Here is a 57,671-nt window from a genome sequence, read left to right as displayed (position 1 = left end):
GATTAGTGCGGGTATGGATACGGTAACTGAAGCGACATTGGCTATTGCCATTGCACGTGAAGGCGGTATCGGTATTATCCATAAAAATATGTCGGTTGAACAACAGGCAGAGGAAGTAGATCGTGTTAAACGCTCGGAGAGTGGCGTAATTACCAACCCGTTCTCACTGACGGCAGATCATCTGGTATCTGATGCGGAAGCAGTAATGGCGAAATATCGGATCTCCGGTGTACCTATTATTGAAGGAGATCAGAAGCTGGTTGGTATTTTGACCAACCGTGATTTGCGTTTTATTCATGATTACGGCATCAAAATTAGCGAAGTCATGACTCGTGAGAATTTGGTTACCGCTCCTGTTGGCACTACACTGCAAGAAGCTGAAGGTATTCTTCAGAAGCATAAGATTGAGAAACTTCCATTAGTTGATGAGACAAACACGTTGAAAGGTCTTATCACTATTAAAGATATTGAGAAAGCCATTCAATTCCCTCATGCAGCCAAAGATGCTCAAGGGCGTTTGTTGGTTGGTGCAGCGATTGGTATTTCCAAAGATACATTTGAACGTGCAGAAGCTTTGGTACAAGCTGGTGTCGATTTGATTACGGTAGACTCGGCTCACGGACACCACATTAATATCATTGAAGCTGTACGTCAGCTTCGTGAACGTTTCCCTAGCCTGACCATCGTTGCAGGTAACGTCGCTACTGGCGCAGCCACTCGTGACCTGATCGAAGCAGGGGCTTCGGTAGTCAAAGTGGGTATTGGTCCAGGTTCGATTTGTACAACACGTGTTATCGCTGGTATTGGTGTACCTCAAGTAACTGCAGTCTACGATTGTGCAACGGTGGCACGCGAATATGGAGTTCCGATTATTGCGGACGGCGGAATCAAATATTCCGGTGAAATTACGAAGGCACTGGCTGCAGGCGCACACGCGGTGATGCTGGGAAGTTTGTTTGCCGGCACAGCGGAAAGCCCGGGGGAAACTGAGATCTTCCAAGGGCGTAGCTACAAAGTATATCGCGGTATGGGTTCAATGGCTGCAATGAAACAAGGGAGTAAAGATCGTTACTTCCAAGATGATGACAAGAAACTGGTTCCGGAAGGTATCGAAGGTCGTGTCGCTTACAAAGGGCCATTGTCTGATACGATTCACCAACTGATTGGTGGTCTGCGTTCCGGTATGGGTTATTGCGGTACAAGCAACCTGGAGCAGCTTCGTAACGATACAGGCTTTATCCGAATTACAGGTGCGGGACTGCGCGAAAGTCATCCCCATGATGTACAGATTACCAAAGAAGCACCTAACTACTCGTTGTAATCTGAAGAGAGCTAATCATTTCCAGGACAGGCTCGGTGATTTTCACCGGGTCTGTCTTTTTTTGCAGATACCCCTGTGATAGAATAGAACAAGCGGTGACGATCCAAGCTTGGATTAAGGCGTTGCGGCGGCTATTTGACGTGAATCTATGAATATGGTTTTGAAAAGCAAATGCAGTGCCAGAACAGGCTGCCAGTTAAACAGAAGCGCGGACGTCCTTTTACATAAGCATTTGCAAAATGCGGACTAAGTGACAATCGATAACGAACTTTAGGAGCAATAATATTGCTCGTTCGATACAGCGCATAGCACACACCTCATACATCAAACACGCAGGTTAGGGAACAAGAAAATCGCAGTATAAGCTGCACCGAAGCATTTAACAATGCTTTGGATCGAAGGGAGTATTCATCAATTGAAAGCCAAACACATGAATAAAAAGAAACGCCAAATGCTCAAAAAGAGCGTAGCCTCGGTAATGCTAATTAACATGCTTTGCATGTCTGCAGTAATGCCTGTCATGGCAGCTGCGGATAACTCCAGTCAGGTTATGACTGCTGCGGCCACAACAACGAAGACGGAGAAAGCCGTACAGGTGCCTGGGGTAGACTCACTTGGCCTTGAGGTTAGATCAGCGGTGCTAATGGAGGCTTCAACAGGGCAGATTCTCCTGTCTGTCGATGCGGATAAAGCGATGCCACCTGCGAGTATGACCAAGATGATGACAGAGTACATTGTCGCTGAACAAGTCAAACAAGGGAAATTCGGTTGGGACGATATTGTAACTGTCAAAAAGAATGCTGCACAAAGTGTCGGATCACGTATCTTCCTGGCGGAAGGTGACGAGCACACAGTTAAGGATCTCTATATTGCAATGGCTGTTGGCTCTGCTAATGATGCTACGGTTGCTTTGGCTGAGTATGTTGCCGGTTCGGAAGAAGCTTTCGTGAAAATGATGAATGATGAAGCGAAGCGTATGGGCATGAAGGATACGTTCTTCATCAACTCTTCCGGTCTCGATCGAGCAGATATGCCTGCCGACTTCCGCCCGGCGGAAGACAAGGAAACAGTGATGTCCGCACTGGATGCAGCGATTCTGTGCAGATATATCATCATGGATCACCCGGACTACAAAGATTTTACAACTATTCAATCCTATAAGTTCCGTCCAAATGATAAAGCTCCAATTATCAATTACAACTGGATGTTGGAAGCGAATAAAAATATAACCAATTTCAAAAGCTATGCTTATGAAGGTCTGGATGGAATGAAAACAGGCCATACCACGAACGCAGGTAATAACTTTACAGGTACAGCAGAACGTAACGGTATGCGTCTAATTAGTGTTGTTATGGGCACAGATTCGGAATCCGCACGTTTCAGAGAAACTAAAAAGGTATTGGACTATGGATTTAACAACTTTGAAGTGAAACAGGCTGTCGCAGGCAAGACCAAAGTGACGGGCTGGGAAGCGGTACCTTTGAAAAAAGGGAAAGAAACAACTGTTCCTGTTGTAACAGATAATGCGGTAAGTTTCGTTGTTCCCAAAGGTACTCAGAACCTTAATGTGACGTTCAAAGCTAACGTAACTGAGGCTGACAAGCTGGTAGCACCAATCAAGGCAGGTACGAAGGTTGGTACGGTAACGTACACGTATAAAGCAGATGGAATTGAGCCTCAGGAAAAAACAGTGAACTTGATCACTGCTGAAGAGGCTGAAAAAGGCGGATGGTTCCGTTTGTTCTTCCGTGCCGTGAAGGATTTCTTCGTAGATCTCTTTGACGGAATCAAAAACCTGTTCTAATCCTTAGTAAACTTCATGAAAAAAGCATACTCATGATTTTAATGCTTACAAGGTCATATCATTGACAAAACACAAGTTATTCCGACCGGATGGATTGTATATTTACAATTTTTCCGGTAAAATATCAAGTTAGAATTCACGTAGGATCTTGGAGCAGCGATGAAAGGCATTGAGATTTCCAAACTTGCACCTTCCGAGCGTATGCAAGATCGTGGCTGGTAAGAGAAGGGGAATGAGCGTATGAAGATCGGCGTTTTAGCACTTCAAGGAGCTGTCACAGAGCATATTCGAAGTATTGAACGTGCTGGAGCAGAAGGTATAGCAATCAAACAGGTTCAGCAATTGGAGGACTTGGATGGTCTTATCCTTCCTGGCGGGGAAAGCACAACGATCGGTAAACTGATGCGCAAGTATGGGTTTATGGATGCCATTCGCGCGTTTGCTGCTGAGGGCAAACCGGTATTTGGTACCTGTGCAGGCTTGATCGTTATGGCTAAACACATTGCAGGGCAAGAAGAAGCTCATTTGGAGCTAATGGATATGACTGTATCCCGAAATGCATTTGGACGGCAGAGAGAAAGTTTTGAGACGGATTTGCCAGTCAAAGGCATTGAGGAAACGGTAAGGGCTGTGTTTATACGCGCGCCCTTGATCGAGAGTGTCGGAGACCAGGTTGAGGTTCTCTCCACATACAAGGATGAGATTGTTACGGCTCGTCAGGGGCATTTGCTGGCTTGTTCCTACCATCCGGAGTTGACGGATGATTATCGTCTGCATACTTATTTTGTAGACATGGCCAGATCCTATAAACACTCATCAGACGCTAACTAATGCATGATGTACAACCTATGATCTCCCGGTCATCGGATCACTTCCCCAGAAGCCTTGTAAGGCCGCTGGATGGCAGTTGCATCTGAACGGATGCCTGATGTTGCCTGTATCTGCTTCAAAGCGGGAATCGCAGCGGAGGGTGACACCGGGGATATAGGTTGTTTTTTGGGTTACAGGTTCCGATAAGTATATAGTAAGGTATATACAGTAGAGTTATGAGAATGGATTTAACATAAGGCTTCACGTTGTGAGGTTATTTAGGAGGGGTATATCGTGCTTGATGTGAAAATATTGCGTAATGAGTATGCGCGTGTAGAAGAAGCATTGACTAAACGTGGCAAATCGCTGGATCTTATCGCTGGATTTACCGAGATGGATGCCAAGCGTCGGGAATTGCTTCAAGAGAGTGAAACGCTGAAGAGTCGTCGGAATACGGTCTCCGCGGAAGTTGCTAGACTGAAGAAAAATCGTGAGAATGCTGATGATCTGATTGTGGAGATGCGCGAAGTCTCTGATCGAATTAAAGCCATGGACGAAGAAGTTCGGGAACTGGAAGTGAAGATCAATGATCTCACAATGGCGATTCCGAACATTCCTAACGAAAGCGTACCTATTGGAATTTCTGAAGACGACAATGTTGAGATTCGTCGTTGGGAAGAACCGAAGTCATTTACTTTTGCACCAAAAGCACACTGGGAAATTGCACAGGATCTCGATATCCTTGATTTTGAAGCGGCTGCCAAAGTAACAGGTTCCCGGTTTACCTTTTATAAAGGTCTGGGTGCGCGTCTGGAACGTGCATTGATTAACTTCATGATGGATCTGCACAGCGATCAACATGGATATGAAGAGATTCTGCCTCCATACATCGTTAATCGGGACAGCTTGTTTGGAACAGGTCAACTGCCTAAGTTTGAAGAAGACCTGTTCAAGTTGAAAGATACCGAATATTATCTAATTCCTACTGCTGAAGTTCCGGTAACGAACTACCATCGCGAAGAGATTCTGAATCTAGATCAATTGCCTAAGCATTTTGTGGCATACAGCTCTTGTTTCCGTTCTGAAGCCGGTTCGGCCGGACGAGATACACGCGGATTGATTCGTCAGCATCAGTTTAACAAAGTAGAGCTACTCAAGCTCTCTACTCCAGAGACTTCATATGAAGAGCTGGAGCAAATGACTCAAAATGCGGAGCGTGTGCTTCAATTATTGGGCTTGCCGTATCGCGTCCTGACATTGTGTACCGCAGATATGGGCTTCACTTCAGCTAAAACATATGATATTGAGGTATGGTTACCTGAGAGCAATACCTATCGTGAGATTTCTTCTTGCTCCAACTGTGAGGACTTCCAGGCACGCCGTGCCAATATCCGTTTCCGCAGAGAGCCAAAAGCCAAACCGGAATTTGTGCATACATTGAACGGATCAGGATTGGCCGTTGGTCGGACGGTAGCCGCTATCCTGGAGAACTATCAACAGGAAGATGGTACGGTTGTCATTCCTGAAGCATTGCGTCCTTATATGGGCGGCACAAGTGTGATTGCACGTCGCTCTTAAGAATAAGTGACTATTCTCATCAAGAGGAATACAAATTCAATCCGTCATTCCTGAATGGCGGATTGGAGTGTTTTGTATAACTGAGGCAGTTGTCTGATACGGATTATAAATTTCGATACAAAAAGGTTGCATTATAATGTCGAGATGTGGTATGATACTTTTCGTGGCAAGTTTATAAAAGTTAATTTCCTGGAGAGGTACCGAAGCGGTCATAACGGGGCGGTCTTGAAAACCGTTAGGGGGCAACTCCACGTGGGTTCGAATCCCACCCTCTCCGCCATAACTTTTAAATTGCACACCGCATAAGGTTTTGCGGTGATTACGATTGAAACGCACTAGACTGTTGAACAGCGGTCTGGTGCGTTTTTTTGTGTTCGTGACCGTTAGAGATAATTCTAACGGGAGGTATTAAATATGAGTTTAAGTAATGGAAAAACACCGCAAAAGCGCGGGCAAAGGAAGAATAATTTAGACATTCCCCAGCGGTTATTAGACCGCCTTACTCCTTCGGTCTTGGAAACGCCCCGGTCCACGCTTCAAGAAGCCGAGAAACCTCGCCCTGAGACGTTGACACTGGACAAGCTATTTAACCGTTACTACGCCGCACGACAAGCGGCAGGGGCGGCAGAACGCACCTTAGAAGACTACAGAAAGCATATGAACTGGTTTCGGCGTTTCTTAGCCAACGAGTACAGCGGTCTTGATAACTTTGTACCTAACCGTGATGTCATCCGTGTATGGATTTCATCTATGTTGACGGTACAGAGGTTGAAGCCTTCAACAATAAATATTAGATTACGTACAGTTAAGGCAATGTTCAATTGGGCTATAAGTGAAAGAATCATAAAAGAATCTCCATTTGAAAATGTTGAGTTATTGAAGGTACCTGAGGAAGATTTCCAAGTGATTTCAAAGGCACAGGAAAGAAAGCTCTTCAATTGCTGTGAATTGACTACTTTCTTGGGACTGCGTGATGCATTATTGATGTCTTTTCTGCTTGATACTGGGGTGCGTATTGGGGAGTGCATGAGAATATTTGTAGAGGAAATTGATTTACAGAATCGCTCTGCTTCCGTACGTGCAGAATCAGCTAAAACTAGAAAAGCACGGACAGTTTACTTTGGAGTAAGAACCCAAGAACTATTGGTTATTTACCTTGCTTGGCATGAGATGAACGGACAAGCTCCAAACTTATTTCTAAATGAATATGGTCAGCCATTAGATAAGAATTGGGCAACAAGATGTATTAGCTACATCGGGAAGAAGGCAAAAATTACGGGGGTTCGTATAAGCCCTCACACATTCCGCCATACATTTGCTACTCGTTATATAAAAGCAACAGGTGACCCTTTTTCATTACGACGATTGCTCGGACATTCATCAATGGAAATGGTCAACCGTTATGTTAATCAGGATGTTGCTGATGTTCGTGAGCAATATGAGAAGTTTATGAACAGAGGGGACTGAGCGGTGCTTATGGACTAAGGTATGGCTGGGAAGATGGTGTAACTACCACCTGAACTTCTGGGCATTTTCAGAAAAGTATCTAAGCGATGTTGTAGATAAGATGATGAGCACTATGTAGGCTAACATTAGCGTAATTTTTGTGATAAAATATGGAAGGGAATACCACTTATAATACTACTTATAATATAACTTCACTACCCCCCTTACGAAATAATAAGGGGGGTGTTTTGGTTTGTTTTCAACCAGTATTCTTAACCATATCGATGCTGATTTAGGGAATGGAATTAAAGAATTTCTAAAAACTTATTGGTTTGTAATTGGAATGCTATTTGGTGCCATCCTGTATCTGATTGAGCAAAAGTTTAAGAAATAACTTTGAGGAGGAATACGATTGAAGCAAGTGAGCAAAATTATTGGAATTGAGGAATACAGAAGGATAAGGACTTTAAGGAAATATTCTAAATCAAAACCTATTAAGAAACTGACGGCAGAACAAATGAAGTCCTCAAATGAGAAGAAAAGACGAGAAGATTGAAGTCAGCGGAACAACGAATATATTAATTATTAGGAGTGGGCGCCATGAGCACAAAAAAGCCGTTAGAGCAAATTATCGAAGATGAAACAGCTTTGATGTTCTTGGAGATGGCTGGTGAGTTTAATCAATATACTGAAAATACTCGCACAAAATTAAACCATTTGATAAAAATGGTTTTTAGGCAATATAGATTTGGGGGAGATGCTAACTACGATTTAGTTCGTAGATTAGATAGGGTCATTCAAGGATGGGAGACAACGGAGGAGCTCATTGAATTTATTAAAAATCGTCAGGACAAGCAGGACTAATATTTATCTTTCCCGCCGCCGCAAAGTCCTCGGATTTCAGTAGGAAAGAAAGACTGTACTTCTCCTTAAAATCTAATATTTGATTGTAGGCGACTTTCTAGACTGAGGTCGTCTTTTTTTGTTTACGCAACTTTGGCAGTATCAGCATTCCAGATGTTTTGTTCCCACCTCCCTCTCCAGCATCCATTATGAGTTTGAATTTCATTCGACTATGTGGGGATTTTTGAAGCTGTCTTCTTAAATATATAGATGTGTCCGAATAAGGCATATTAAGTCAGAATCAAAGCTCTTATAGTAGATTAATCAAAGGAGAAGTGGTAATGGAAAGTTTAGTGAGTTCAAATATAGTGTGTGACAAGTACAGCATTTCTAAACGCACGCTATGCAGATGGAAACATGAGGGATTACCTTCGGTCAAATTATCATACAACATGGTCAGGTATCAGCTTGCTGAAGTGGCTAAATGGATTGAATCTAACAAAGTTATGGCGGCAGGAGCGGGAAAAGAATGAGTATAGCGCGTGAGCTACTCGAAGAAGCAGACAAAAGATTAAAGAGAAGTAGAGTTAATAGAGTAATAGATGGGAATGGGGAAGAACGAACCGATTGCATAGTAATAACCCCTGAAATGCGGGAAGCGGCTAGAAGGAGGGGGAAGCTGGAGACTTACAGGAACAGGACGGGAAATCCATTTACAATGGTGAATATGGAAGGAGCAAAACAATTAGCGACAATGGAGAGGTTGAGTACAAAGGAGTTGGGGTATTTTTTGGTGCTTCAATTATATATAGGTTATGATAACATGCTTAAAATGTCGTTAGATGCAAGAATACCTATGACTGAGAAGGGACTAGCGGAAGTACTAAGGATAAGAGATAAAAGAACATATTCCAACTTGCTCAGAAAGTTCATGGAATTAGGCTTAATACAAAGCCAAAGGGTTTCTTTATTTAAGAAAGAATATGAAGCGCTTTACATCAGTAAAGCCTATTGCCTAAGGGGAACAAGCAAAGAGACTAGACTAGTCAAGGTTTTCATCGAAGCTATGCATGAACTGTACAGTCAGCAGGATATAAAGCCCGCTGATATTGGTTTCTTATATCGTATACTCCCATATATGCACTTTGAAAGTAATCACCTTGTAAGGCATCCTTACGAAAAGGATTTTTCCAGTGCAGAAGCACTATCTCTAAGGGATGTAGTAGAAATCACTGGTATGGACGAAAAGAATGTCAAGGAACATCTTAGGATTAAACTATCTGGCGTGCATGTGTTCGGTTCGTTTAAGGCTGGCAAGAACAGTGTTTACAAAGTCAATCCATCATTATTCTATAGAGGTGTTGCACCAGAACTAGTGAAATCAGACTTTACTTTGACGGAACAGAGCCGTAATTAATGCGCTGTTCCTCTACCATGTACCGGAAAGTGATATACACAAATTTTATAAAAGGCAAATGCAATCTCAATCGAGGGGTGTTTTTGCAGGAATATTGAACAATCGAGGGGTATTTTTGCAAACTATAAAGTGGTCTCAGCCCTAGAGACATAAGGGTTTCAGTGATTTCCCAAAAGTAGTATCTCTCTTATCTTAGAAGATATATATAATTATTATAGTTATAACCTTAGGCAAAGGTGTTAGGTTGTTTGTTACCCAAAACAATCCTTTTACCGCGAAGCGAAGCAAGCAATCGTCAATCTTATTCAAAATGTCCCTGTTGACGATTCAAATTATAGGCATTAGCAAAGAATATATAGCTTAGATAATGATATAACATATATATGATTGAAGTACCCAGCCACCTTAGTTAAATGGTTAGGGTACTTGCCGCCTGACTGGAATGAATTATATGCCGCATGTGTAAAATCAAATTTACATTGGCAGAGGAATAGACAATATGACGTATTAATATCAAAACTATACTCTACTTGCCAATGGATAAGATATATCTTATGCAAGTGGTCGTCTAAATCTAAGCGCTCACGTAATCACTCCTATTGGTGGCGGCACTAAGAATTAGGTGAATAGATGTTATGTGCTTGTCAAAATATTGCCAACCAGAATGTTGCTTAGCAGAATGTTGCCCCCCTGATGGATACATAATCATAGGCAGGTCGTTATCATCAAGCTATAAAACCTTGAAGAAGGGGATATAATCATCTAGCTATGCCCATGCTACGACACTAAGCTAAGATGATTAAATCACTAAGCTGTAGAGCTTGTGATTTATAGAAGCACTATTCAATATAAACAGATTTGCACATAAACAGCATAAATCGGATGCGGGTAGGAAGTTATGACTACGTATCCCAATTCATTTACTTCATATATAGAGAGGAGTATCTCCTCTCCGTTACGTTTTTATTAAATAGAAGGAGAAGATTCATATTATAGAGCTAAAATTAATTAGGGAAGAAGTATTAGATGGCATTAGAGTGTTGTCCGTTAAGAATCCTATGGTAATGAACCATCACAGAGTTAACTATGTAGATTTAGAAAGTATATCTAGGGTGACGGGGCTATCAGTAGCAGACATAATAAAAGTCGCTGATAATGATATGGGAGTAAGAAACTCCATTGACTATATAAGGTCTGCTGATGGGAGAAGGGAAAGAATAGTGAGAATGAGATGTTTGCCAATGCTATTCCAGTTGCTCAGTATTAGTAGGATGGGAGAACAGATGGCTGAAGCTAAGAGGGCTCTTTTGAAGGCATTGGAGGGGGCTGAACCAGAGATTGGCGGTGATTATGTTGGATAGTATCAAACGGGTTACATTTAGCATAACCGCTACTCAAGACAAGTTTATCGAATTGTATGCTTTAGCTACAGGGCTAGGTAAGTCAGAGGTTATAAGGGATTTGCTTGATGATGCGGTTTGTAAAAATAGAGACTTCATAAACAAGCACCTTTTATGAGAGATGAATAACATTAAGGTAAAGTAGGTCAATCACTTATAGTAGAGTGAAGTCCTACTTTTTCTTTATGTTATATCGGCCTCGTCCAGACTTCGCGGGCCGCCGTCAGCCCCGATTTTTTTGTAGCCGCCGATTCGTGAATATTACTAAAAGTATTTTTTCTATGATTTAGACCCCCACCCCTATAGAAATGGAGGGAGGATTCACATTATTTTAGTAAAGTGACCCTTGAAAAACCCAGGTTTAATGGATGAACCTGCCTAAGTCTCATTTCGGTGGTTGGTCGTGGAAGGGTTGAATATCCCCCTTCATTATATATAGACGGGTTCCGATAAGGTATATTATCAGTAATATTCTTTCTCAGTATCGTAATAGCAGAAATCATTTATATTTATACGAAGATGGTTCATTGGCGATTAAAACATTCAAAAGGGAACTCTTGTTCTGGTTTTGCTGTTGTGATATATTTATTATGGAAAAATATTGATGATTTGCTTGTTAGATTATGAGATAATATACCTACATTCCATTAGAAGACGGGAAGAAGGACTTATAACAATGGCAAATCTTGAAGAATCTATGTTGCCTGTAGCAACTGGCACTAAGGATATTAAACAACAAGAAGATGAACAAAGACGTGGTATTCGAACGGAACAACAATTAAAACCCTCTTTAGAAGAAATTACAACATTTAGACATGCTTTAAAACTATTGAATCAGCGTGAGTTAACTTCAATAATAAATAAAAATAAAATCAAATTGCCATCCGATGCACAAAAGGTTAGTGAAATTATATATGCTCTTGAAAGGAGCTTCAGGGAGGGAATCTTGTCCAAAGAAATTTTCCATCAGTTCAGACAAGCGGCATTTAATCCAGATTTGGACACAACAGATGGTTTCTTTATGTCATTTAATTATAAATTTGAGGGTATAAGCGGAGACTTACTAAAAAGTAAAATTTCAGAATGGAAAAAGGATTCTCAGCAGAATAAGAGTTCGGAAAGGGAATCCTTTAATGCCGAGATTCAGCTACTAGATTCAGGCTCTAATTCTAAAGGAAGTCTGTTTAAATTTACAAGAAAAAACGAGAGATTTATTTATAACAATCAGAATATGTTAAGTAAAAATTATTTTGAGGTACAACAGGTTGTAGTGGAGATATACTTTGATAAACAAATCGTATATTTTCAGACATCTAACTCAGTAAAATTCCATTCTATAAAAACTGTTGTACTAAACTTTCTTAGATTTTTAGCTGATGATGAACATATAAAAATTAAGCTATCTGCACCTAAGATGAGTAAACTACTAAGATTTGCAGTGAGTGAAAATGGACGTTCAGCAAAAGTCTATGACAACATTAACCCTAACACAATAAAATTACTGGACTTGTTTTTGGAAATTGAAAATTCAAGAAGTTTCAGTAGTTTCCAATGCGTCGATATTAAATTTGACCACGAAGATTCAATGAATAAGGATTTAAAGGATAGAATTAAAAGTCAGGCTTATGGTTGTGACATTGGCGATTTGTTTAATAAGTCGGAAGTCAAGGTGCATATACTTAGTAACCGAGTTATTCTTCAAATTGAGTTTAAAATTGTTTATACAACTTATGATGCAGAGGGAGTCCCGCTAAAACATACAATTTTGGCAGGGATTGTAAATGATAAGAGTAAGGCAAATGCATTAAGAATTTATATTGAAAATAATGAACATACTATTAAAGATATTATTAAGGATGCCTACAAAGACTTGAAAGACGTTTTTATGGGAAGTTTAATGGACAGCAATTTGAAAAATGAGGAAAAGATTAAAAGAATGCTAGGGATTTAATATCCGATTATTTGAAAAGAGAAGTGGGAATATGAATGAATCGATAGTGTTCCATTTTAAAATGCTCAGAGAAAATAAAAAAAATATCATTCATTTCTTGAATCATCTCAAAAAAAGTTATAACAGCAAAGTTTGTATTAAACAAAATGAATTTGAGAAAGAATTTATTTCGGTTTCATCTGAGAGTATCGTATTGTTAATGTTTGATTCTCTTTTATGGATAATACTAAAAGACAAAACTCACAATAATCAGTATGAAGAGCATCTTAAGGTGGTTCATTCGTTACCAGATTGTCTAACGCCTGTTCAACTAACAAATAAGAAAATGGTTCAGTATTTTTTTGAACATGACTTTAGTAATAATTTAATGGAGATGTTTATTGACGGTGATGACGAATATGAGTATTTTGACAAACTTTTAATTTATGGGGAAGGGCTAAATTATTCGAGTGAGTATAAGCAAGCTTTGAAAATACCCGAGATTAATTTTGAGTATATCAAATTACAACCCAAAAATAGCAATTCAGTCGTAACTTTTTGGAATAATAATCATCTAGATGTAGATGGCAATGCTAGTATTAATGATACATTAAGTGTAGCGCGCTCATTTAATCGCTACTATCAAAATTATCTTAAAGAAAATGAGGAACTATTCACATGAGAAAGATTTCAATCACGGTTCAAGATAAAAATGAAACACATGTTCAATTGACTAATCATGAGACCCATCATATTAAAGATGGTATATCAATTGATTTCTGTTTTACAAATAATATTCATGACAGAGAAATAAAATACGTGGTTGATGAGATAATAAAAACAAAAGATTGGATTTCAGTTGAGAACGATATTTACTTCATTGACTTAAACAAACTTGGGCTTGCCTTCCCCTCGTTATTTAATCAATGCCAATGGATGAATGGTTTAATAAGTGTCACACCTATTTATGAGGATGGTTTAAATGATGTCCGTTTCTTTAGTTTGACTATATCAGAAGATGAGATACGTGAAAAAGCTCCGAAAAAAGTTTTTTTAAGTCATAAAGGAGCTAATAAGCCTTTGGTTAGGAAGTATTATCAGCTTTTGAAAGAACTTGGGTTTGACCCATGGATTGACGAAGAAGATATGCCTGCTGGAGTTCAATTAATGAGGTCTATTCGACAAGGTTTTAAACAATCTTGTGCTGTGGTATTTTTTATTACTCCGGAATTTAAGGATGAAAAATACTTAGAAAAAGAAATTGATTATGCCATAAAAGAACAACTAAACCGAAAGCAGTTTACTATTATTACACTACAGTTTGAAGATGAACAAGGCAATAAAGGATTGATACCTGAAATGTTGGAAGATTATGTTTGGAAAACCCCACAGACAGAACTGGAAGCTTTCAAAGAGATTATTAAATCTCTTCCAATTAAAGTTGGACATACAATATGGAAATAGAAAGATGATTTGTATGAACAGATAGTGTTTTTTTCATAAGGTTAATCTTCTGTCGATGTATGAAAAAAATTGGCCTTCCTAGGTTGACTAGATATGTATAAAGGTAATAAAATCAACTTATCTAACGGTCACGTACCGAAATCAACGTTTAACTCAGACCGCTGTAGCGGTTCAACAATAAAGTGCCATGAAGTCAATCAGCATAAGGGATTGCGGTGTATTATAGCGAGGGGCGGTCTTGAAAACCGTTAGGGGGCAACTCCACGTGGGTTCGAATCCCACCCTCTCCGCCATACTACACTTATAACAAGGACTCAAGCGATCTCGCTCGGGTCCTTTTTTGCGTTGTGAGTTTGTTCAACGTAGTGAGCATACAGGTTGGTGACCGAAGTACACGTTGCACAGTACAACGTTATATTTTGAATAAGGCTAATATGTATAAAAACATCTTCATCGCCGCACTTTATAGGAGTGGAGGTGGTAAGATGAACCGCGAGTTAAACATCGATCAGACAGAGCTTGTAGGGGCTTGGCAAGAACGTTTGCCTCAAGTCCTGAATGTTGGAGACCAGGCTCAGGTAATGGCCGATGAAGCCGATCAGCAGGCGATTCGGATACACATTGCTACAGCAGGGCACGAGATGTACTCTTTTGATTTCAAATGTGCATATGTCGATTCCCGTGAAGTCAGCGTACAGCTGATTGATGTGGAACGGGATGGACGAACGACTGATGAGCGAACAGAACCGATTCAGGAACTGGCTCACGATTATACACGGCACATTCATGAATGCGCCCAGTCGCTACAATCCCAGACGAGATAATAGCCTGAAATCTGAAGGAGTGAACTCAATTGACTAAAACCAAAGCGGGAGTAGACAAAAACCTGCAAAATGTAGTCGATGATCTGGAGCAGCCTGCCGTAAACAGTCATCATGCCCAGCAAATTCAGCAAGATATTAATGATCGCCGTCATCAGGATGCACTGAATCATGACAAAACGGAAGATAGGGACCCATCCCATTCCTAACAATGATGAGGGGGCAATAATATGAGTAAACCAAAAACAATTCCCGTACCGGAAGCGCAAGCATCCGAACAGCATCGTCATTCATCCAAACGCTCTTCCATGCAGGAGCCATTATCGGGTTCCAAAAAGGTTAAAAATCAAAACCACGTGGATCATTTGAATCCTCAAGGTTAATAGAAGAAACAGATTTACAGCAAAAGTCCCTTGTTACCAAACAGGGGACTTTTGCGTATTAATACATATATAAAGACAGGCACATGGTTATTCCCAAAGCTGACATAGGTCTTTGTAGCCATTTTAAAGAGAAAAGATCACATTTTTCCCAAATTAGGTTTCGGTATCTGGCGATATGGTATATCATTGATATTGAATTACTTTTTTTTGGGGTTATCACGAGAGGAGAGAAACAAATGACTAAACGTATGGGGGCGCTTCTTCTTACGTTGCTGTTGACCGTATCTATGGCATTGACAGCATGTAGCAGCAAGCAGGAACCAAAAGAGGCATTGAAGACGGCTGCGGCCAATGCTTCCAAACTGACTTCGTATGAAATGAGTTCCAACTTCACTATTAATGAATTGAGCTATAAACCTGGGGATACTTCTCAAACAGATCCTACTATGACTCAGTTTATGAGCATGCTTAAAGATGCTCAATTGAATGTAACGGGTGTATACCAAAGTGAGCCAATGCAGACAGAGATGACTCTTGGCATCGAGCTTAAAGGGGACATGGGTATGACCTTTAACATCCCAATGGTGATGACGGCAGAGAAACTGTATGTGAAAGTGCCGAATATTCCGTTCTTCCCGATTCCGGAGAATGTTGTTAACAAGTTCCTTGAGCTGGATCTGAAAGAATTGGCTGAGCAAGAGGGTACAGAATGGAACCCGGATGCTATGGACGCAGCCAAAACGCAAAAGCTGAGCAACGAAGTCATGGACGCAGTGCTGAGCGAGTACGATCAAGCTAAATTCTTCAAAAATCTAGACACCAAAGATGCACAACTTCCTGAAGGTGTAGATGCGAAGCAGGTTGTACAATTCTCAGTGAATAATGACAATGTTAAAGAAGCAGTTACTGTACTGGTAACAAAAGCTATGCCTAAAGTATTGGATATTCTGTCCAAAGAGGAATATCGTGAAATGCTGCAAATGGATCAGGCTGATATCGACAAAGCTAAAGAAGATCTGAAGATCACTGAAGCAGATCAGGCTGAAATGGCTAAAGACTTGGATAAATTGAAAGATGTTCTGACAATCAATCAATTCAACATCGATTTCGCATTGGACAAAAACGACTTCCCTGTATATCAAAAGATGGTCGCTGATCTACTGATCAAGCCGGAAGATACAAAAGACGAAGTGAAACTGGCATTTACCGGTTCCAATACGTATACCAAGATTAACGAAAAAGCAGCATTCAAAATCAATATCCCTACTGGCGATGACGTAATTACTATGCAAGAGTTCGAAGAACTGATGAACGCTTCATACGGATACTAATCTCGCTGATTTCAAACCGCTTGTGATTCAAGTGAAGGATAACCTCCTTCCGCTTGGATACAGGCGGTTTTTTGTTACACAGCGTAAGAGGGGATATCCGCAAAATAATTGATTTTAATTTTGAATCGTGGCTGGTAGGTTAGTGCGGTTTGGAATATTAATTGTGTGGGAATTTCTAAATTAATTAATTCGTAAGTTCGTCCAAGTCTTCAGCAAGTACAGCATAGATCTGATGATCCTGATATTTGCCGTTGATCTTGAGGTATTTGCGAGCAGTACCTTCAAACTGGAATCCATTCTTCTCCAGTACGCGCTGTGAACCTTTGTTGGAGGGTAATACCGCAGCCTGAACCCGATTTAACTTCAGCGCACGGAAGCCATAAGCTACGGCCAGTTTAACCGCTGCTGTCATTCGTCCGCCGCCCTGATAATCCGGATGGATAAAGTAACCCATATCAGCATAATTGGCAACGCCTAATACAACATTGTTGATACTTACTTGTCCAATCAACAGACTGTCTTTAATGGTATAGATTCCAAATTGATACCCTGTACCTTCTTCTGATGCCTTGACCCGATCCTTAATCCGCCGAGTCTGAGCTTCAAGTGTATAGAATTCATCGTCTCGCACGGGTTCTACAGCCTGGTATGGGACGCGTGTGACCTGAATCAGGTCCAGGTAGGACTGTGTATCCTGGGGTGTGAGCAACCGAAGGCTTATGCCATTAGCTGTATCATAGAGTGTTAGTGCCATTACAGCACACTTCCTTTCTAATTGGGATGTTTGTAGTCGGTGACTACTTTAACTTCTGGCGCAGACGTCTAAAAAATTGAGTTAGCATCGTGGAGCATTCAGGCTGAAGGATATCCGGGATCACCTCGGTGCGATGGTTAAAACGAGGCTCCTGTAGCAGGTTCATCAGTGTACCTGCACAGCCTGCCTTGGGATCAGCCGTACCATAGATTACGCGGGGGACCCTGGATTGTACAATTGCACCTGCACACATCGGACAAGGTTCCAGTGTGACGTACAGAGAACAATCCAACAAACGCCAAGCTCCGATGGTCTCGCTAGCCTGACGAATAGCCACCATCTCTGCGTGGGCAGTGGAATCCAGTGTAGTTTCACGCAGATTGTATCCTCGGCCAATAATTTGGTTATTTTGTACAATTACAGCTCCAATCGGCACTTCCCCAAGAGCCTCAGCCTTGTAGGCCTCGGCAATGGCCTCCCGCATCCAGTGCTCATGTTGAGCCTCCTCAGATAAATTCCCAAGATCGGGCTGGAGAGAATGGTCATCCATTACAATATAACTCCTTCCAAAAAGCATTTATTCAGCGAACAAATATTCGGGTTGTTAACATGTTGTGTATAGAAATGTGGATAACCATAGATTTGCTCACATAGTTATAAACAAACTATCCACAAGCCTGTGGGTATGTGGATAAATATAGTGATTAATTTCATTGTAGAGTTCAAAAATGCAAAAAACAACGAATTTCGAGCCTCTCAGTCATTCGGTAACTTTTGGACACAGGTCAATTATCCTTTTCAAAAAGACATACAAGCGTTATGATGGAGATAGGTTTTGCCATATATCGCCAGAGGGTACAAGCCGAGAGGTGAACAAAAAAACTTGTCTATTAAAACGAAATTATCCATGATTATGTCGTGCTCAGTGCTCGTTATTTTAGTGTTGAATATCGCACTGAGTTATTATACTACAGAAGAGAATCTAAGGCAGGACAGTGAAACCAAGATGGTGCTCACTGCAAAGCAGATTGCAATTGCTGTCGAACAGAATCAATACAGTTCGGATTATGTAAAACGGCAGATTGGAAACAATCTGTGGCTTGCTGCTGTCATGGCAGCGGAAGAATTGGACCCGGATATTAATAATATCACAAATGAAGAACTTGTACGCTTGAGCCAAAAGGTCGGCGTTTCGCATATCTCGTTAATGGAGCAGACGGATGATGATATTGTGGTTAGCCGCTCCTCAGATCCGAGAGAAATCGGGCTGTCCACCAAATCCATGACCTACTGGTATCAGGCCTTTAAGCAGTTGTTTGAAAAACAACAGGTGACGATTCCCCAAGGGCAGAAGTTGGAGCATTTCTGGTCAGATGGATTCGAATATTCTACATCCAGTCCTTCGGATATTGATATCTGGGGTTACTACCATGATGGAAAGAGAAACTACATAATCAATCCCTTCTATAATAATACGGAAGTTGATGACTATGTGAAAATCTCTAGTCCGGATGAGATTTTGAACAAAATTCGTGAGGTCAATCCCTCCATTCTGGAGATTACAGGCATCAATCCGTTGACTTTTGGCAGCCCGAACATGGGTGATGACGGAAGAGATTCGAACTTTAGCAAGTTGAATAACAGACCGATTCGTTTTGGTACATACCAGTATGGTTCTACGGATGAGGATCATCGTGCTGTGGTGCGCGCCATTCGAACAGGGCAAAATGTATCTTTTGTCAGTGAAACGCACGAACAGAAGGTACTGAAGAGTTTTATTCCCATTTTTACACCCAATCAGTCTTCCTATGTGATCAGTATTGTCATGGACTATAAGCAAATATCCTCCATGGTTTCTGAGCAGTTGGTGAGCCATGCCTCCATATCGTTGGTTTTGCTGGAGATCGTGATCTTTGGCAGCTATTTGCTCGCAGGGTATATTACGCGTCCGATCCAATCCATACTGGGCAAAGTGAATGATGTAGCGGATGGGCACTTTGATTTCCGTCTGAAAGTACGGAGGAAGGATGAACTTGGTCAACTGGCCAATCGTATTAATGCCATGATTCGTAATCTGGGCCATTATACGAGTCGTCTGAAACAGATGTATGAAGAGAATCGGGCGGTGAAAGAGCATCTGGAATCCATTATCAATCAGACAGCGGATGCCATTCACATTACGGATCTTGAAGGAAAAGTGCTGCGGGTTAACCGGGCATTTGAACAATTATATGGCTTTCGAAGTCGTGAGGTGGAAGGTCGTAATCTGAAGATCATCCCGCCAGAGGCAGAAGAAGAAATGAAACGTCAGCATGCCCAACTCGTTGAGGGGATGTCCATTACGTCCAACGAAACCACCTGGATGAAGAAAGACGGGACCCGAGTAGAGGTCAGTGTCAGTACGGCTCCGGTTCGAGACGAGGCTGGTGAGATTACCGCGCTGATTAGCGTCTCCAGGGACATTACAAGTCGTAATCGGATGGAAGAGCTACTCAGACGTTCTGAGAAGCTAACAACCGTGGGCCAGCTTGCAGCAGGTGTGGCACATGAGATTCGTAATCCACTGACCACGCTGCGCGGATTCCTACAGTTACAGCAAGAGAGCAACAAGCTGAATCATCGTCATCTGGATCTGATGTTATCGGAGCTGGATCGCATCAACCTTATTGTTGGTGAATTTCTGATTCTGGCCAAACCGCAGGCGGTTCATTTTCAGAATCGGGATATTCGTTTTATTCTTGGCGATGTCATCTCGTTACTGGATAGTCAGGCGCATCTGCATGGTGTAGAATTTGTACTGCGTGCCTCATCCGATTCGGCTATGGTACACTGTGAAGAGAACCAGTTGAAGCAGGTATTCATCAATTTGCTGAAGAACGGTATGGAGGCCATGCCAAATGGAGGAAGCATCCATATCAAGCTCAAGCATGACGAGCAGTCGAAACGCGTCAGAATTGAGATCAGGGATGAAGGGATCGGTATACCGGAAGAGATGATGCCCAAGCTTGGGGAGCCTTTCTTTACGAATAAAGAGTCTGGGACAGGGCTTGGCCTGATGGTCAGTCAGCGCATTATTCAATCACATAAGGGCATGATGGATATTAAAAGCGTCATGAACAAGGGAACAACGGTTATCATTGAACTGCCTGCATCCGAGCAACAACCGGAAGTCATTGAGGTAGATCAGGTAACGGATGAACCAATTACAGATGAAGAGAAATAGATGAGGTGAGATTACCTTTTGCGTATTAATAAATTTATTAGTGAAACAGGTTACTGCTCCCGGCGTGAAGCCGACAAGTTGGTGGATAGTGGTCAGGTAACCATTAATGGAGTTAAGGCTGAACTGGGCAGTCAGGCAGAAGAAGGCGACGATGTACGAATTAATGGCAAACCGATCAAGGAAAAGAGAAAACACGTATATATTGCGCTGAATAAACCGATTGGAATCACAAGTACAACTGAGCAACATATTCAGGGGAATATCGTTGATTTTGTCGGACACGATGAACGTATCTTTCCAATTGGGCGCTTGGATAAGGACTCGGAAGGTTTGATCCTGATGACTAATGACGGAGATATCGTTAACCGGATTCTTAGAGCAGAAGGTCGCCATGAGAAAGAGTATATCGTTACTGTTGATCGATCTGTAACCCCGAGTTTCCTTAGAGGTATGAGCACCGGGGTGAAGATCCTGGGTGAAATGACCCTGCCTTGTACAGTGACCCGGATAACGGATCGAGTATTCCGTATCATCCTGACTGAAGGAAAGAACCGTCAGATTCGGCGGATGTGTAGTGCCTTTGGCTACGAGGTTCGTAAGTTGAAGCGGATTCGAATCATGAACATTCATCTTGGAGAAATGGCAACAGGTTCTTGGAGAGAGCTTACCGCTGCTGAAAAAGCGGAGCTGGGCGGTCTGTTGGACTATTCACTGGAATAGTTGATTCGACTTTGGCTAATTAACTGATTGAAGCCCTGCTTTCCGAAAAGGAGCGCAGGGCTTTTTGGTGCAGAGTTAATGAAGGCTGGTCAATAATACCGAATAGTACGGAAATATGTAGATAAACCAAGCATAAGCCTTATATAAACCCCAAAGACCGTTCTCCTTGTACCTGGAGAACGGTCTTTGGTTAATGAATCGCTGCAGGCCTCTAGTTTCCTTCGCCAACGGCTTTTACATTTGTATTGTTACTTTGATACTTCCGAATGATAGATACCTCCACACGGCGATTCTGTGCCCGTCCGGTATTGGTGTCATTGCTGGCAATCGGGTGATACTCTCCATAACCACTTGGTGTGAATTTGGAAGGGTCCAATTGCGAGTTCAGCAACAGGATTTTCAGGAAGTTGAGCGCACGATCTGCACTCAGATCCCAGTTATCCTTATATTGGTTGTTCGAAATGGGAATATTATCGGTATGACCGGATACAACCACTTCATATTCAGGGAACTCCTGTAGCATGCTTGAGATTGCTTTGGCCAGGGATCGTGATTCAGGCTTCACATCTGCTCGGCCTGAGGAGAACAGGGCGTTATCACTGATGGTGATCTTTAATTCAGATTGATTCAGCTTGGTGTTCAGCTGGTCTGAAAGTCCGTTCTTCGAGATATACTGGTCAAGCCGTTTCTTAAGCTTCTCCAGATCTTCCTGCTCTTTTTGAGCCATCTGTGCATCCGTAATTTGAGCTGGTGTTTTCTTGGTGATTTCTGTAGGTTCCTGTTTGTTCTTACCCAGATCGGCACCTGGCGTATCCGGATTCATGGACGTATGATCCAGAACACCGGAGCCTCCATTCAATGCACTGCTTAGTGCGGAAGCCATCTGCTCGAACTTGGCTGCATCGAGTGAACTCATGGAGAACAACGTGATAAACAGGGCAAGCAACAAGGTCATCAAGTCAGAATAGGGAAGCAACCAGCTCTCGTCTATATGTTCTTCATGTGGTTCGTGCTTTTTAGCCTTTTTCACCTGATGATCCCTCCTTCTCTTCCAGTTGTTTACGTTCGGAAGGTGTCAGGAATACGGATAACTTTTGGTTGATGGCAATGGTGGATACACCAGACTGTATGGATAACAATCCTTCAACCATCATCAGCTTGATCTCCATTTCTTGCTTGGACATCCGCTTCAGCTTGTTAGACATCGGGTGCCATAACACGTAACCACTAAATATACCAAGGAGTGTTGCGATAAATGCTGCCGCAATCGCATGGGAGAGTTTCTCCATGTCACTGAGATCGGCAAGTGCTGCGATGAGACCTACAACGGCCCCGAGAACCCCGAGCGTTGGTGCGTACATCCCCGCCTGAGCGAAGATCAAGGCACCGCCACGGTGGCGCTCCTCTGTAGCATGAATGTCTTCCATCAGTACATCACTTACAAATTCCTGATCGTTGCCGTCGATAATCATACGCATACCGCCACGAAGGAACTGATCGTCGATCTCTTCTACTTTTGATTCCAGTGCAAGCAAACCTTCACGACGGGTAGTGGAAGCCCAATCCATAAACGTGCCGATCAGAGACACTCGATCAATAAGTACTTGATTTTTGAAAATAATCCCGAAAAGCTTAGGGATTTTCTTAACTTCAGACATAGGGAATGCGATAAAGATAGTTCCTGCAGTACCAACAAAGATAATAACGTAGGCTGCCGGATTGTTAACCAGGTTGATTAAGGGCGCACCCTTCAGGAACATACCGAGTACAAGGGAGACCAGTCCAAAAACGAGTCCAATAATCGTTGAAATGTTCATCATACACCTCATCCATGAGATAAAATTGAATCCTTTCAAGCGGCTGTATTCGGGCTTCCGGACGAATTTTTGGCCGCAATCCGTTCAATGTTAGGCATTCCTTACGGTTGCTAAAACAGTTAAAACGGTCATATATGTATTTATCGACCAGAAGGCCTTTTTTTTTAAGGGCTATTTTCAGGTATAATAAGATCAAATCCGCTCCTTAGGGGCCGAATAGGAGTGAAAAGCCAATGGGCGTAAAGCATGGACGGGATTATGAAGGAATTTTGACAGATCTGACAACGGCAATCGGACGCATACCGGATCGGTATGTTTTCTTTGAAATGAACGCGGAAGAGTGGGAGAGACTGGCTGCATCTGACCAACTTGAAGTGGATGAGGCGTTGGCTGAGGATTTGTTCTATGCGCTGGGTGAAGAGTCTGTCATCCCGGTTGGAAGTGGCGTGGTCATCCATGATAAGGAACAGCATCGCATTCATATTTTGATCGGGGAAGAAGAGTTGACGTTTGTACCTTTAGTTTAGTGTGTTTATATGCATTTTCAGGGGTATGGATGGAACTGGAATTGCCCTCAAAGCCTTATGGTTAGTGGTTCTATGCCATGTAGTTGATTGGATTTTGAAGCTTGTCCGTGGTAAGATGTTAGTCGTGAAATGGGCCAGCCGCATGGCGGTGAGCCTGGCCTTTGAGGTTGCTGTTGATCGCGCCGAAGGTGTCGGTGGTTATACGGACGCATGTCTGTAATGTACCATCCTATGGGGGGGGGAGATAACGCATGGTTTTTTCGCAAGAGGAAGTCGAAGCTCATCTGGGAAGGCTGGAAGGCTGGGAACTGGAAGAGGGACGGTGGATTGTACGTAAATTCGTGTTCTCCAACTACATGAAAGGGATTGCATTTGTGGATGAGGTCGCTGCGATCTCGGAAGCCTTCAATCATCATCCTTTTATTACGATTGATTATACAACGGTTACGCTGCGTCTCACGTCATGGGATGCGGGTGGCATCACATCTGTAGATATCAAGGAAGCAGGGCAATATAACGAAGCTTATGACAAAATGAGGTCGGAATAACGAGGTCGGTTATTATCGCGCGGCCAGAAGTGAGTGAACCATACATGTCAGACTATAATCAGAAGCAACCTCTTATTGCTGTCGTAGGCAGTCTCAATATGGATCTTGTGGTGAAGACAGACACGATTCCGGAAGAGGGAGAGACGGTGAGCGGTGAGGAGCTGCATTATCTCGCTGGTGGCAAAGGGGCGAACCAGGCTGTTGCCGCTGCGCGTCTGGGTGGACAGACTACGATGATTGGTGCGGTGGGATCGGACAGTTTTGGCGAACGTCTGCTGCACAGTCTGACGGAAAGTGGTGCAGATGCCTCGCAGGTTCGCATATTGGAAGACACGGTTACAGGGACGGCTTCCATCTGGATCTCTCGGGGAGACAACCGGATTATCGTTATTTCTGGTGCGAATGGGCAAGTGGTGCCTGAGATGCTGGAAGAGGCGGATACGGTAAAAAGCCTGACTGCAGCCGCAACGGTGCTGCTGCAGCTGGAGATCCCGCTGCCAGCGGTTACCCGCGCCGCCCAACTGGCGGCTGAAGGCAGCGCACTGGTGGTGCTCAACCCGGCTCCCGCGGTGCCGGGTCTGCCCCAGGAGCTCCTGCGGTGCGTCGACGTTGTCACGCCGAACCGCAGTGAGCTTGCCGTGCTTACCGGCCGGGATCATCTCCGGCCGGAAGACCTGGATGCGGCGGTCGCAGAGCTCGCCGCATCCCTCGGGGCCGCTGTCGTCACGACGCTCGGCCCCGAGGGGGTTGTGTACGCGGCGGCGCCTGGTGGCCGCGTACAAGCAGGGCGTGCCGGCGCATGCCGTGCGCCCGGCTACGCCGTAAGCGCCGTCGATACGACCGGCGCTGGCGATTGCTTCAACGGCGCGCTGGCAGTAGCCCTCGCGCGCGGTGAGACTTTGGACGCGGCCGTAGGCTTCGCCATGGGTGCGGCCGCGTTATCCGTGACGAAGCTCGGCGCCCAGTCCGGGATGCCGTCCGCACGTGAAGTTGAGGCCTTTCTGGCTGAGCATGCGCCAGAGGCATAATAATTGATATAACAAAGAGGCTCTTATCCTCCCAAAAGGGGATTAAGGGCCTCTTCGTTATGTGCGTGCAGAGATTATTTCTTCTCTGACAGCCACATGGCGATATTTGCAATCTCTTCATCCTGCAGTTTGCCCTTGAAGGCAGGCATACCACCACCTTTACCTTTGACAATCGTAGAATAGATCTTCTCCAGATCATCCTGGCTGCCGATGTTGGCCAGAGCAGGTCCTACGCCACCTTGAAGCTGATCCCCGTGACAGGAGATACAATTGGCTTTGACCAGTGCTTCAGCCTGTCCGGCATCCAATGTTACTTCCGGCATGGTTGGCTTGGCTTCTTCAGCCACTTCTTCTTTCCCTGGAAGCGTAAACATTAAAACAATAGCTAAAGCGCATGCTGCAAAAAATACTCCGCTCATGATCCATTTGTGCATCCCTTATGTCCCCTCCAGAATGAAAGATCATCTAACCTGAAACTATCCATATCATTATAACGGAACCTGTACTGACATCATAGCATTTTGTGGGAATTTTTTGAACTAATCACATAACAAGGGGTAAATTTGGCTGTTTTGCAATGGATTCTAACCGCGAGGCCCTTCATAAACCATACAGTGAAAGGGCTTCAAGCCGCTTGGGGTCTGTCGTTCGTATGTATCCTGGGTGACAAATCCACTCTTCAGATAGACTTGAATGGCACGAGCATTCCAAGTGAGCACTTCCAGATCAATCTCGTTCGTGGGATTTCGGCGAATGGCTTCCTGTACAATGGCAGTGACAAAAGCTGTCCCTTTACCCTGACCACACAGCTCTGGATGCATGCCGAGGCCAATCCGGGTTACCCCTTGAAGTGGAAAATATTGAGCAAACCCACATATACGATTGTTCTGATCCAGGACAATCGCATATTGCTCCTGCCGCAGCTGTGCATCTCCGAATTCTACTTCCAGAGCTTTCATCTGCTCCCAGGGGAGCCAGCTGTAGATATTGTAAGGCGGGTCATACTGCCAACTGCAGATAAGCTCCGCATGTTCTTCTCGCATGGGTACAACGTGAAACGTCACAGGGGTTTCCTTCATACACCTGCATGCTCCTTTCCTTGAAACAGAACTCTTTGTCCACTCTACAAAAGAGATATTCATTTAGCAAGTATCCCTTACCAGAAAAAATATGAAACAAAAGTTCCGGTAATTCCGTTTATATTATAACAGGATGGGTAAAAACATCATAAGGGCACGGACGAACGAACGCAAAACGAACCTGTTGATGTCGCAGGATATGCCCCGATTATAACTTGCAACATGAATCAGGATTGAAGCACAAAAAAACCGCCGGATACATTCCTGCGGAGAATGTACCGGGCGGTTCTGTTATGCTTCTTGCTTCGTTCCAGTATGGTTAATGGTTACAGCATCATGTTGCTCAGCTTGTCCCTAGTCAAGGGCCAGTGATTCATATGCGTCCGTGCTCATAATCCGTTTCGCGCCAACATAACGATTGGCCCAATAGCTTTCACTCAATGCACTGATCGTAACGCCTTTGGAAGAAGAGGAGTGTGCGAACTTTCCATCCCCTACAAAGATTCCTACATGTGATACGCCTTTACCTGTTGTATTAAAGAACACCAGATCGCCAGCTCTCATTTCCATGCGGGATACGGAATCGCCCATGTCGAATTGGGAACTGGATTGGCGTGCCAAATCAATACCCAACTTGTCGAATACATACCGTGTAAATCCGGAGCAGTCAAAGCCGTTAAGCGTTGTTCCCCCACTTTTGTATGTAGTTCCCATTGCTGAATCAATTACTGTGTCCATCTTTGAATCTGCGAATGCGCTACCTGCACCAAGCGATAAAGCGAATGTGATGCTAAGTACAGCTGCGGTTAATTTCTTCTTGAACAAGAGATAGTCCCCTTCCAATGCCTGCGAGGTTAGCTTAAGGATTCGGTTGAAGGTCCCCTATGATCCCTCTGTAGCAAGATCAATTCACCCATAACTGGTTCCCCCGCTCCCCAGGTGCCAGGAATTTGGCTATGCTAGTTATGCACCTGCGAAATCAAGAAATGACAATTTAATTTTAAGTAGTTACAAATATGAATGTAAAGATTACAAAGTTGTTACTAAAAACTCACTGCGATTATTGTAACAGAGGAGTACGGCTTTGGCAACGTTTAGCAACAAATTTAGCAAAAAAAACCTCGACCTTTGACGGAGAAAGGTTGAGGTTTGCCTATTTATAAGTACATATTAGGCCATGAGTTTAACATGTGATGGTAACAATTTTTAAACTATCTGCTCTCACCTTTGGATATTTTGGACTGCCATAATCGGAAATGGCTGCATATTTTCCACAGACTCAATAGACATCTGGCAAGTGGATACGTCTGTTGTAGTATAAGTCCGGTAAGTCCCGTTAATAACCATGAGGCTGTAGTGAATGCCCCAAAGACGAGCAGCTGTACTCCGCCCAGCAGGAGTGCAATGCCGATTACGGCGATGAGATGACGCAGTGCAATCCAGAGGGCTTTGAGGGTGCCGTGAGCCCCGCCTTCTCCTTCTGGTGCCGAAACACCGAACTGCATGTAGAGTATGGCATGGTGGATGATCCAACCATATACAATCCAGGCAGCAACATAAGGTATACCAGGCAAAAGTAATTGAAGGGAATGAAATCCGTCCATGAGAATCGAGTAAAGCTTTGGTAAGAGCCAGTAGGCGGGCAGAAGTATCAATAATGTACGTATGGTGTGGAGCAGCAGCATCGGTTTCCACAGATTTTTGATTCCGCGGAGGAAGGGGATGCGCTCTTCTGTAGAATTAAAGTGCTGAAGTGAGTAGAGCAGTCCTGCCTGAATGAGGGGGCTGATCAACATGCGAACCAGCAGCATGCCCCCTAGAATCCATAGATAACGATGAACCTCCGGATGGGTAGACAAGTTAAGTTGACTTTCCATTTTGAACAAAAGTGTACTCAGCTCCCCGGCATCAGCATCTGGATAGCGCAGGAGCAGTGGGATGACCGCCGATTGTACCATTCGATAGAAGAAATATCCCCAAATGAGTTGATAAAGAAATAAGAGTGCGGTAATGAACATATGCTGACGGACGAGAAACCAGCCTTCACGTATTTTCGCTTTCACCGTTTCCACCTCACCATGACAGACCTCCGAATATGGCTTCTATTAGTTTGGTTACACTCATGCTCCAGCGGGATTTCGCCCGCTCATCCAGTCCGGATTTCAGGAAATTGTTCATATGGCGGTTCTCCAGCACGATCGTGTACAGGGGATCGGTCATGGCCCAGGATACGGGGGATGTGTGAGTTAATTTATAGGTTATGCGATCTTCTTTGCCATTCCATTGTTTGGTGAGGATATGCCCGTCTTCAAAAGCAATGCGAACAGGAACGGCGTTGTAATCACTCCCTTTTTTTGCGATCGTCACGGATGACTCGTACAATGTTTGACCGTCTTTCTGTACGGACGTAACACGAATCTTCTCTACAGCAAAGTCAGCCATCCCGTTACCATAGACGTATTGATCAAAATAATCAGACCAGGAAGTGCGGGTCACTTGTTCCACAATTTTCTGAAAATCAGCCGAAGTGGGATGTTTGAAACGGTACTTCTTCACATAGGTAGAGAGAATGCGTTCCATCTTTTTTGTGCCGACTTGATGTTCGATACCAAGTAATACAAGTTTGCCACGAGTATAGACATTGGCTGCATACTCATTCTGTGAATCGAACTTCCAGGATTCTTGTGTTAAGGATGAAGGAGACGTAATCAGTCCCGATTGTACCGGCAGATTCGGAATCAATCCATATTCCTGCTCCATCAGTTTGTCTTCTGCATAGGAGGTGAACCCCTCATCCAGCCAGGCTTCCTCGAATTCGTTGCTGGCAACCATGCCGTAGAAGTACTGGTGTCCGATCTCGTGGATTACGGTACGTTCCAGGTCATAACCTGGCGTAGTGTCATCGGCTCCAAAGGCCGTAACTAGCGTAGGGTATTCCATACCTCCAGCACCGTTCCCCGCTTTGGGTGGAACTACGATGGATAAGGTAGCGTAAGGATATGGGCCAAACCATTTGCTATAATTGGCTAGAGCCGCCTTCGCAGCATGGAAATAACGTTCTTTCAGATCCTGATGAGCTGGGTCCAGATATAACTTGATTCGTACACCAGGCACATTGGGTGCGGAGAATGGCTCCTCGGCGTAGACAAAATCCGGTGAAGCTGCCCAGGCGAAGTCATGGACATCATCGGCATAGAATTGATAGACCTTTTCTCCGTTCTTCACCACGGCTTGCTGCGTTGGAAATCCGGTAGCAGCCACTTTGTATGTTTCAGGCACCCGAATACGCACACTATATATACCGAAGTCGGCGTAAAACTCTGAATTGCCATGGTATTGGTGCAGATTCCAGCCTTCCGTTGTTCGTCCACGCCTGCCTACAGGTTCATAGGCACTTAATTTGGGAAACCATTGACCTGCCATGACAAAATGATCAGCAGTTCCCATCCGGGCAAAAATCTTTGGCAGATTCACTTCGAATCGGGTGTGGAGTGTGATGCTTTCCCCGCCTTTAACGGGTTTGGGCAGGCGTACTTTAATGAGGGTGGTGTCCTTGATATTTCCGTCATCTGGTTGCACATACTGCATCCGGTGCAGGAGAGAGAGCCCGTCCTCCGTCTTCATTTCGGTAATGTTCATGGAGCCATAACCATTAGTTGGCATGACATCACCCCGAAGTTTTCCGCCGGATTCCTTCATAAAGGTGGTGTCAGCAGAAGAGAAGGCGTTGGGATACATATGAAAGTAAAGCTCGTTGACGGTTTTTTTGCCTGGATGTGTCCAGGTAATCGTCTGAGTCCCTTCCAATACGTTTCCTTCGACCAGCTTCACATCCATGTGATATTCCACAACACGGTTGCTGTACACTTCGGCTGTAGGGGTCTGTACACTTTCTGGAGGTGCTGGGGTTGGAGCTATTGCCTTGGGCTTGCCCGATTCTGGGGCGAGTACTGGCAATTCGGAATGAGTTGAGCGATTATAACCCAGAGTGATCCATATCCCTCCGGCAAGTACACACAGGGCCAGGGATGCAGTGAGCCAGCTCTTGGCGCGTCGTGGAATCATCGTTAAATACCTCCCGTTGACAAGCATCTACAGCATGTATATGTTTGCAATGGGACAATTATTAGTTAAAATATTTGTATCAACCCTTGGAGGCTATAAACATGGACCAAAACGAGCAAAACGGCAAAAAACAGATTGCCTTGAATATCGTTAGTGCAAAAAGCAAGCATAAAGGCTTCGGTGCAGGCTCCATTGATCTGAATAACCTTTCCCCGGTCATTATTGATAATGGCGAAGCCAAAATCGATATCGGTGCGATGCATGCGAAGAGCAAAGTGGAACGCAATATCAAGTTCTCTACCAATCGTGAAGATGTGCCCAACGGACGCCAGGTATGGCTGGTGTGGGTAGCTGTCGATCGCACGGAGGAAGGCCAACTGTATGGTGGAGCAACGGCATGTGAGATGTGGATTGATACGGAAGCAAGACGTGGATGGAAACTGCTGGCGGAACATGTGAATCGCATGGATTATGCCTTGAAGCGTCGCTTCATGCTGGATGAGCTTGGACCTGAAGCTCGAGCCGCACTTAAGACACTGCTGATCTCACACAACGAAGACTGGTGGAATGCTTCTCCAGATGTATTGAAGGAAGCACTCGCCTAAGGCAGATCATTCAACAAAGTATAAAAGCAAAAAGAAGCAAAAGGCCCCTTGACCGGAAAGTTCGGCTGGGGGTCTTTTGCTTGTGCATTAATCGTACTCATTGATCTGAATAATTATGAGTTTTCATTCGAAGTGAATTTCCAATTGTTCAATATAACCAGGAATTATAGGTGACGCAACTAAGTCATCGCCCATTTACGTCATTCTACCCACCAACGTTTGAAATCTCCCCACCAAGAATGTTTCTCTTCCTGTATGCCTTGTTGATTCTGTACCTGACGTGTCTTCTCATCTTCTCCAGAATCTGAATCATCCGTCGTACCGTGACATACCTCTGTCGGTTCAGTACCATCAATAAAAACTTCCAGCCGTTTCTCTTCACAACCGTTGCCTGCCAGCTTGCCGGATTGCGGGTCAATATAGACACTTACGACATGATCAGGCACGGTGAAAATTTTGGGTGGTACACTCGCAAGTGCCTGCTCTGTGAACTGGGCAAAGATCGGCGCCGCCCGGCGGCCATCCGAAGTCGAGATGGCTTTGCCTTGGTCGTACCCAACCCATACGGCGGTAGAGAGCTCCGGTGTGAACCCAACCAACCAGGCATCCGTGTTGGTTGTTCCCGTTTTTCCCGCTACCGGACGTTTGATCGCCTTAGACACGCGGTTGCCCGTTCCTCCATTTTCGAAGACACTTTCCATTAAACGAGTTAGGACATAAGCTGCTGCAGGTTCCACGACGGTCTCAGCCTTGGTTTGAGGCGATTCATAGAGTACACGTCCTGCGGCATCTGTTACTTGCAGAATGGCGACAGGTGGCGTCCGTTGTCCACCAGCAGCAATGACGGAAAAGGCCGACGCCATCTCCAGCGGGCTGACAGGTGACGTTCCTAGTGCAAGAGAAGGTACGGCGCTCAGGTTGCTTGTAATGCCAAGGTTTTTTGCCATACTCACAACCTGCTCAGGACCGATCTGCATAATGGTGTTCACCGCATAGATATTGTCTGAAGCGGCGATCGCTTGTCTTAGATCAATCTCTCCCAGATACTTGTCTCCAAAGTTGCCGGGTTTATAGGTTTTGCGGTCATTGTCATAGTGAAACAGGGTAGGTTCACTGTTAAATATGGATGCACTGGTGAGCTGCTTGGATTCCAGGGCTGCCAGATACATAATCGGTTTAAACGCCGAACCTGGCTGGCGCGATGTCGCCAGAACATGGTTAATCTGATTGGTACGGTAATTCTTGCCGCCTACCATGGCTTTGATGTAGCCTGTACGAGGGTCGATGGACACGAGGGCCGTCTCCAGCTCGCTTTTGGCATCCATACCCTTCGCTATAGCGTCTTCAGCTGCTTTTTGTACACGCAGATCCAGGGTGGTGTAGATATTCAATCCCCCATGATCCAGCATCGCTTCACTGATACCAAGCTCTTTGATGGCAAGATTCCGGATATAGTCACGGAAATACGGGGCACTTTCCACCGTTTTACGTTCACTTTCCGGTTTGAACGAAAGCATTTTCTCATAGGCCTTATTCGCTTCGGCCTGGGTGATCTTGCCGATATCAGCCATGGCATTCAGCACAATCTTCTGTCGGTCTTTGGCATTCTTCATATGGTTATAGGGTGAATAGTAGGTAGGTCCTTTCGGGATTCCTGCCAGCATGGCACTCTCTGCAAGATCCAGCTGTTTGGCTGATTTGCCAAAATACATTCGTGAAGCCGCTTCGATTCCGTACGCACCATGCCCATAATAGATTTCGTTCAGATACATCTGCAAAATTTCATCCTTGCTGTATTTCATCTCCAATTGCGCCGTGTACATGGCTTCCTTGGCTTTGCGAGTCCATGTTTTCTCATGAGATAGATATAGGTTACGCGCCAGCTGTTGAGTCAATGTACTCGCACCTTGTGACATCTGCATATGTTCGAGGTTAACGAGCACAGCCCGTCCCATCCCTTGCACGTCGAACCCGTAGTGATTATAGAATTTGCGGTCCTCTACAGCCAGAGTGGCATTGACCAGATCTGGAGCGATATCCTCCAGTTGAACGGGTACAGAGTCTTTGCCACCTGCGGAAAAGGTAGCGATGACTTCACCCTGACTGTCCAGTAATCTGGAATTCCGATCAGAGTCTGCTAGGGGCAGGCTGGTTGCGTATAGATAGACCAATCCTGCAGCGGTAGCAAGCATGGCGAGCACGGCGAGCAGAGACAGGTTTTTAAACAATTTACGTACACGGAACCCGCGTTTGCGGGTCTTTTGATTTGGCTTGGTCATGGAACGGGCTCCTCTCTTTTCTTCCAGTATGGGACTTGATTGGCAGGGATATTCAATCGGGTGCATAAGCAAACAAAATGTAGCATTTTCGCCTTAAAAACCGTTTTGCAGTATAAACGTCAATCGCGTATAATGCAAAAGGGTAATGAAAAGGTAAGATTCGGTACAAGATATACTATCTATATAATGAAGTGAACCGCGGACCTTTCCCGCAGGCCAGCAATGATAACGCGATATGGCGCCGAACGCTGGACGTGCTTGGGCGAACCGATTATAGTGCATAGCGCTTGGTCGGGTATGGCTGATCATTAACTTTACGGAGAGAAGGTAGAGATTATGGAATTGTGGTTTACGGAGAAACAGACCCCGGTATTCGGGATCACCGCGAAGATTAAGCAGACCTATGTTACAGAGAAAACGGATTTTCAAGATTTGGCCATGGTAGAGACCGAAGAATTCGGTAACATGTTGCTTCTTGATGGCATGGTGATGACGACTGTAAAAGACGAATTCGTATATCACGAAATGGCGGCACACCCTGCGCTGAACACTCACCCGAATCCGAAAAAAGTTCTGGTTGTCGGTGGCGGCGATGGCGGAGTCATTCGTGAAGTCATTAAACATGCTGCTGTAGAAAAAGCAGTTCTCGTCGAGATCGACGGTAAAGTCATTGAATACTCCAAAAAATATTTGCCTGAAATCGCCGGCAAGTTGGACGAGCCTAATGTTGAAGTGCTCGTAAACGACGGCTACATGCATATTATTGAACATAAAAATGAATACGATGTGATCATCGTAGATTCTACGGAGCCTGTAGGCCCGGCTGCTCCATTGTTTGAGCGTGGGTTCTACCAAGGCATCTACGAAGCATTGAAAGAAGACGGAATCTTCGTTGCCCAAACGGACAACCCTTGGTTCAAGGCGGATCTGATCCAGAAGGTGAACAAAGACGTTAAAGAAATCTTCCCGATCGTACATGTGTACGGCTGTAATATTCCAACCTATCCAAGTGGTTTGTGGACATTCACGATGGGTAGCAAGAAACATGACCCGCTTGAGGTGGATGAGACTCAAATCCCGGAGATGGATACCAAGTATTACTCTCCGCGTCTGCACAAAGCAGCATTTGTACTTCCTAAATTCGTGGAAGATTTAACGAAATAAAAGGGGAAATCATTAATGAAACTGGATCAAGCTTATTCAGGAAACGTATTTATTTGCAGCTCTGAGGATTATGAGAACTCCAAAGCGGTTATCTATGGCATGCCGATGGATTACACCGTCAGCTTCCGTCCGGGGTCCCGTTTCGGCCCATCTCATATCCGTCAAGCATCGGTTGGACTTGAAGAGTACAGCCCCTATCTCGACAAAAGCATTGTAGACATGACATACTTTGACGCTGGAGATCTGCTACTGCCTTTCGGTAACGCGGGACGCAGCCTGGAAGTGATTCATGAATACATCGGCAGTCTGCTCGCTGACGACAAATTCCCAGTTGGTCTCGGTGGCGAGCATCTGGTTACTTGGCCAGTCATCCAACAGATGTACAAGAAATACCCGGACCTTATCCTGATCCATATTGATGCACATGCAGACCTTCGTGAAAACTATGAAGGCGAGCCATTGTCCCACTCCACGCCAGTACGTAAAGCAGCTGAGTTGATGGGTGGCCAAAACATCTATCAGTTCGGTATCCGTTCTGGCTCCCGTGAGGAGTTCCAGTATGGTCGCGAGAACATCAACTTCTATCCATTTGAAGTGGCAGCTCCGATGAAGGAAGCTCTTCCGAAGATGGGCAATCGTCCGGTATACGTAACCATCGACATCGATGTACTTGATCCGTCAGCAGCACCAGGAACAGGTACAGCAGAAGCGGGCGGCATTACGTCCAAGGAGCTGCTGGAAGCCATTCATATGATCGCAGGATCTGATGTAAATGTCGTTGGTTGTGACTTGGTTGAAGTTGCACCAATCTATGATCCAACGCAACAGACACAGATTGTAGCTGCGAAGCTGATCCGTGAAATGTTGCTTGGATTCGTGAAATAATCACAGAATAATCGATAAGTATAACGCTCTCTGTCTGCGCGGTTTCAAATTTGCGCAGGGGAGGGCGTTTTGTATTGTTAACTTTTGTCCAGAGCTGTGCTATACTGACTACATAAGTATTCAGTAGTATATTAATTGATATATTACATTCGTGAAGTATATGGTGATCGGGTTCGGTCATATACTAAAAAGAGCCTTTACCGCGCCAACGGTAAAGACTCTTAGGACCAGAAAGGCTGTGGATTGCCACGGCGCGCATGAACTAAATAATGCTATTCAAGCGAAACCCACCGTCAGGCTTCCGACCTTATGAGGTGGGTTTTCGCTTGCTACGAAACTTTTTGCGTAACCAACGGTAAAGCTTTCGCCCACTCAGTACAATACTGAGGATCGCAGCAATCCATCGGATCACATCAAGCAACGCCACAAGATTGACCATCGACGTCACCCCCTCTCGGGAAGCTGCGCCGTGGTCTGAAAAACATCCACCGTTATTCAAAAGTCCATAAAATTAATTATAGCACGTATGTTCCTGTGTCTCTACCATTTATTGCATGTGTTAGTACCGGCATTGTCATGTGAATGACCATGCTTTAGGGTGCCTCTATCTTGATATTTGTGTATAATATGGAAGTAGAGGAAGGTGAATGTGAATGCGTGTGATTCGGGCTCAATTGAGTATGTATCCCAGGTGGCTAACTGCAGTTTTTATAGTGTTTGTCATCAATTTTGTATTAGCAGTGACGATATTTCTCAACTTCACGTTGATGGTGGCTGATCTGGCCATGCTTTTTGCTGCATATAGTATTCGTGAATATAAATACAACAAAATATATTTTAGTTTATGCCTTTTATTAAGTATCAGTTTTGTTATCCTTGCTATGGTGACGTATCCCTTTTAACTTAGAGCAAACAATGTTTGGTGATGAACCACACTTGCCTACATGATCCAATCATGGGTAAAGGTGGTTTTTTTCTTGCGAAATTGTCATCGGTGTCAAGTAAATTGTTACGTTAAAACCGCCATATTTGGGTAAAACCATAACAGGAGGTGTTACGATGACGACCAAGAGTACAATGACATGGAAACGGATGGGTGCACTCGCTTTATCGTTAACACTGGCTTGGGGAATGGGACCGGTACATACGCTGTCAGGTGCAAACGCCGCATCCTCACAGGTATGTGGAAAGGGAGATCATGGACTATCTGCTACATTGAGAAAGGGCAGTGGTGTGGAGGATCAACACCTGCGCTTTACAGATATCGATTTTCTTAATGATACGACTGGACGAGCTGGGGGTGAGGGCTTCCTGATCGGCACCTCGAATGCAGGATGTGCGTGGCAGTCCATATATACCGGGCAATGGCAATTCACACAGCTTGATTTTCCGAATAATATGAACGGATATGCGCTGGCGAGAGTGAAGGATTCACCCGCAACCTATCTGCTCCGTACCAATGACGGGGGATCGCACTGGACGCGGCTCGATACGCCGGGCATTCAATTCAAGCGAATCGATTTTCGTAATAAAAATGTAGGTTTTGGTTACACCTATAATGGTGCATATCAGACGAAGGATGGCGGGATGACCTGGAGTAAAATGAATACACCTGCCAACACGCGTGCAGCTGCCTTTGCAACAGAGAAACAAGGGTATGCCGTCGTGGTTGTACCTGGATCGGGATATCATCTGAAGCAAACGAGTGATGGCGGCAAGAACTGGATAACCTCTCTTCGAGTTGTCTCAGACACATGGAACGGAGCGGATCTGTATGCACATGGCCAGCAAGTATGGGCCCTTCTGTATGGTGATGCAGGCATGTCCCAACAATCCTACTCCCTCTATGCGAGCGGTAATCAAGGCAGGAACTGGACCCAAGTATTTGCGCAATCCACAGCAGGGGGAGGTCCTGCACCAGGTACAAACAGTACGGGCAAAGGAAACGGACCAGCCAACCCGGGTGGTCATCCCGGCAACATGGCCTTGATTGGTAATCAGACGGCTTATCTGTCTGCAGGTTCACCCGCAGCTGGCAAAGTGGGTATTGGACGTTCTTATGATACAGGTTCCACGTGGAAAAATATTGACCTGAAAGATCCGGGATACAGTTCCCGTATCTCGTTCCCATCGGCCAAGACGGGTTGGCTCGCAGTCACAAGTGATAACTCTCCTGCGATCTATCAGACTATAGATGGTGGAACGACCTGGACACAAAAAATGTTGTTGCCTTCAGAGCAGGATTAAATAGCCTATTATTCTGAAATAACAATGGAGCAAATCCAAATTAGAAATGAATAAAAATCAATTTAGTAAGTCTCTGCATGAATTTGTATAACAAACAAGCCTCTTCCTAATCAATTACGCAGGAAGAGGCTTGTTTGTGTAGAAATATAAACGGTTGAAACATACTCCAAAACGAGTTATTGTAAGCGATAACAATATAATTTATGGAGGTTGAAATCATGGTTGATGTTATTTTAAAGGCTGATTCTGATCAAGGATTAATAAATCGCAATATATATGGTCACTTTTCCGAACACTTGGGACGTTGTATTTATGAGGGGTTGTGGGTAGGAGAAGATTCACCCATTCCGAATACGGATGGGATTCGAAATGATGTGTTAACGGCCTTACAGAAGCTTAATATTCCAGTACTTCGCTGGCCAGGCGGTTGTTTTGCCGATGAATATCACTGGAAAGATGGTGTGGGCCCGAAGAGTGAGCGTGCTCGTATGATCAATACGCACTGGGGCGGTGTGGAAGAGAACAATCACTTTGGTACACATGAATTCTTGAGATTATGTGAGTTGCTCGGCACGGAGCCATATATCAGTGGCAACCTGGGTAGCGGTACAGTGCAGGAGATGCAGGAATGGGTGGAGTACATCACATTTGACGGTGAATCCCCGATGGCGAACTGGCGTAAGAGTAACGGTAGGGAAGAACCGTGGAAAATGAAGTATTTTGGCGTGGGAAATGAGAACTGGGGATGCGGTGGAAATATGCGTCCCGAATATTATGCGGATGAATATCGCCGGTATGCTACATATGTACGTAACTATTCCGGGAACGAGATTTATAAAATCGCTTGTGGACCCAACGAAGGCAACTATGAGTGGATGGAAGTCCTGATGCGAGAGGCTGCTCGTTTTATGGACGGAATTAGTCTTCATTATTACACCATCCCTACAGGAGAGTGGAATGATAAAGGCGCAGCTACAGGATTTGGAGAGGCTGAATGGTTCACCACCTTGAAAAAGACGCTCCATATGGATGAATTACTGGTGAAGCACTCCGAGATTATGGACAAATATGATCCAGAGGGCAGAGTCGGCATTATTGTGGACGAATGGGGCACGTGGTATAACGTTGAGCCGGGAACCAATCCAGGATTCCTATATCAACAGAACACGATGCGGGACGCTGTGCTTGCAGGTGTTAACCTGAATATTTTCAACCAACATAATAAACGGGTACACATGGCAAATCTTGCGCAGATCGTCAACGTGCTTCAATCGCTTGTGCTCACGGAAGGGGATAAAATGCTCCTGACCCCTACGTATCATGTATTTGATATGTATCAGGTTCATATGGATGCGCAGCGATTGGATTTGAATTATGAAAGCCCTGGGTATACCTTCGGAGAAGAAACCATTCCTCAGCTCAGCTTGTCAGCCTCCCGCAACAAGGATGGGGTCATTCATGTGACAGCTTGTAATCTGAGTCATACCGATGAGTTGGAAGTTGTGTGTCAGCTGGACGCAGCTCAAGCCGCTAAAGTAACCGGGCAGATTCTGCACCATACTGATTTTGGTGCATTCAATACCTTTGAACAGCCGAATTGTGTTAAGCCTGTGAGATGGGAAGGACTCACACTGGAGGATAACACACTGCGTTTTGTCCTTCCACCAGCATCGGTTGGGGTGCTCGCTGTAGAGGGTTAATGCATGAAAAGGCAGGAACCTTGCAAGGGATGTAATGATCAGTACGATGTGAAGATTAGCGATGCCAAAATGGCCAGACTTGTGGAGATTGCCTCGCGATCGCGTCCTACGGTGCAGGATGAGGAATATGAGCGTCGACTATCCATCTGCTCTGCTTGTCCTGGATTGCAATATGGCACAACTTGTCGGCATTGTGGTTGTCTCGTACAGGTGCGGGCGAAGCTAAGGGAGTCGACATGTCCTTTTCCTTATGAATCGCAATGGACCTGATCCGATGAACGAATCTTATTATTAATGAAGCAAAAGGGAGTTGCACTTTACAGGTGCGGCTCTTCTTTTTTTGCTTGATGAGGAAAAAACTCTGAATTTGGATTTGAATTGAGCGAGGGAACTGGATATAGTTATACAGTAGAGTGTAGGATAGCGAGCTATCCGGGAATATGAGCGCGTATAGCGACACAACAATACGGGAAGGGCTGTTCTCACCAGCCGTGCCTGATTTTGCGTCGCCTCGAATATAATGGAGGTTAACATTCATGTCGAACATGCGACCGGTACACATCCGGCTGCACAGCCGTTATGAAGGTGAAGATGTGCTGCAGGAAATGCAGGGTGAAGCGGTGTTAAAAGGGTCCGTTCTTTATGTTCGTTATGAAGAACCGCAGGTTGGACCTGAGGGGGGTACAACCCGTACAACATTGAAGCTGGGCGGACAATCCATCAAGATTATGCGTCATGGTGAGGTGGAATCGGAGCAGACTTTTGAATTGAATCGGAAGCTTCCTGGTTTCTATCGATCACCATACATGTCGTTTGCCCTGTCCACGCATACACAAAAGCTGGAACTTTCTATTCAGGGATTGAGCGCACGCGCAGCGTGGAGCTACGACTTTTACCGCTTTGATGAAGAATCCGGACATTTCGCGATTAGTTTGCATATACAGGAGGAACCAATTTCATGACACGTAATCCACTAGATACGATTAACGAACGGGTAAGTACGGCCATCGGCAACGCCATTGTGGCGGCCGGAATTGTTACGCAGGACGAATTGCCAGCCATCACATTGGAAGTGCCGCGTGAGAAGACACACGGAGACTTGGCGACCAATGCTGCCATGCAGCTGACCAAGATTGCCAAGCGCAATCCGCGTCAGATTGCTGAAGAGATCATTGCCAATCTGAATCTGGCTGAAGCCGGAATCGAGAAGGCTGAGATTGCGGGTCCAGGATTCATTAACTTCAAATTGGACAAGAGTTACCTTTACCCAGTACTTGCGCTTGTGCAGGAGCAGGGTGAAGATTACGGAAGAATTAACATCGGAGAAGGGCGCAAAGTCGAGATGGAGTTTGTCAGCGCCAACCCGACAGGCAGTTTGCATCTGGGCCATGCCCGTGGAGCGGCTGTAGGTGATGCACTATGTAACATCCTTGACTACGCAGGATATGATGTTACCCGTGAATACTACATTAATGATGCAGGTAATCAGGTGTTTAATCTGGCTCGTTCCATTGAAGCTCGTTATCTGCAAGAGCTGGGTCAGGAGGCTGAGATGCCGGAAGACGGTTATCACGGTGAAGATATTAAAGGATTTGCCAAGCAGCTTGTTGCTGAAAAGGGTGACGAATTGCTGTCCATGCATCCGGGTGACCGCGCGGCTTATTTCCGTGACTTTGGTCTGGAGAAGGAACTGGACAAGATCAAACGTGACTTGAATCGCTTCCGTGTTAACTTTGACATCTGGTTCAGCGAAACTTCCCTGTACGACAACGGAGAAGTTCTGCGAGTGCTTGATGAATTACGTGACCGCAATGAGATCTATGAGCAAGATGGAGCAACTTGGTTGAAAACGATGCAGTATGGTGACGACAAAGAACGTGTATTGATCAAGAACGATGGCACGTATACTTACCTTACGCCAGATATTGCTTATCACCGCGACAAATATGCTCGTGGATACGACACGATGATCAACATCTGGGGTGCCGATCACCATGGATATATTCCACGGATGAAAGCGGCGATGCAAGCACTGGGTAATGACCCTGAGAAACTGGTGGTCTTGATTGCACAGATGGTGAGCTTGTTCCAGAACGGTGAAAAAGTGAAGATGTCCAAGCGTACAGGTAAAGCTGTAACGATGGAAGATCTGATGGATGAAGTCGGCATTGATGCCATCCGTTACTTCTTCACAATGCGCAGCATGGACTCCCACCTGGACTTTGACATGGACCTTGCCATTTCGACATCCAATGAGAATCCGGTATTCTACGTACAATACGCGCATGCACGTGTATGCAGCGTATATCGTCAGGCTGAAGAACAAGGTATTGAACTGCTGCCACTGGCACAGATTGACCTGTCCAAGCTGACAACAGAGCACGAGTATGACCTTCTCCGCAAAATGGGAGAGCTGCCTGAGGAAATCTCGGCAGCAGCAACAGGATATGCGCCTCATCGTATCATCCGTTATGTATACGAGCTGGCATCCCTATTCCACAGCTACTACCGTGCAGAACGTGTCATTACGGAAGACGCGCAGCAAACTCAAGCACGTCTGGCACTGATCGGTGCTGTGCGTACCGTTATCGCAACAGCGCTTCGTCTGGTAGGCGTAACCGCTCCTGACAAAATGTAAATTCCAGGCTCGCGGCCTGCCGCCGCTCTGCCTAAAGGCAAAAAGTCTCCATGTCCACGTTGAGTGTCTTCAACGTGGTACATGGAGACTTTTTTTGTTGTGTACCGGGAGCTGAAGAAAACGAATGCCTGGTCCAAGGTACACTAGCCTGCTCTGACATCACAGAGGGCGTAACCTAGAGTCTCAGCCGCTACGTAATACTCCCTCGTGCGTACTGCCTGGGCCGGGCTATTGCGTTTCGCCACGAGCCTCAATCAAGTTCTGCTGACGGCTGGCAGAGCTGGCTCACTCCCCGCCCTCCTGCATTAGCTTCAGGGCATCAATCTCACCACCGCGCACCTTACTTTTTGCGGTGGTGGTCTTGCGGGCGCGCAGCGGGATCGTAGCACGTTTGACGAGTGTCTTGATTTCGCTGGGGGATAACCCCGGATGTTTTGAAAGCAGTAAGGCGATAGCGCCACTCACATGGGACGTCGCCATGGAGGTGCCACTCATCTCGTGATGCTTGCCTTGTACCCAGGAGGAGACGATCTTATCACCGGGGGCATAGACATCCACATATGCGCCACGATTGCTGAAGGACGCAATGCGTCTGTTTTTGTCGGTCGCTCCAACAGATATGGTCTGGGGATACCGTGCAGGGTAATCAATACTACGGCGTTTGCCGTCATTTCCTGACGAAGCAACGATAACGATTCCAGCATGGTATGCACGATTGACAACGTCAAGAAGCGCCTTGCTGCGTGTTTTCATGCCAAAGCTCATATTGATGATGTCGACCTTGTTGCGTACACACCAGTCTATGCCAAGTACAATGTCGGATACATAAGCCGATCCGTTGTGGTCAAATGCTTTCACCGGATAGATCAGGGAGCGTGGAGCTACACCAATCATGCCTGCGGTGCTGTTTGCTGCGGCGATGGTCCCTGCAATGTGGGTACCGTGTCCGTTATCATCATGAGGAAGCAGGCTGCGGTTTAACAGATTGATTCCGCGTGCCAGGGAATAACGAAGATCAGGATGGTGATAATCAGCACCTGTATCAATCACACCGATTTTAATCCGATGTCCGGTAGACACAGACCATACTTTGGGCGCCCGAATCTGCTTCACTCCCCAGGGTATGCCTTGAGCATTGCTCGGTTTGCTGTGGAGTGCGGTGGCATGAAGGGAGATAGGTATGTCTGCTTCAATCGTAATTTCATCCCCATAGCGATATAGGTCCTCCGGGTGTTGGACTGGAGCGATAATGGAACGAGCCAGTCGCGAGGAACGGACAGCCCCAAGGTCGGTGAATTCATTCCGCATTCGGGACAATTCTACGAGACAAGCCTCGTACTGCTGCGGTTTGGCAAATCGGATCAAATATCGCCCTCCCTGTGCTGGTTCAGGGCGTCGCATTCCGTCAATCAATTGATGCAATAAACCAGTATAGTCCATAATGGGCAGCCCCCTTCGGGATGAACATGCTGAGGTATTCTATGAATGCGCTCATCCCGCCGCATGGGGAACTTGCCCTTTTTTTACAAAAACACATTCTCTTCGTGTCAAAACGGGCGCAGGGACATATGATGGATGGAGAGCTAGAGGGCTCTTGCGGGGAACCTGGTGAGGAGTAATCCTCCAAGGGTATACAGTCAGAAGGCGGAGGGGACTCCGTCTTTTTTATTATGGAGTTGTCTCTTTGACAAAGAGGATATTCCTGTGGGTTCGATGTCACTTCACGTTGAATATATGGACATATTGTTGCTGCTCTCCGCATTTGCGTCACATCCGTACATAAAAACTTGCTTTTTAACGCTAAATAGGTTTTACTTAGGTTTGTTAATGGATATGTTATACGTAACAGTCCAGTTCGTAGGGGTTAAAAAGTGAATTTTGTGTGAGAGGAAGTGTCTGCAGTGAGTACCTCGCTCAATTTAAAAATTGATAAAGAAAAGGTAAAAGAGATCCCTTTGGTGGACCTTGCCTTTATGGTGCTGAAAGCGGCTAATACGCCGTATTACTATCGTGACTTGATGAATGAGGTAGCGAAGCAGCGCGGAATGACTGATGAAGAAATCAACGAGTTTATCGCCCAGCTATATACCGAGATTAATATCGATGGCCGTTTTGCTTGCGTCGGTACAAGTCTGTGGGGCTTGAAGCGCTGGTATCCGGTAGCTGGAACAGAAGATTCCATGACGGGTGCGAAGCGTCCGCGTATCATCAACGATGAAGACGATGATCTGGAAGATGAAGACTTCGGTGAAGAAGACAGCTATAACAGCGATGAAGACTTCGACAGCACGGATAAAGACGAAGAAGAAGACGAAGAAGATGAAGACGAAGACGACATCTTTGACGAAGAAGACAGTGAAGAAGAAGTGCTGGTTGAAGATGACGATCTGGAAGATGAAGACCTCGAAGAAGACGAAGAAGAGTCCGAAAACGAGGATGAATTTGACGACGATTCTGATAATCGGTAGTCATTTTTGACGTCTATAATTTACTCGTTTCCCCGGAATAGTCAGCCTTGACAGCAGACGGGGTAACGGGTAAACTATTGCATGGGCTTATGAATGAGCGACAATATATTTATGTTTTTTATAGAAGGTGCCCCGTCCTGCGGGAGTACTTTTTTTTGTATTTTTAGAGGCATAATTTTGCAAAACGATTTCTTTTCCGTATGCTCCCGGCCAACGTTTCGTGGCCCGTTTTTGTATATCAAAAACACGAAATGGAATGAAGGCTACCGGAATATTCGCACCATTTTTTGCTTTAGAACAACGTGTATTTAAACCGTCTTCGCAGAAAGAGCAGTTCGCAGATGCAGGGAATTTCTGCCATTGCTCTTTTTAACGATGATTACCTGGGAAACAGGTTACGATAACACCATATATCGCCTGAATTTCTGTACTTATATTAGGAGGGTAAATAACAGTGACAAAGTATATTTTCGTGACGGGCGGAGTTGTGTCCTCCCTGGGCAAAGGGATTACGGCTGCTTCTCTGGGCAGATTGCTGAAAAACAGAGGGCTTAAGGTAACGATCCAGAAATTTGATCCATATATTAACATCGACCCGGGAACAATGAGTCCTTATCAACACGGCGAGGTTTTTGTAACGGATGATGGCGCGGAAACGGATCTGGACCTTGGCCACTATGAACGTTTTATTGATATCAATCTCTCCAAAAACAGCAACGTCACGACTGGTAAAGTATACTCTTCCGTCATCAGCAAAGAGCGGCGCGGGGAATATCTGGGCGGAACGGTACAAGTTATTCCACACATTACGAACGAGATCAAAGAGCGTGTATTCCGCGCTGGACGTGAAGCGGGTTCGGATGTGGTTATTACGGAAATTGGCGGAACGGTGGGCGACATTGAGAGTTTGCCTTTCCTGGAAGCTATCCGTCAAATCAAGAGTGATGTAGGTCGCGACAATGTGATGTACATCCACGTAACACTTATTCCTTATATCAAAGCAGCTGGTGAAGTGAAAACAAAACCAACGCAACATAGTGTTAAGGAATTACGCAGCATCGGTATTCAACCGAATGTGATTGTATGCCGTACGGAGTATGAATTGTCTAAAGACATGAAGGCCAAGATCGCTCTCTTCTGCGACATTGATGAGAATGCCGTGGTTGAATGTCGTGATGCAGACACCTTGTATCAAGTACCTCTGAACCTGCGTGAAGAAGGCTTGGATGAGATCGTGGTAAATCACCTGAAACTGACTACTCCTGCACCGGATATGAGCGAGTGGGAAGGGCTGGTTGACCGGATCAACAAGTTGAAGCATACGGTTGAGATCGCTATTGTTGGTAAATATGTAGCGTTGCATGATGCTTACCTGAGTGTTGTTGAGTCGTTGTCTCATGCAGGATTTGCATCCAATGCCGATGTGAAAATCCGCTGGGTTCCTTCTGAAGATATTACGGATGAGAATGTAGGCGACCTGTTACATGGTATTGGCGGTATCCTTGTTCCTGGTGGATTCGGAGATCGTGGTATTGAAGGTAAAGTATCGGCAATCCGTTATGCTCGTGAGAAACAAATTCCGTTCTTCGGTATTTGCCTGGGTATGCAGGTTTCCGTTATTGAGTATGCACGTTCCATCGTTGGTTTGAATGGTGCGAACAGCTCAGAGATTAATCCGGCTACGGAATTCCCTGTGATCGATCTGTTGCCTGAGCAAAAAGATATCGAGAATCTGGGTGGCACGATGCGTCTGGGTCTGTATCCTTGTAAGCTTCAGGAAGGTTCTTTGGCGATGGCTTGTTATGATGACGAGCTGGTGTATGAGAGACACCGTCACCGGTATGAGTTCAACAATGAATACCGTGAAGCGATCGAAAAAGCAGGACTGGTTATCTCAGGTACATCTCCGGATGGACGTCTGGTTGAGATCGTAGAACTTCCAGGACACCCATGGTTCCTGGCGGTGCAATTCCATCCGGAATTCACTTCCCGTCCGAACCGTCCGCAACCATTGTTCCGTGAGTTTGTAAAAGCTTCTCTGGAGAATGCGCAGAAGTAATACATGGTTTTAGTGTTAACGTAATAGATATTGGGGATGTTCCTGGCAACCATAGCGGATGCCTGAACATCCTTTTTTTTGCGTAAAAGTAGTTCGAAATGCGTTTTGTCATTTTATGAAGGTAGCAGGATTTTAATGGAAGAGGTAGAATACTTATCATGACGACTATGGGATAGTTATCCAGATTCGAAGGTGCACATGCTTTCCTAATTTTAGGAGGTTAGAGAGTGGAAGATAAAAAAGTTTTGATTGTTGATGACCAAAATGGTATTCGAATCTTGTTAATGGAAGTGTTTGGAAGTGAAGGATATAACACGTTTCAAGCACCCAACGGCAAGATCGCCCTGGAAATTGTGAACAATGACAAGCCTGATCTGGTACTACTCGATATGAAGATTCCTGGGATGGACGGCCTGGAAATCCTGAAGCATATTAAAGAAATTGATCCAGATATCAAGGTGATCATGATGACCGCCTATGGTGAACTGGACATGATTAAGGAAGCCACGGATCTCGGAGCGCTCATGCACTTTACAAAACCATTTGATATCGACGAGATGCGAGTGGCTGTGAATATGCAACTTCGCAATGGTACTGCCAATAAATGCAGCTGAATCCTGTTGATACAGGATTTTTTTGCGTGTGGAGAACATAGAAGGTACTTGGTGGGAAAATGAGGTATTTCACTCCTTCATCCGGGGAATATTGGAAATGGGGAAGTTATAAAGCGGTGTCTATGAAAACTGTGCTGCAAAGCACAGCATTTTTGCAAATGCTTGTTTAGTATTTGACATGGGATGTGGTATAATAAGCCCGTATGTGATTTCGGCTAAAAACCATAGACACAACCCAAACCCCTAGGAGGATTGAAACCATGCCATTAGTATCTATGACAGACATGTTGAACAAAGCACTTGAAGGAAAATATGCAGTTGGTCAATACAACATCAATAACCTTGAGTGGACTCAAGCGATTCTTGGTGCTGCTGAAGAAGAGAAATCCCCGGTAATCCTGGGTGTATCCGAAGGCGCAGCACGTCACATTGGTGGCTTCTACACTGTAGTTAAAATGGTAGAAGGACTCATTCACGACATGAAAATCACTGTTCCAGTTGCAATTCACCTGGACCACGGTTCAAGCTTCGACAAGTGTAAAGAAGCGATCGACGCTGGATTCACATCCGTAATGATCGACGGTTCCCACCACTCTATCGATGAGAACATCGAAATGACTAAAAAAGTTGTTGAATATGCACACGCTAAAGGCGTTTCTGTAGAAGCTGAAGTAGGTACTGTAGGCGGACAAGAAGACGACGTTATCGGCGGTATCATGTACGCTGACCTGAACGAGTGTATCCGTATCGTTAAAGAAACAGGTATCGATACATTGGCACCAGCTCTTGGTTCCGTACACGGTCCTTACCATGGCGAGCCTAACCTGGGCTTCAAAGAAATGGAAGAAGTTCGTGACGCGGTACAAGTCCCACTCGTATTGCACGGTGGTACAGGTATTCCTAAACACGACATCGACAAAGCCATTTCCCTGGGTACGTCCAAAATCAATGTAAACACAGAGAACCAAATTGCTTTTGCAAGAGTGGTTCGTGAAGTGCTTGCAGCTAAACCAGACGCTTACGATCCACGTACATTCATCGTACCAGGCCGTGAAGCAATTAAAGAAACCGTTAAAGGTAAAATCCGCGAGTTTGGTTCTAACAACAAAGCGTAATTTATCTTTACCAGTTCCATACTGTGAAATGGAAAAACACCGCCTAGCCGGTGTCTTTCCATTTTCACACCTTATTTCTACATCGGAAGCCAACAGCACGTATTGCCGTTCATCGGCTGCAAAACACGTAGGGGGACATTAAGCTTTATGGAAAAATTGATGATTAGTGGCGGACGTCCGTTACAGGGAACTGTAACTATAAGCGGCGCCAAGAACAGCGCCATTGCGCTTATTCCTGCAGCATTGCTTGCCGAGTCAGAAGTCGTGTTGGACAACCTGCCGCTTTTGAGTGACGTTGCGGTTTATGCAGAAATTTTGGAGGAACTCGGAGCACATGTAACTTGGGAAGGCAGTCAGATGAAGATTGATCCTTCTGACATCAAATCCATTCCTATGCCGAATGGTCCCGTGAAGAAGCTTCGCGCTTCGTATTATATGATGGGTGCATTGCTAGGGCGTTTCAAAGAAGCGACCATAGGTTTACCAGGGGGCTGTAATTTCGAGCCTCGTCCAATTGATCAACATATCAAAGGGTTTGAAGCGCTTGGCGCAACCGTAACAAACGAACATGGCTCCATTCATTTGCATGCCAAAGAGCTGCGCGGCGCAAAAATCTATCTTGATGTAAGCAGTGTCGGCGCAACCATTAATATCATGCTGGCGGCTACTCGTGCCAAAGGCTCTACAATTATCGAAAACGCGGCTAAAGAGCCTGAGATTATAGATGTAGCAACACTTCTGAATTCCATGGGTGCCAGCATCAAGGGTGCAGGTACCGAAACGATCCGTATTGAAGGGGTCTCGGAGCTTAAAGGCTGCCGTCATTCCATCATTCCGGACCGTATCCAAGCAGGTACGTATATGATCGCTGCAGCGGCGACGCGCGGGGATGTTCTGATTGACAATGTGATTCCCAAACATCTGGAAGCTTTAACGGCAAAGCTGCTGGAAATGGGTGTTGGCATTGAGGAATTGGATGAAAGCATACGTGTCATTGGTAAACCAAGCTATAACCACGTTGACGTGAAGGCACTTGTATATCCTGGTTTCCCAACGGATCTACAGTCACCCATGACCAGTGTTTTGACACAGGCAACCGGTGTGAGTGTCCTGAGCGACTTTGTATACAGTAATCGGTTCAAGCATGTGCCTGAGTTAGTGCGGATGGGTGCAAAGATCCGAGTAGAAGGACGGTCAGCGATTATTGAAGGCAGTGCATTAAACGCGGCCAAAGTAAAAGCATCCGATCTTCGCGCTGGAGCAGCGCTGGTGATTGCAGGTCTCACCGTCAGTGAAGGTGTGACTGAAGTAACGGGGGTCGAATATATCGATCGCGGTTATGATCATCTGGTGACTAATCTGCGCCTGCTTGGTGCAGATGTATGGCGGGAAACTGATTAATAGGAAGCATTATGCATGATTCAGTCCTACACATGTTTATTTTAACTGAACTGTATATCTTTTTGGTGATTAGGTAAACCTGTTTTAATAGAGTTCTCAGTCTCTCCGGCATAAGACGAAATGTTACTGTTTCCTTTACCGGAGGGTCTTTTTTTGAAATAAACTTCATATGGCTGTAAGAACATCATTTCTCATCCCCAACCCCCGGTTTGGTTTGAACTGCGCTCCATAGCCGGTCTATCCGGATTGATTGCCTCGATGCATCGTTCACTCAATAGCGGATCATGCCGAATGTTGGCCATCCCACCCGGAAACTTACACTCAAAGACAAGTATTTGCATTATAACGGTTACATTCCGTACAATGGACAGAAGAGATTGTGGCAGATGCTGCGCTCTATAGCCGGAACATCTAGCGAAACTATCCATTTCACACGGACTTATTAATTGAATAGGTGGTTATTATATGGATCTACAAATTTCCGATTTGGAAGAAATGAAACTAACGGACCTTTACAAACTGGCCAAAAAATATCAGATACCTTACTATGGTACGTTAAAAAAGAAAGAATTAATCTTTGCTATACTACGCGCACAAGCTGAACAGAGTGGCCTGATGTTCATGCAAGGTGTACTCGAGATTTTACCTGAAGGTTACGGATTTCTTCGGCCAATTAACTACTTGCCAAGTACGGAAGACATCTACATTTCAGCTTCTCAGATTCGCAAGTTTGACCTAAGAACAGGTGACCTCGTATCAGGTAAGTGTAGAACGCCTAAGGAAAACGAGAGATACTTCGGTTTGTTGCAAGTCAACGCTGTAAATGGTGAGAATCCATCGGCGGCTGCAGAGCGACTTCACTTCCCGGCACTAACCCCACTGTATCCGCAGAAAAAACTGGTTCTCGAAACATCCCCCGACCATTTGTCCACACGAATTATGGATGTGCTCGCCCCGGTAGGATTGGGACAGCGCGGATTGATCGTAGCACCTCCCAAAGCGGGTAAAACGCTTCTCCTCAAAGAAATTGCCAACAGCATCTCAACTAACAATCCTGAAATTGAACTGTTTGTCCTGTTGATTGATGAACGTCCAGAGGAAGTAACGGATATGTCGCGTTCAGTAAAAGGGGAAGTTGTGGCTTCGACATTTGATGAACTGCCTGAGAATCATATCAAGGTGGCGGAATTGGTGCTTGAACGTGCGCTTCGTTTGGTTGAGGCTAAAAAGGATGTCGTTATCCTGCTGGATAGCATTACACGTCTTGCCCGTGCATATAACCTGGTTATTCCCCCATCCGGTCGTACACTTAGTGGTGGTATTGACCCAGCTGCATTCCATCGTCCGAAACGTTTCTTCGGTTCTGCCCGGAATGTGGAAGAAGGCGGAAGCTTGACCATCCTGGCAACGGCATTAATTGATACCGGATCACGTATGGATGACGTCATTTATGAAGAGTTTAAGGGTACAGGTAACATGGAGCTCCATCTGGACCGTCGTCTGGCAGAGCGCCGCATATTCCCGGCAATCGACATTCGTCGTTCCGGTACACGTCGTGAAGAAGTGTTGCTTAGCAAGGAAGAGTTGGATACAATCTGGGCGATTCGTAAAAACATGAATGATTCCCATGACTTTGTTGAAGGATTCCTGAAAAAACTTCGTAACAGTAAGACAAATGCAGAGTTTTTGGCGGCGTTTGATTCGGCTGGTAATAGCCCGACAAGCAATTCGGGTACAACAACAACCCGTCGCTCACCTAGACAGACAGCAACGTCAGGTACATCGACGTAAGTGTCGTTCGACTAATCACTTTCTTTTTGCAGCATTGCTGTGAATGTTACAATACACTCGTCGTTAGGTTTAACCCATTAGATGTGAGGAGAACATCATGTATTTAGTATACGCAGATGAAAAAGGTAATGTATTTGATCATCCTTCCCTGTACGGGCTTGCCCGCAGTGGAGATATGATCGTTGAGATTATGGAAGACGAACTTATCCCATTGCCAGAGGGTGCAACGTTGGTTGGACTCCCGAGCACCCGGCCCATAGGTATGGACCCGGATACCGGTGAGATGTTGCCAATGCCAACGGACACACAGGCTGTAGGTGCTTTGCTTCCACAGGGATTCACTCGTTTGTGTCTCCCTGGATATGTGAAGACGGATAAGGAGTATAAGTTGCCTTTGTTCGGTTATTCCGCAGTGGTTTGGAAAGATGGCGGATTCTATGTTACGGCTTCGAAGTCAGATAGTCCTGACCAATGGAATCCGCTCAACTGTGATCGTGACGATGTACGTTCCGGGGTTAAACGATTGACGGAGCGATACCCCGAGAATCGTCTCTACACCCATCTATCCAACTGTGCGCTTGGATATGAATGTCTAACTTCATCGAACACGTTCCTGAATCGTTGGGAAGGTGGAGTGCCGGTATCCTATTCTTGCAATGCGGGCTGTTTCGGGTGTATCTCCGAGCAACCGGATGATAGCGGCTTTGTTTCCCCGCAGACACGTATGAACTTCCGACCACGTGTGGATGAGATTGTGGAGGTTATGCTGGAACACCTGAAGACGCCGGAGTCCATCATTAGCTTTGGACAAGGTTGTGAAGGTGAGCCTTCCACGCAGGCCAAACTGATTATTGAAGCGATTCGCGAAGTGCGTTCCGTAACGGACATGGGGTATATCAACATTAATACCAATGCCGGTCTGAACGATCACATTAGAGGTATCGTAGATGCTGGATTGGATCTGATGCGTGTAAGCACAATTAGTGCACTGGATGACCATTATAACGCCTACTATAAACCACGTGGTTATACCTTAGCCAATGTTGAGAAGTCGATGAAATACGCAGCGCAGCAAGGTGTATACACCTCCATTAACTATCTGATCTTCCCGGGCGTAACAGATCGTGAAGAAGAGATTGAGGCGATGATTGAGTTTGCGAGAAGAACCGATCTACGCTTGATTCAGATGCGTAATCTTAATATTGATCCGGAGAGCTATCTGGAATTAATCCCTCCAGCTCAAGGTGATATCTTGGGCATGAAGCAGATGATTGAGATTTTTGAAGACGAGTTGCCTGATGTTGTGATCGGATCATATACCCATGTTCCACCAGCTGGAATGGCACGTCCAAAACGGTTGATTACCTCTTAACAATAATGGATTGCAACAGGCACAAGGCCGTGTTATAATCTCAGAGTTGTGCCATTTACTCTGGGTCCGCTTGAGGCTCAGGGCGGAAAGAGGTGAAAGGTAATGAAAGAAGCAATTCATCCTAATTACACGATTGGTCAAGTATCTTGCGCTTGCGGGAATACTTTTGAGACAGGTTCGGTTAAAGATGGACTTCGTGTAGAGATTTGCTCCGCGTGCCACCCGTTCTTCACAGGTAAACAGAAGTTTATCGATGCTGGCGGCCGTGTTGATCGTTTCAAGAAGAAATACGGAATCTAATAGGACAATACTTGGAGTTGTCTGCTAATTGCATCCAACACACCCCTGCTGATCTGGCAGGGGTTTTTATATGTTATATGTAAGCATAGTCGCTTCCGGATTCCTCTGGTTGCAATTTGGATAACCTTACGTTATACTATTTCTTACCGTGCTAGATGGGGAGGTAGCGGTGCCCTGTAACTCGCAATCCGCTATAGCGAGGTTGAATTCCTGCTAGAGGTTTTGCCGATGTGAGGTTTGGTCCCTAAACGTGGTGTTGACGGTTGGGTCCTCCGCAATGAGTACTCATGAACCTGGTCAGGTCCGGAAGGAAGCAGCCATAAGTGAGATCACTCTTGTGCCGGAGGGTTGCCTAGCCCGAGCTATTGTTCAGGGGTGCCACTTGGATCGCAAATATCGATAGCAGGTGCACGGCTTACCATTTAAATGTAGAGACCTTTGCAGTTGTATGTATGCAGAGGTCTTTTTGATATGTCTCAATAAACCACGCATGAATGAGTCAGATAAAGTTTGGATTCACCCTAGAATATAGTATAATAGGGGAACGACAAAGGACTCGAATGCGAAGTGGAAGGAAGGTAACGCATCATGGAGCATATCGCGTTATACCGGGCTTGGCGTCCCCAGTCGTTTCAAGATATGGTGGGGCAACAGCATATTATTCAGACCTTGCAGAACGCGATTCGTGAACAGCGGACTTCCCATGCCTACTTATTTAGCGGGCCCAGAGGAACGGGAAAGACAAGTGCCGCCAAGATTTTGGCCAAAGCTGTGAACTGCGAACGTGGACCTGCGCCTGAACCTTGTAACGAGTGTGAAGCTTGCCGCAGAATTACGACTGGCGCTGTAATGGATGTGCAGGAGATTGATGCTGCATCCAATCGGGGCGTTGAAGAAATCCGTGATCTTCGGGAAAAGGTTAAATATGCGCCAACCGAAGTCCGGCAAAAAGTCTATATTATTGATGAAGTGCACATGCTGACAACGGAGGCATTCAATGCTTTGCTCAAAACATTGGAGGAGCCACCGCCACATGTGATGTTTATTTTGGCAACAACGGAACCGCACCGCCTTCCGGCTACCATTATATCGCGCTGTCAGCGATTTGATTTTCGCCGGGTATCCCTGGAAGAGCAGACAGCAAGACTTACACTGATCTGTGAGCAGGAAGGCATGGAAGCTGATCAGGATGCGCTCCAATACATTGCCCGTTTATCGGACGGTGGAATGAGGGATGCACTTAGTGTGCTGGATCAGATCTCTTCATTTACGGATGGACGAGTAACGTACCAGCAGGTCATGGACATGACGGGTGGAATTGCTTCAGAGCAATTTGCCAAACTGGCTGCTTCGCTGCTCAAGGGTGATGTTGGTCATATTTTGCAGATGATCGAAGGTTTCATGCATGAAGGAAAGAGTGCAGACAAGTGCATGGAGAATTTACTGTATTATTTCCGTGATTTGCTTATGATTAAGATGGTACCTGATGCAGATAAACTGACGGACCGGGTACTTAATCCGGAATTTTTCCGTGATATGGCGGAGTCATTCACCAGGGAACAACTGTTCCACATGATTGACACCCTTAATCGGTACCAGAGTGAAATGAAATATGCAGTACAGCCACAGACATTATTTGAAGTTGCATTGCTTAAACTGTGTAGTATTCCTGCTCAAGGTGAGGCTTCTGTTCAGGTGGGAGTTTCAACTCATGTAGCACCTGCTGATGGGGGGGAGATCAACCGCTTGAAGCAGCAGCTCGCTGAGTTGGAGAAGAAGTTGGATCGTGCACTAAAAAGTGGGTTGTCTGGTGGAGAAGGTGCATCGAGTGCTCCATCGCGTCCGGCAACAAGGGCCCCTGTATCGAGAGGAAACTCCCCTGCGAAGCTTCCTGCACAGTTGGATCAGTATGTTGCGCGCAAGGGAGCCCCTGAGTTCATAGAGATCAGCAAAAAATGGAGTCAGATCCTGCAACGAGTGAAGGAAGAGAGGGTTACCGTTCACGCCTGGTTTGTGGATGGTGAGCCGGTATCATTGCTTGAAGACAATGTGTTGGTTGCTTTCAAAAACAACATTCACCGTGAAACAACGGAGAAGCAGGCTAACCGTGAAGTCATTGAGCGGGTGTTGTCCGAACAGCTTGGACGTCCTGCACGATTGGTGACGATGATGCTCAAAGATTGGACCGGAGCAATGGAGGGAGCTTCTGAAGCGCCAAAGGAGGACTTTAAGCTTGAACCTGAGCATGAAGACGGCGGTTCAGGCAACAAACAGCCTTGGATTGATGAAGCCATCCAGCTCTTTGGTGAAGACCTTGTAGTGATCAAAGAATAATGCGCATAGCGCGATAACCATAACAAAGGAGATGAACAATTATGAACAACATGAACCAAATGATGAAACAAGTGAAAAAAATGCAGGAGCAAATGCTGAAAGCACAAGAGGAACTGGCGGACAAAACAGTCCAAGGTACCTCTGGTGGCGGTGTGGTGACGGCTGAAGTTAACGGACACAAGAAATTGCTTGCTATCACGATCAAACCTGAAGCGGTAGATCCGGAAGATGTTGAAATGTTGCAGGATCTCGTTATGACAGCTGTTAATGATGCAATGGCCAAAGCCGATGAGATTGCCAACAAGGATATGGGCAAGTTCACAGGCGGCATGAATATTCCGGGATTATTTTAATTAAAAATTGATCCTGTCAAAGGAGACACAATCGATTGTATTATCCCGAACCAATAGCCAAGCTGATTGATGCCTTCACCCGGTTGCCGGGTGTAGGTCCCAAGACTGCGGCGCGTTTAGCTTTTCATGTGCTTAACATGAAGGAAGATGACGTTATCGATTTTGCCAAAGCACTCGTAAGTGTGAAACGTAATCTTCATTACTGCTCTGTATGTTGTAATATCACTGATACGGACCCGTGTCGCATCTGTCAGGATAAGTCCAGGGATGTATCTGTAATCTGTGTAGTTCAGGATTCGAAAGATCTGGTGGCTATGGAGCGCACCAAGGAATTCGATGGATACTATCATGTGTTACAGGGCGCGATTTCACCTATGGAGGGAATTGGCCCAGACGATATTCGTTTGAAAGAACTTCTGATTCGATTAAGTGATGAACGTATAAAAGAGATCATCTTAGCGACAAACCCCAATATTGAGGGGGAGGCTACAGCGATGTATATCTCCCGCTTGGTGCGTCCGTTTGAGATCAGTGTGACTCGGATTGCGCATGGATTGCCTGTAGGTGGCGATCTTGAGTACGCGGATGAAGTGACCCTGTCCAAAGCGTTGGAAGGGCGCAGGGAGATGCGTTAGTGTGTTCAATTTGTATTACACAGTGCACTTCCTTGGAAAACTTCGGATGCTAAATAAGTTTCGATGTGCAAAGAGAGCCTTAGGGCTCTCTTTTTTTTGTGAAGAAAATGAATGCCTGAGTTCTAAGTTTGTCCTTTCCCTGATAAGTATGAGAATATGCTGTGCTGATCAGGAGGGGGAGAGTTTATGTTTTTGTGGCGAAATACACGGAACTCGGTAGAGAAACACAACAGAATGTTGAAGGAGCTTGAGGCGGATCAGATCTATGCAGATATTCAGATGGCTCAGCAGGAATGGGAACGGGCTATGAGACAGTTTGAAGATGCACAGGGGCAGGATGAAATTGATTATGCCATTTATGTATTGGAGGCAGCTGAGCGGAAGTACCAGATCCATTTGAGAAGAGCAAAGCGAGCGAGAGCTAATGATGATGTTAAATCACAGCGAGGCGTTAGTATGTAGAGTTAGGTTTACATTAAACATGGGGGTGTACCATATGAAGAGTATTATACTGGGGAGTGTATTGATTGTATCGTTACTGGGACTTATCGTGGTTTTATTCAGAAAACGGATAGGGTTATCGGTTTTCACGTCATTCGGAATTCATCTGGTGCTTGCTGCGGTAGGGATATACATTGTGAATTATTCCGGCTGGATTACAGGAACCTACATCCCACTGAACCCTGCAACGATAGGTACTGTAACTGTTTTGGGATTGCCAGGTGTGGGGCTATTATTAGGGTTAAAAATATCTTTGTTCGGATAGTTGACTCGCAGGATATTTATATGGTACATTATATCTCGTTGCTTTGCTTGCTTGGTTAGATGCGTTAGATGAAATGAAGGAGTTTATTACGAACTTCGAAAAAGAATTTCAAAAAAACACTTGACCAAAACAAACGAAGTATGATATATTATAAAAGTCGCCGCTGAGAGAAGATGGTGACAAAAAAACGAGTTTGATCTTTGAAAACTGAACAACGAGTGAGTGAACATTCTGCTTGCAGAATGAACGCGAAAGTTTGAAACAAGCCTTGGCTTGAATCGGCTGGAGCACAATTGAGATTTTTAATCTCGTCAGATTCAAAATGAGCTTATCGCTCTTTTCAATACTTTATTGGAGAGTTTGATCCTGGCTCAGGACGAACGCTGGCGGCATGCCTAATACATGCAAGTCGAGCGGACTTGAAGAGAAGCTTGCTTCTCTGATGGTTAGCGGCGGACGGGTGAGTAACACGTAGGCAACCTGCCCTCAAGTTTGGGACAACTACCGGAAACGGTAGCTAATACCGAATAATTGTTTTCTTCGCCTGAAGGAAACTGGAAAGACGGAGCAATCTGTCACTTGGGGATGGGCCTGCGGCGCATTAGCTAGTTGGTGAGGTAACGGCTCACCAAGGCG

General features: G+C 45.2%; 56 protein-coding genes, 1 tRNA gene, 1 rRNA gene, 1 other RNA gene and 1 riboswitch (1 of these 60 running past the window's edge). Of the genes, 47 read left to right on the top strand and 12 right to left on the bottom strand.

Going from position 1 to position 57,671, the window contains the following annotated elements; all coding sequences use genetic code 11:
- From guaB to J7E78_RS25205, 18 genes are all read left to right on the top strand, one after another.
- A protein-coding gene (guaB, locus tag J7E78_RS25290) for an IMP dehydrogenase (RefSeq protein WP_215079071.1) crosses the window boundary here: on the top strand, positions 1 to 1,321 show its 3' portion. 137 nt of this gene lie to the left of the window's left edge; 1,321 of the gene's 1,458 nt are visible here — the last part of the coding sequence; the start codon falls outside the window, past its left edge; it ends in the stop codon at positions 1,319 to 1,321.
- 415 nt (positions 1,322 to 1,736) lie between these two features.
- Entirely contained in the window at positions 1,737 to 3,125 is a 1,389-nt protein-coding gene (locus J7E78_RS25285; protein ID WP_215079068.1) for a D-alanyl-D-alanine carboxypeptidase family protein, read from the top strand.
- A gap of 240 nt (positions 3,126 to 3,365) precedes the next feature.
- On the top strand, positions 3,366 to 3,956 hold the full coding sequence (pdxT, locus tag J7E78_RS25280; protein WP_215079066.1) for a pyridoxal 5'-phosphate synthase glutaminase subunit PdxT: 591 nt from the start codon (positions 3,366 to 3,368) through the stop codon (positions 3,954 to 3,956).
- Between the two features lie 273 nt (positions 3,957 to 4,229).
- The gene (gene serS, locus J7E78_RS25275) at positions 4,230 to 5,513 is read left to right on the top strand and encodes a serine--tRNA ligase (protein WP_215079064.1); all 1,284 of its coding nucleotides are present in this window, start codon (positions 4,230 to 4,232) and stop codon (positions 5,511 to 5,513) included.
- Between the two features lie 191 nt (positions 5,514 to 5,704).
- Positions 5,705 to 5,793 (top strand) — tRNA-Ser (locus J7E78_RS25270).
- 134 nt (positions 5,794 to 5,927) lie between these two features.
- Positions 5,928 to 6,980, top strand: a complete 1,053-nt coding sequence (locus J7E78_RS25265) for a tyrosine-type recombinase/integrase (RefSeq protein WP_215079062.1) — start codon at positions 5,928 to 5,930, stop codon at positions 6,978 to 6,980.
- Between the two features lie 391 nt (positions 6,981 to 7,371).
- Positions 7,372 to 7,515, top strand: coding sequence for a hypothetical protein (locus tag J7E78_RS25260; RefSeq protein WP_215079060.1), 144 nt, complete (start codon positions 7,372 to 7,374; stop codon positions 7,513 to 7,515).
- A 44-nt stretch (positions 7,516 to 7,559) separates the two neighbouring features.
- A complete protein-coding gene (locus tag J7E78_RS25255) occupies positions 7,560 to 7,823 on the top strand; it encodes a hypothetical protein (RefSeq protein WP_215079058.1) in 264 nt (87 codons plus the stop codon).
- Positions 7,824 to 8,143: 320 nt separating this feature from the next.
- Positions 8,144 to 8,335 (top strand): helix-turn-helix transcriptional regulator, encoded by a 192-nt coding sequence (locus J7E78_RS25250; RefSeq protein ID WP_175381122.1) that lies wholly within the window; start codon positions 8,144 to 8,146, stop codon positions 8,333 to 8,335.
- Positions 8,332 to 9,219: a hypothetical protein gene (locus tag J7E78_RS25245; RefSeq protein WP_215079056.1), complete on the top strand. Its 888-nt coding sequence runs from the start codon at positions 8,332 to 8,334 to the stop codon at positions 9,217 to 9,219. Before J7E78_RS25250 ends, J7E78_RS25245 begins: the two co-directional genes overlap by 4 nt.
- 1,064 nt (positions 9,220 to 10,283) lie before the next feature.
- Positions 10,284 to 10,580: a hypothetical protein gene (locus J7E78_RS25240; protein WP_215079054.1), complete on the top strand. Its 297-nt coding sequence runs from the start codon at positions 10,284 to 10,286 to the stop codon at positions 10,578 to 10,580.
- A gap of 715 nt (positions 10,581 to 11,295) precedes the next feature.
- Complete coding sequence (locus tag J7E78_RS25235; RefSeq protein WP_215079051.1) at positions 11,296 to 12,570, top strand: hypothetical protein; 1,275 nt, start codon at positions 11,296 to 11,298, stop codon at positions 12,568 to 12,570.
- A 31-nt stretch (positions 12,571 to 12,601) separates the two neighbouring features.
- Positions 12,602 to 13,231 (top strand): hypothetical protein, encoded by a 630-nt coding sequence (locus J7E78_RS25230; RefSeq protein WP_215079049.1) that lies wholly within the window; start codon positions 12,602 to 12,604, stop codon positions 13,229 to 13,231.
- Positions 13,228 to 14,013, top strand: coding sequence for a toll/interleukin-1 receptor domain-containing protein (locus J7E78_RS25225; protein ID WP_215079047.1), 786 nt, complete (start codon positions 13,228 to 13,230; stop codon positions 14,011 to 14,013). The genes J7E78_RS25230 and J7E78_RS25225 overlap by 4 nt, the downstream gene beginning before the upstream one ends.
- Positions 14,014 to 14,498: 485 nt before the next feature.
- Entirely contained in the window at positions 14,499 to 14,837 is a 339-nt protein-coding gene (locus J7E78_RS25220; protein ID WP_036607297.1) for a hypothetical protein, read from the top strand.
- A gap of 29 nt (positions 14,838 to 14,866) precedes the next feature.
- On the top strand, positions 14,867 to 15,043 hold the full coding sequence (locus J7E78_RS25215; protein WP_164783425.1) for a hypothetical protein: 177 nt from the start codon (positions 14,867 to 14,869) through the stop codon (positions 15,041 to 15,043).
- Between the two features lie 21 nt (positions 15,044 to 15,064).
- Positions 15,065 to 15,217, top strand: coding sequence for a small acid-soluble spore protein P (locus J7E78_RS25210; RefSeq protein WP_036607296.1), 153 nt, complete (start codon positions 15,065 to 15,067; stop codon positions 15,215 to 15,217).
- A gap of 236 nt (positions 15,218 to 15,453) precedes the next feature.
- Positions 15,454 to 16,548 carry a hypothetical protein gene (locus J7E78_RS25205; RefSeq protein WP_215079045.1) on the top strand — a complete coding sequence of 365 codons (1,095 nt, stop codon included), beginning with the start codon at positions 15,454 to 15,456 and terminating at the stop codon, positions 16,546 to 16,548.
- Positions 16,549 to 16,732: 184 nt separating this feature from the next.
- Here the strand turns inward: J7E78_RS25205 and J7E78_RS25200 are convergent, their stop codons facing one another.
- Together J7E78_RS25200 and tadA are read right to left on the bottom strand one after the other, a co-directional pair.
- Positions 16,733 to 17,302: a GNAT family N-acetyltransferase gene (locus J7E78_RS25200; protein WP_215079043.1), complete on the bottom strand. Its 570-nt coding sequence runs from the start codon at positions 17,300 to 17,302 to the stop codon at positions 16,733 to 16,735.
- Between the two features lie 43 nt (positions 17,303 to 17,345).
- On the bottom strand, positions 17,346 to 17,852 hold the full coding sequence (tadA, locus tag J7E78_RS25195; protein WP_215079041.1) for a tRNA adenosine(34) deaminase TadA: 507 nt from the start codon (positions 17,850 to 17,852) through the stop codon (positions 17,346 to 17,348).
- 333 nt (positions 17,853 to 18,185) lie between these two features.
- On the opposite strand from tadA, the gene J7E78_RS25190 reads away from it, so the two are divergent.
- Entirely contained in the window at positions 18,186 to 20,525 is a 2,340-nt protein-coding gene (locus J7E78_RS25190) for an ATP-binding protein (protein ID WP_215079039.1), read from the top strand.
- 18 nt (positions 20,526 to 20,543) lie between these two features.
- Positions 20,544 to 21,245, top strand: coding sequence for a 23S rRNA pseudouridine(2604) synthase RluF (rluF, locus tag J7E78_RS25185; protein ID WP_215079037.1), 702 nt, complete (start codon positions 20,544 to 20,546; stop codon positions 21,243 to 21,245).
- Between the two features lie 211 nt (positions 21,246 to 21,456).
- Here the strand turns inward: rluF and motB are convergent, their stop codons facing one another.
- Positions 21,457 to 22,275 carry a flagellar motor protein MotB gene (motB, locus tag J7E78_RS25180; RefSeq protein WP_124118854.1) on the bottom strand — a complete coding sequence of 273 codons (819 nt, stop codon included), beginning with the start codon at positions 22,273 to 22,275 and terminating at the stop codon, positions 21,457 to 21,459.
- Entirely contained in the window at positions 22,262 to 23,062 is an 801-nt protein-coding gene (motA, locus tag J7E78_RS25175; RefSeq protein WP_017691317.1) for a flagellar motor stator protein MotA, read from the bottom strand. The genes motB and motA overlap by 14 nt, the downstream gene beginning before the upstream one ends.
- 233 nt (positions 23,063 to 23,295) lie before the next feature.
- On the opposite strand from motA, the gene J7E78_RS25170 reads away from it, so the two are divergent.
- The 4 genes from J7E78_RS25170 to rbsK are packed head-to-tail and all read left to right on the top strand — an operon-like array spanning position 23,296 to position 25,165.
- Complete coding sequence (locus J7E78_RS25170) at positions 23,296 to 23,589, top strand: hypothetical protein (RefSeq protein ID WP_215079035.1); 294 nt, start codon at positions 23,296 to 23,298, stop codon at positions 23,587 to 23,589.
- A gap of 25 nt (positions 23,590 to 23,614) precedes the next feature.
- Positions 23,615 to 23,809: a hypothetical protein gene (locus tag J7E78_RS25165; protein WP_215079033.1), complete on the top strand. Its 195-nt coding sequence runs from the start codon at positions 23,615 to 23,617 to the stop codon at positions 23,807 to 23,809.
- Between the two features lie 31 nt (positions 23,810 to 23,840).
- Entirely contained in the window at positions 23,841 to 24,137 is a 297-nt protein-coding gene (locus J7E78_RS25160) for a 4a-hydroxytetrahydrobiopterin dehydratase (protein ID WP_062838136.1), read from the top strand.
- Between the two features lie 44 nt (positions 24,138 to 24,181).
- On the top strand, positions 24,182 to 25,165 hold the full coding sequence (gene rbsK, locus J7E78_RS25155; RefSeq protein WP_215079031.1) for a ribokinase: 984 nt from the start codon (positions 24,182 to 24,184) through the stop codon (positions 25,163 to 25,165).
- A 74-nt stretch (positions 25,166 to 25,239) separates the two neighbouring features.
- Here the strand turns inward: rbsK and J7E78_RS25150 are convergent, their stop codons facing one another.
- The 5 genes from J7E78_RS25150 to J7E78_RS25130 all read right to left on the bottom strand — a co-directional run bounded on the left by J7E78_RS25150 (position 25,240) and on the right by J7E78_RS25130 (position 30,309).
- Positions 25,240 to 25,599, bottom strand: a complete 360-nt coding sequence (locus J7E78_RS25150) for a c-type cytochrome (RefSeq protein WP_215079029.1) — start codon at positions 25,597 to 25,599, stop codon at positions 25,240 to 25,242.
- Positions 25,600 to 25,749: 150 nt separating this feature from the next.
- Positions 25,750 to 26,244, bottom strand: a complete 495-nt coding sequence (locus J7E78_RS25145) for a GNAT family N-acetyltransferase (protein ID WP_215079026.1) — start codon at positions 26,242 to 26,244, stop codon at positions 25,750 to 25,752.
- Positions 26,245 to 26,598: 354 nt separating this feature from the next.
- Positions 26,599 to 27,069, bottom strand: a complete 471-nt coding sequence (locus J7E78_RS25140; RefSeq protein WP_091039214.1) for a C40 family peptidase — start codon at positions 27,067 to 27,069, stop codon at positions 26,599 to 26,601.
- 3 nt (positions 27,070 to 27,072) lie between these two features.
- Positions 27,073 to 27,210: riboswitch (cyclic di-AMP (ydaO/yuaA leader) on the bottom strand.
- Between the two features lie 245 nt (positions 27,211 to 27,455).
- Positions 27,456 to 28,307, bottom strand: coding sequence for a hypothetical protein (locus tag J7E78_RS25135; protein WP_215079024.1), 852 nt, complete (start codon positions 28,305 to 28,307; stop codon positions 27,456 to 27,458).
- 10 nt (positions 28,308 to 28,317) lie between these two features.
- Complete coding sequence (locus J7E78_RS25130; protein WP_215079022.1) at positions 28,318 to 30,309, bottom strand: M1 family metallopeptidase; 1,992 nt, start codon at positions 30,307 to 30,309, stop codon at positions 28,318 to 28,320.
- Positions 30,310 to 30,410: 101 nt separating this feature from the next.
- Between J7E78_RS25130 and J7E78_RS25125 the strand changes: the two genes are divergently transcribed.
- Positions 30,411 to 30,914, top strand: coding sequence for a YwhD family protein (locus J7E78_RS25125; protein ID WP_091039209.1), 504 nt, complete (start codon positions 30,411 to 30,413; stop codon positions 30,912 to 30,914).
- A gap of 200 nt (positions 30,915 to 31,114) precedes the next feature.
- On the opposite strand, the gene J7E78_RS25120 is transcribed toward J7E78_RS25125, so the two are convergent.
- On the bottom strand, positions 31,115 to 33,193 hold the full coding sequence (locus J7E78_RS25120) for a transglycosylase domain-containing protein (RefSeq protein WP_215079021.1): 2,079 nt from the start codon (positions 33,191 to 33,193) through the stop codon (positions 31,115 to 31,117).
- Positions 33,194 to 33,529: 336 nt separating this feature from the next.
- Here J7E78_RS25120 and speE point away from each other — a divergent pair, with 336 nt between their 5' ends.
- Both speE and speB read left to right on the top strand, forming a co-directional pair.
- Positions 33,530 to 34,357 (top strand): polyamine aminopropyltransferase, encoded by an 828-nt coding sequence (gene speE, locus J7E78_RS25115; RefSeq protein WP_017691306.1) that lies wholly within the window; start codon positions 33,530 to 33,532, stop codon positions 34,355 to 34,357.
- 15 nt (positions 34,358 to 34,372) lie between these two features.
- Entirely contained in the window at positions 34,373 to 35,242 is an 870-nt protein-coding gene (gene speB, locus J7E78_RS25110; protein WP_017691305.1) for an agmatinase, read from the top strand.
- 307 nt (positions 35,243 to 35,549) lie between these two features.
- On the opposite strand, the gene J7E78_RS29740 is transcribed toward speB, so the two are convergent.
- On the bottom strand, positions 35,550 to 35,681 hold the full coding sequence (locus tag J7E78_RS29740) for a hypothetical protein (protein ID WP_260866136.1): 132 nt from the start codon (positions 35,679 to 35,681) through the stop codon (positions 35,550 to 35,552).
- A gap of 620 nt (positions 35,682 to 36,301) precedes the next feature.
- Between J7E78_RS29740 and J7E78_RS25105 the strand changes: the two genes are divergently transcribed.
- The 5 genes from J7E78_RS25105 to argS all read left to right on the top strand — a co-directional run bounded on the left by J7E78_RS25105 (position 36,302) and on the right by argS (position 41,827).
- A complete protein-coding gene (locus tag J7E78_RS25105) occupies positions 36,302 to 37,489 on the top strand; it encodes a WD40/YVTN/BNR-like repeat-containing protein (RefSeq protein ID WP_215079019.1) in 1,188 nt (395 codons plus the stop codon).
- Between the two features lie 218 nt (positions 37,490 to 37,707).
- The gene (locus J7E78_RS25100; protein ID WP_215079017.1) at positions 37,708 to 39,189 is read left to right on the top strand and encodes an alpha-N-arabinofuranosidase; all 1,482 of its coding nucleotides are present in this window, start codon (positions 37,708 to 37,710) and stop codon (positions 39,187 to 39,189) included.
- Between the two features lie 3 nt (positions 39,190 to 39,192).
- Complete coding sequence (locus J7E78_RS25095; protein ID WP_215079015.1) at positions 39,193 to 39,459, top strand: DUF6171 family protein; 267 nt, start codon at positions 39,193 to 39,195, stop codon at positions 39,457 to 39,459.
- A 266-nt stretch (positions 39,460 to 39,725) separates the two neighbouring features.
- Positions 39,726 to 40,151 carry a YwiB family protein gene (locus J7E78_RS25090; protein ID WP_215079013.1) on the top strand — a complete coding sequence of 142 codons (426 nt, stop codon included), beginning with the start codon at positions 39,726 to 39,728 and terminating at the stop codon, positions 40,149 to 40,151.
- The gene (gene argS, locus J7E78_RS25085) at positions 40,148 to 41,827 is read left to right on the top strand and encodes an arginine--tRNA ligase (protein WP_215079011.1); all 1,680 of its coding nucleotides are present in this window, start codon (positions 40,148 to 40,150) and stop codon (positions 41,825 to 41,827) included. The genes J7E78_RS25090 and argS overlap by 4 nt, the downstream gene beginning before the upstream one ends.
- A gap of 285 nt (positions 41,828 to 42,112) precedes the next feature.
- Here argS and J7E78_RS25080 read toward each other — a convergent pair whose 3' ends face one another.
- Complete coding sequence (locus tag J7E78_RS25080; RefSeq protein WP_215079009.1) at positions 42,113 to 43,267, bottom strand: S8 family peptidase; 1,155 nt, start codon at positions 43,265 to 43,267, stop codon at positions 42,113 to 42,115.
- Between the two features lie 461 nt (positions 43,268 to 43,728).
- On the opposite strand from J7E78_RS25080, the gene rpoE reads away from it, so the two are divergent.
- The 15 genes from rpoE to J7E78_RS25005 all read left to right on the top strand — a co-directional run.
- Complete coding sequence (gene rpoE, locus J7E78_RS25075; protein ID WP_215079007.1) at positions 43,729 to 44,295, top strand: DNA-directed RNA polymerase subunit delta; 567 nt, start codon at positions 43,729 to 43,731, stop codon at positions 44,293 to 44,295.
- 454 nt (positions 44,296 to 44,749) lie between these two features.
- Positions 44,750 to 46,354, top strand: a complete 1,605-nt coding sequence (locus J7E78_RS25070) for a CTP synthase (protein WP_215079005.1) — start codon at positions 44,750 to 44,752, stop codon at positions 46,352 to 46,354.
- 227 nt (positions 46,355 to 46,581) lie between these two features.
- On the top strand, positions 46,582 to 46,968 hold the full coding sequence (locus tag J7E78_RS25065; protein ID WP_215079003.1) for a response regulator: 387 nt from the start codon (positions 46,582 to 46,584) through the stop codon (positions 46,966 to 46,968).
- Between the two features lie 260 nt (positions 46,969 to 47,228).
- Complete coding sequence (gene fba, locus J7E78_RS25060; RefSeq protein WP_036607263.1) at positions 47,229 to 48,083, top strand: class II fructose-1,6-bisphosphate aldolase; 855 nt, start codon at positions 47,229 to 47,231, stop codon at positions 48,081 to 48,083.
- A gap of 147 nt (positions 48,084 to 48,230) precedes the next feature.
- The gene (locus J7E78_RS25055) at positions 48,231 to 49,484 is read left to right on the top strand and encodes a UDP-N-acetylglucosamine 1-carboxyvinyltransferase (RefSeq protein WP_036607261.1); all 1,254 of its coding nucleotides are present in this window, start codon (positions 48,231 to 48,233) and stop codon (positions 49,482 to 49,484) included.
- Between the two features lie 465 nt (positions 49,485 to 49,949).
- Positions 49,950 to 51,275, top strand: a complete 1,326-nt coding sequence (gene rho / locus J7E78_RS25050; protein ID WP_017691288.1) for a transcription termination factor Rho — start codon at positions 49,950 to 49,952, stop codon at positions 51,273 to 51,275.
- 97 nt (positions 51,276 to 51,372) lie between these two features.
- Entirely contained in the window at positions 51,373 to 52,647 is a 1,275-nt protein-coding gene (locus J7E78_RS25045; RefSeq protein ID WP_215079001.1) for a radical SAM family protein, read from the top strand.
- A 102-nt stretch (positions 52,648 to 52,749) separates the two neighbouring features.
- Complete coding sequence (rpmE, locus tag J7E78_RS25040; protein WP_036607255.1) at positions 52,750 to 52,947, top strand: 50S ribosomal protein L31; 198 nt, start codon at positions 52,750 to 52,752, stop codon at positions 52,945 to 52,947.
- A gap of 146 nt (positions 52,948 to 53,093) precedes the next feature.
- Positions 53,094 to 53,361: signal recognition particle sRNA large type (gene ffs / locus J7E78_RS25035), an RNA gene on the top strand.
- Positions 53,362 to 53,535: 174 nt separating this feature from the next.
- Complete coding sequence (gene dnaX / locus J7E78_RS25030; RefSeq protein WP_215078998.1) at positions 53,536 to 55,281, top strand: DNA polymerase III subunit gamma/tau; 1,746 nt, start codon at positions 53,536 to 53,538, stop codon at positions 55,279 to 55,281.
- 41 nt (positions 55,282 to 55,322) lie between these two features.
- Positions 55,323 to 55,634, top strand: coding sequence for a YbaB/EbfC family nucleoid-associated protein (locus tag J7E78_RS25025; RefSeq protein ID WP_036607248.1), 312 nt, complete (start codon positions 55,323 to 55,325; stop codon positions 55,632 to 55,634).
- Positions 55,635 to 55,669: 35 nt separating this feature from the next.
- Positions 55,670 to 56,269 carry a recombination mediator RecR gene (recR, locus tag J7E78_RS25020; RefSeq protein ID WP_062838113.1) on the top strand — a complete coding sequence of 200 codons (600 nt, stop codon included), beginning with the start codon at positions 55,670 to 55,672 and terminating at the stop codon, positions 56,267 to 56,269.
- A gap of 234 nt (positions 56,270 to 56,503) precedes the next feature.
- Positions 56,504 to 56,731 carry a DUF2508 family protein gene (locus tag J7E78_RS25015; protein WP_215079073.1) on the top strand — a complete coding sequence of 76 codons (228 nt, stop codon included), beginning with the start codon at positions 56,504 to 56,506 and terminating at the stop codon, positions 56,729 to 56,731.
- A gap of 34 nt (positions 56,732 to 56,765) precedes the next feature.
- Positions 56,766 to 57,035, top strand: a complete 270-nt coding sequence (locus J7E78_RS25010; RefSeq protein WP_215078996.1) for a pro-sigmaK processing inhibitor BofA family protein — start codon at positions 56,766 to 56,768, stop codon at positions 57,033 to 57,035.
- Positions 57,036 to 57,383: 348 nt separating this feature from the next.
- A 16S ribosomal RNA gene (locus tag J7E78_RS25005) occupies positions 57,384 to 57,671 on the top strand; the annotation flags it as partial.

Origin of the sequence: Paenibacillus polymyxa (assembly GCF_018614975.1) — a bacterium.
Classification (GTDB): Bacteria; Bacillota; Bacilli; order Paenibacillales; family Paenibacillaceae; genus Paenibacillus; species Paenibacillus polymyxa_E.
The sequence above is the reverse complement of the archived record's forward strand: the minus strand, read 5'-3'. Positions and strand labels throughout refer to the sequence as shown.

Excerpts from the sequence above, each read along its gene's own strand:
- pdxT (WP_215079066.1), top strand. The coding sequence starts at position 3,366 with ATGAAGATCGGCGTTTTAGCACTTCAAGGAGCTGTCACAGAGCATATT.
- J7E78_RS25265 (WP_215079062.1), top strand. The coding sequence starts at position 5,928 with ATGAGTTTAAGTAATGGAAAAACACCGCAAAAGCGCGGGCAAAGGAAG.
- J7E78_RS25255 (WP_215079058.1), top strand. The coding sequence starts at position 7,560 with ATGAGCACAAAAAAGCCGTTAGAGCAAATTATCGAAGATGAAACAGCT.
- J7E78_RS25250 (WP_175381122.1), top strand. The coding sequence starts at position 8,144 with ATGGAAAGTTTAGTGAGTTCAAATATAGTGTGTGACAAGTACAGCATT.
- J7E78_RS25245 (WP_215079056.1), top strand. The coding sequence starts at position 8,332 with ATGAGTATAGCGCGTGAGCTACTCGAAGAAGCAGACAAAAGATTAAAG.
- J7E78_RS25240 (WP_215079054.1), top strand. The coding sequence starts at position 10,284 with ATGAACCATCACAGAGTTAACTATGTAGATTTAGAAAGTATATCTAGG.
- J7E78_RS25235 (WP_215079051.1), top strand. The coding sequence starts at position 11,296 with ATGGCAAATCTTGAAGAATCTATGTTGCCTGTAGCAACTGGCACTAAG.
- J7E78_RS25230 (WP_215079049.1), top strand. The coding sequence starts at position 12,602 with ATGAATGAATCGATAGTGTTCCATTTTAAAATGCTCAGAGAAAATAAA.
- J7E78_RS25225 (WP_215079047.1), top strand. The coding sequence starts at position 13,228 with ATGAGAAAGATTTCAATCACGGTTCAAGATAAAAATGAAACACATGTT.
- J7E78_RS25220 (WP_036607297.1), top strand. The coding sequence starts at position 14,499 with ATGAACCGCGAGTTAAACATCGATCAGACAGAGCTTGTAGGGGCTTGG.
- J7E78_RS25210 (WP_036607296.1), top strand. The coding sequence starts at position 15,065 with ATGAGTAAACCAAAAACAATTCCCGTACCGGAAGCGCAAGCATCCGAA.
- J7E78_RS25205 (WP_215079045.1), top strand. The coding sequence starts at position 15,454 with ATGACTAAACGTATGGGGGCGCTTCTTCTTACGTTGCTGTTGACCGTA.
- J7E78_RS25200 (WP_215079043.1), bottom strand. The coding sequence starts at position 17,302 with ATGGCACTAACACTCTATGATACAGCTAATGGCATAAGCCTTCGGTTG.
- tadA (WP_215079041.1), bottom strand. The coding sequence starts at position 17,852 with ATGGATGACCATTCTCTCCAGCCCGATCTTGGGAATTTATCTGAGGAG.
- motA (WP_017691317.1), bottom strand. The coding sequence starts at position 23,062 with ATGAACATTTCAACGATTATTGGACTCGTTTTTGGACTGGTCTCCCTT.
- J7E78_RS25170 (WP_215079035.1), top strand. The coding sequence starts at position 23,296 with ATGGGCGTAAAGCATGGACGGGATTATGAAGGAATTTTGACAGATCTG.
- J7E78_RS25165 (WP_215079033.1), top strand. The coding sequence starts at position 23,615 with ATGGATGGAACTGGAATTGCCCTCAAAGCCTTATGGTTAGTGGTTCTA.
- J7E78_RS25160 (WP_062838136.1), top strand. The coding sequence starts at position 23,841 with ATGGTTTTTTCGCAAGAGGAAGTCGAAGCTCATCTGGGAAGGCTGGAA.
- rbsK (WP_215079031.1), top strand. The coding sequence starts at position 24,182 with ATGTCAGACTATAATCAGAAGCAACCTCTTATTGCTGTCGTAGGCAGT.
- J7E78_RS25150 (WP_215079029.1), bottom strand. The coding sequence starts at position 25,599 with ATGCACAAATGGATCATGAGCGGAGTATTTTTTGCAGCATGCGCTTTA.
- J7E78_RS25145 (WP_215079026.1), bottom strand. The coding sequence starts at position 26,244 with ATGAAGGAAACCCCTGTGACGTTTCACGTTGTACCCATGCGAGAAGAA.
- J7E78_RS25130 (WP_215079022.1), bottom strand. The coding sequence starts at position 30,309 with ATGATTCCACGACGCGCCAAGAGCTGGCTCACTGCATCCCTGGCCCTG.
- J7E78_RS25125 (WP_091039209.1), top strand. The coding sequence starts at position 30,411 with ATGGACCAAAACGAGCAAAACGGCAAAAAACAGATTGCCTTGAATATC.
- J7E78_RS25120 (WP_215079021.1), bottom strand. The coding sequence starts at position 33,193 with ATGACCAAGCCAAATCAAAAGACCCGCAAACGCGGGTTCCGTGTACGT.
- speE (WP_017691306.1), top strand. The coding sequence starts at position 33,530 with ATGGAATTGTGGTTTACGGAGAAACAGACCCCGGTATTCGGGATCACC.
- speB (WP_017691305.1), top strand. The coding sequence starts at position 34,373 with ATGAAACTGGATCAAGCTTATTCAGGAAACGTATTTATTTGCAGCTCT.
- J7E78_RS29740 (WP_260866136.1), bottom strand. The coding sequence starts at position 35,681 with ATGGTCAATCTTGTGGCGTTGCTTGATGTGATCCGATGGATTGCTGCG.
- J7E78_RS25105 (WP_215079019.1), top strand. The coding sequence starts at position 36,302 with ATGACGACCAAGAGTACAATGACATGGAAACGGATGGGTGCACTCGCT.
- J7E78_RS25100 (WP_215079017.1), top strand. The coding sequence starts at position 37,708 with ATGGTTGATGTTATTTTAAAGGCTGATTCTGATCAAGGATTAATAAAT.
- J7E78_RS25095 (WP_215079015.1), top strand. The coding sequence starts at position 39,193 with ATGAAAAGGCAGGAACCTTGCAAGGGATGTAATGATCAGTACGATGTG.
- J7E78_RS25090 (WP_215079013.1), top strand. The coding sequence starts at position 39,726 with ATGTCGAACATGCGACCGGTACACATCCGGCTGCACAGCCGTTATGAA.
- argS (WP_215079011.1), top strand. The coding sequence starts at position 40,148 with ATGACACGTAATCCACTAGATACGATTAACGAACGGGTAAGTACGGCC.
- J7E78_RS25080 (WP_215079009.1), bottom strand. The coding sequence starts at position 43,267 with ATGGACTATACTGGTTTATTGCATCAATTGATTGACGGAATGCGACGC.
- fba (WP_036607263.1), top strand. The coding sequence starts at position 47,229 with ATGCCATTAGTATCTATGACAGACATGTTGAACAAAGCACTTGAAGGA.
- J7E78_RS25055 (WP_036607261.1), top strand. The coding sequence starts at position 48,231 with ATGGAAAAATTGATGATTAGTGGCGGACGTCCGTTACAGGGAACTGTA.
- rho (WP_017691288.1), top strand. The coding sequence starts at position 49,950 with ATGGATCTACAAATTTCCGATTTGGAAGAAATGAAACTAACGGACCTT.
- J7E78_RS25045 (WP_215079001.1), top strand. The coding sequence starts at position 51,373 with ATGTATTTAGTATACGCAGATGAAAAAGGTAATGTATTTGATCATCCT.
- rpmE (WP_036607255.1), top strand. The coding sequence starts at position 52,750 with ATGAAAGAAGCAATTCATCCTAATTACACGATTGGTCAAGTATCTTGC.
- dnaX (WP_215078998.1), top strand. The coding sequence starts at position 53,536 with ATGGAGCATATCGCGTTATACCGGGCTTGGCGTCCCCAGTCGTTTCAA.
- J7E78_RS25025 (WP_036607248.1), top strand. The coding sequence starts at position 55,323 with ATGAACAACATGAACCAAATGATGAAACAAGTGAAAAAAATGCAGGAG.
- J7E78_RS25015 (WP_215079073.1), top strand. The coding sequence starts at position 56,504 with ATGTTGAAGGAGCTTGAGGCGGATCAGATCTATGCAGATATTCAGATG.
- J7E78_RS25010 (WP_215078996.1), top strand. The coding sequence starts at position 56,766 with ATGAAGAGTATTATACTGGGGAGTGTATTGATTGTATCGTTACTGGGA.